The organism is Streptomyces sp. NPDC002643, assembly GCF_053592555.1.
The window spans coordinates 1-57,671 of the sequence record NZ_JBSFVY010000040.1; the positions used below are offsets into that span (position 1 = coordinate 1).

Below are 57,671 nucleotides of genomic sequence, written 5' to 3' on the forward strand. Positions count from 1 at the left end.
ACCGGCACCCGTGCCCTGACCCGGCTGACGCTCGCCGGGCAGGACTTCCTCGACCTCGCCGCGTTCGGCGAGGGCACGGCGAGGGGGTCGCCAGGTCGCCGCGCATACCGCTGCCCCGTTCGTCGGTGGAGGACACGGGCCTGCCGCTGCCGGACCCGCAGCCGGAGGCGGGCGCCGTACCCGACGCACCCCCGGCCCCGACCCCGTACGTCCCCCTTGTCCTGGAGCACCGCGTGCTGAAGGCGTTGCTCGGGGCGTGGGCGTTGGCGGCCTGTTCGCCGGGGGAGGCGCTGGCCGTCGAGGAGCATCTCGGGGTGTGCGGGGCCTGCGCGGACGAGGCCCGGCGGCTGCGCGAGGCCGTGGGCCTGCTGCAGCGACCGGAGAGCCTCGACCTGGCCCCGGCCCTGCGCACCCAGGTGCTGGACGCCTGTCTGGGCCGCCGGCCACCCCGTATCCCGGTACCGCGCTGGGCGGCCCCGTACGACGCGGAGGCCGCCCGGCTGGACGCGTTGCTGCAGGACATCGACCAGGCGGACTGGCACGCCCCGGTGCATCTGCGCTGGTTCGAGGGCGAGGGCCCGGTGAGCCGGCGGACGACCGTGGCCGGGGTCATCGCCCATCTGCTGAGCGTCGACGGGCTGGTCGCGACCGCGCTCGGCCTGGAGGACCCGCTGGACCGACTCGACACACCGGCCCCGGACGCCCGGACACCGGCGGCCCGCACCGAGGCGTACTGGAAGGCGTCCCACTTCCCGCCGACCCGCTCCATCCGCACCCCGTGGCGGGAGCAGAGCCACGACATCGTGCGGACGACGTCGTTCACGAGCGACGCCGAGGCGGTGCACGAGACCGAGCCGGACAAGAGGGACGCGAGGGATGACGGGGAGGAGAGGGCCGAGACGGACGCGCCGGGGCGGGGAGTGTCGGTGTCGTACGGCGGTTTCCAGCTGGCGCTGGAGGACGCGCTGCTCGACCGGGCGTTCGCGTGCTGGATTCACGCCGAGGACATCGCGGAGGCGGTGGACTACCCGTACCAGGCGCCGTCCGGCCGGCATCTGCACGGCATGATCGACCTGGCCGCGCGCATGCTGCCCACGGCACTGGCCGACCGCCGGAGGGCGGGCCTGGCCACACCCCCACCGGGCCGCCATCTGGTCCCGGCCGGCGCCCCCGGCCGCACCCTCCGCCTGGAGATCGAGGGCTCGGGCGGCGGCGAATGGCTCATCGCTCTGGACTCCCCCGCCGCCACGGCCTCCACCGACCACGAGATCGCCCACGTGGCCCTCGACGGAGTCGAGTTCTGCCGCCTGGCCGCGGGCCACGTCCCCCCGGAGGAAGCGGTGGCGGGCCAGCAGGGCGACCGCCAGGCGATCAGGGATGTGCTCTACGCGGCGGCGTCACTGAGCAGGATGTAGGGCGCCTCAAAGCCGCAGCTCAACAAAGGGGCGCGGGGCTGCGACATGTGCGGCTCCGCCGCGTGGGCGCGACCAGCCACAACGACCCCGCACCCGCCAAACGAACAACGCTCCCCTGAGCTATTAGGCGCCCTCACGCAAAAACAACAGTCCGCCGCCCATTCATCAAAATCCTCCGCTCGGCATGCCACTTCACAGCCCGAGCCAACGCCTGACACTCCACATCCCGCCCCACGGCGACAAGCTCCTCCGGCGTCACCCCATGCCCCACCCGCTCGACCTCCTGCTCGATGATCGGCCCTTCATCGAGGTCGGCGGTGACATAGTGCGCGGTCGCGCCGATCAGCTTCACACCCCGCGCATGCGCCTGGTGATACGGCTTCGCGCCCTTGAAGCTCGGCAGGAAGGAGTGATGGATATTGATGATCCGCCCGCTGAGCGCCTTGCAGAGGTCATCGGAGAGCACCTGCATATACCGGGCGAGCACGACAAGCTCGACATTCTCCCCCCGCACCAGCTCCAGCAGCCGCGCCTCCGCGTCCGCCTTCGTGTCCCTCGTCACCGGAATGTGGTGGAACGGAATGTCGTACGAGGCGACGAGCTCGGCGAAGTCGGTGTGGTTGGAGACGACGGCCGCGATCTCGACGGGCAGCGCGCCGATACTGGCCCGGAACAGCAGGTCGTTCAGACAGTGCCCGAACCTGCTGACCATGAGGATGACGCGCATCTTCTCGTCGGCCCGGTTGATCTGCCAGTCCATCTGGAAGGAGTCACCGATCGCCGCGAAGCTGGCCCGCAGCTTCTCGACGCTCACCGGCGCCTGAGCCGAGAAGTGGACGCGCATGAAGAACAGACCCGTGTCGTGGTCGCCGAACTGCTGACTGTCCTCGATGTTGCAGCCGGTCATGAAGAGGTAGCTGGACACGGCGTGCACGATGCCCTGCTTGTCGGGGCAGGCAAGGGTGAGGACGTACTGGTCGGCGGGCGCCTCGGCGCCTCGGGTGGACTGCGCGTTCATGCCGGACAGGGTCCCATACGGCCTACCGAAGCCGACAATCGTCCCGCGGACCGACCGGACCGACCACACCCCTACCCATCGCCCACTTCCCCTTACTCCCTCCACGCGGCCCGCGTCATGATCCCCGCGCTCCCCCTACGCGACCCGCGCTCTCCCTACGCGGCCCGCACTCCCCCTACGCGACCCGCGTCATGATCCGCAGCACCTCCAGGGTGCGCGGCGGCGCGTCCGGGTCGTCGCCGTCGCTCGCCGCCAGGCGGACATGGGCCTCGCGGGACGCACGGACGGCCTCGGGCCAGGCCTCGTGGTTCAGATACGCGGAGACCGGCGCGTCGGGCCCGACCTGGTGCATGATCCGCAGGACGCGCAGCACGGCGGTGTCGACGAGGGCCGCCTCCTGGGCGTCCCGGAAGATCGTGCCGACGTACTTCTCGGCGGACCAGTTGTCCAGCCAGGTGTCCTCGACCAGGCGGTACACGGCGTCGGTGACGTCACCGTATCCGTCGACGCCGGCCAGCCAGACGTCCCGCTGGAACACCGGATCGGAGAGCATGTGCAGCGCGGAGCGCACATTGCTGCGCCAGCGCCACCACGGCATGTCGTTGAGTGGCATGCCGCCCATGGTGGATGAGCGACGCCCACGACGGGAAGGGTTCTCCGGACCTTGGACGGACATCGATTGCGCATTCCTCTCTAAAACCTCTCGAATATACGATCGTAGCCCGCGCTATTCACCTCTTGGCCACCTCACCTTGACCGTCCGTCACGCCACGGTTGGTGATGTGGCGGAATCGTGCGGGGCCATGACCGGCTTCCAGGCACGACGGAACCCCTTTGTCCCAGGCCTCGCCAAGGGCCTGGCCGGCGCGACCACACTGGCGGTGTGTGCGTCGTTCGCCGTCGGGTGCGGGGTCGTCCCTGGTACCACGGGGGGTTCCGGGGGCGGCACCGTCACCGTCATGACCTGGGCGCCGCAGGACACCTCCGCCACCAACAAGCCCGGTATGCCGGCCATGGCCCAGGCGTACGCCCGCTGGGTCAACGCGAACGGCGGCATCAACGGCCACGAGCTGAAGATACTCACCTGCAACGACCACAACGAGACGGTGTCCGCCGCGAAGTGCGCCCGGCGCGCGGAGGACGAGGGCGCCGTCGCGGTCGTCGGCTCCTACAGCCAGCACGGCCGCTCCTATCTCGGCCCGCTGGAATCCGCAGGCATCCCCTACATCGGGGGCTACGGCGTCACCGACGACGAGTTCTCCAGCTCCCTGTCCTACCCGGTCAACGGCGGCCAGGCCGCACTGATGGCGGGCCTCGGCGAACAGCTCGCGAGCACCTGCGGGCCCGTCGCCCTGGTGCGCCCCGACTCCATAGCCGGCGACCAGCTTCCGCTGCTGATGAACTCCGGGCTGAAGACGAAGGGCCATCCCGCCGTCTCCGACCAGCTGGCCGCCGAGGACGCCACCGAGTACGCGCGGCACTCCACCGAGGCCCTGCGGCAGGCGACGTCCGACGCGACGGCGCGGGAGGAGGGATGCGTGGTCCCGGCGCTCGGCGACCGGACCTCCACGTTCATGGACTCCTTCCGGCGTGACCGCGAGGACTACCCGCGGGTGCGCACCGGCACCGTCCTCGGCAGCATCGACCAGTCGATGATCGACTCCACCGGCGGGAAGTCCTCGCCGTACGAGGGGTCGTACGTCACCGGCTGGTACCCGGTGGAGAGCGACAAGCGCTGGGACGAGATGAAAGAAGTGATCAAGGAGCACGCCTTCGGTGACAACCGCATCGACCCGGCGGACCCCGGGGTGCAGACCACCTGGATCGCGTACACCGTGCTGAGGGCCGTCATCGAGGAGATCGGCGACGGGGAGGTGACCTCCCGTACGATCGGCCGCGTCCTCGACAGCGGCTTCAAGGTCGACACCGGTGGCCTCACCCCACCCCTCAGCTGGCGCTTCGAGGACCTGATCGCCGCCGCGAACTTCCCCCGCCTCATCAACCCCGAGGTCACCTTCCAGGTGGTCCGCAAGGGCCAGCTGGTCGCGGCCCGCAAGGGCTTCGTCAACGTCGAACAGACCCTGGTGGACGCGGCCTGATCCCCTGGCGGACGCGGTCGCGGTCGCGGAGCTACAGCTGACCCGCCTGGCGTTCGGTCAGACCGTAGTCGGCGGCTATGGCGTTCCACAGCTCGGCGGCCTTGGTCTTCTGGGTGCTGGCGGTGGCGCTGGCCTTGTTGCCCGCCTGGGTCTGGCCGGTGGTGCGGGCCTGGCCCTTCTTGCAGCCCTTCTTCCCGGCGACCTGGTCGGCCCACGCGGCGTAGTGGTTGTCGGCGGAGGCGGACGCCTTCCACGCCTCGGTGAGCGCGGTGGTCAGGGCGGCGTGGTTCGGCAGCTTGTCCACGGACAGCGTGCCGAGCTTGGTGACCAGGTCGTTGCGCTGCTTGGCCGCGCCGCGCAGATCGGTGGCGGCCTGCCCCAGGTTCTTGCAGGACCGGATGTTCGACACGGCCTTGACCACGGTGTTACGGCTGTTGCCGCTGTCCGCGAGCAGCTTGTCCAGCGCGACGGCCTGCTCCTTCGCCGGGTCCGCCGACGGGGACGCCGACTCCTCGGGCGCGTTCTCGGTCGCCGACACCGGCTTGTTGTCGCTCTGCGAGCCTCCGCTCTCCGACCCCGCGCTGCTCATCAGGGCCCCCGCCCCGATCCCGAGCACGGCGATCCCGACCCCGACGGCCGCGATCAACGGCACCCGGGACCGTGTACGACCGCCGCCCCCGTCACGTCTCGCGGGGCCCCGCCCACCATGCCCGGCATCAACGGGGCCGTGCCCACCGTGACCGTGCCCGTACGCCTGCGGCGGCAGCCCGGCGCCACCGCCGTACGGCTGCTCGTTCTCGATCCGGGGCAACTGCTGGGTGGCCCCGGCGGCCCCCGGCTCACTCCTGAACAGGCTGTCGAAGACATCCCCCTGGGGCCCCTGCGGCTCCGGCGCACCGTACGGCTGGGGCTGGGGCTGCACCGGGGGCGGTGCGGCGGTCACCGGCGGTATGTACTGCGTGGCCTGTGCGTCGGGATGCACGGGCGGCGCCCCGTGCGGGGGGTGCCCGGCGTTCGCGGGGGGCGGCGGCGGCCCGGAACCGCCACCGTCCGGCACCCGCCCGAGAAACGTCGTGGCCTCGGCCGACGGCGTCTCCGGCGGCAGCGCCCCCGGCCCCACCGGCGGCAGATACTGCGTGGCGGCGTCGACCACCGGAGCCTGCCCGGTCACGGGCGGTATGTACTGCGTGGCCGCCTCTGCCACGCCCCCACCCGAAGGCACCGGCGGAATGTACTGAGTGGCCCCCTCATCCATGGCGGCGACGGGCGGCAACGGCGCGCCGGCCGCCGGACCCGAAGCACCGGGACCACCGCCCCCCGCCACCGAAACCTCACCCGCGACCGGCGGCAAGGGCCCCCCGAACCCGCCCCCGCCATACGTCTCAACCCCGTACGAGCCCCCCTGCGCCCCCTCGGGCGGCAACGGCGCACCACCCCCATGAGCACCGACGGCCCCCGCCCCACCCCACTCGGGCACGGCCGGTTGAACGTGCGGGGCGGCGGGCGGCTGGGCATAGGCATCAGCGGTCGGCTGCGCATGCGCATAGGGATCACCCGCCGACTGCCCATGCGCAAAGGGGTCACCTGCCGACTGCCCATGCGTATAGGGATCACCCGCCGACTGCGCGTGCCCATAGGGGTCGGCGCCCGACTGCGTATAAGGATCAACGGCCGGCTGATGATAGGGATCAGCGGCCGACTGCCCCTGACCAGCGCCGGAGGGATGCTGCCCGATCCCGGCAGCGGCATCTGGGCCGCCCCCGCCGGAGGCCCCCTGGCCGGCCCCCCACGGCCGCCCCGCCGGCTGAACCGGCGCGGGAGGCAGATCCCCCGGCATCAGCGGCGCACCCCCATCGGAGGGCAGCACGATGCCTTCGCGCGCGGTCCGCGCCAAGGGCTCCTCGCCCTGTCCACTCTGCGTCACCAGGACTCCTACGAACGGGGGACTTTACGGAATCAACGCCTCACGCTACCGGGTACACACAACCACCCGCCAAGCAGTGCCCATGCCTGGATGGCGACCCGGCGCCCTCATCGGCGGCCCGCGCCCCCGTGCTGGCGGCGCAGCCGCCGCTCAAGGGGCGCGGGGCCGTATCGATATGCGGCTCCGCCGCGCGGGCGCGAGCAACCACAACACACCCGCACACCGCAACAAGCCCCACCCCCACGGCGCACCCCGGACAGGCCCAGCCCGCCCAACGCCCACCTACAACCCAAGCCCCACAGAACCCGGCACCCCAGCGGAGCTACGCCGCCTGCAACTCCATCCGCGCCCCGAACTCCCGAACCACCGCCTCCTCCCTGAACGGCTCCAACCGCTGCTGAAAGTCCTCCAGATACTCGGCCCCCCGGTTCGACCGCAGCGACCCCAGCAACTCCACGGCCTTCAGCCCCGTATGACACGCGGCCTCCACCTCCCGCTGCTGAACCTGCGCGGTGGCGAGCAGCACATAGCCGATGGCCCGGCGCCGAGCCCGCGCGGCGGGATGCTTGACCAACGCCTCCTCGGCCCGCCGCGCCGCGGCCTCCGCCTGCCCCAGATCCCGGTGGCAGTGGGCCAACTCATCGGCGAGATAAGCCTCGTCGAAGTGCTGAATCCACGCCGGATCGTCCCCGGAGGCGGGGTCGGCCGCCTCCAGCGCCGACACAGCCATTCCCGCCGCCGCCTGCGCGGCCCGCGCGTCACCCATCAGCGCATGCCCCCGCGCCTCCGCCGCATGGAACATCGACTCCGCACGCGGTGTCGCCCGCCCCCGCGCCCCCTCCTGCGCCGCGCGCGCCAACTGCGCGATCTCCCGAGGATTCCCGAGCTGCGCGGCGAGATGGCTCATGGACGCGGCGAGGACGTAACCGCCGTACGCGCGATCCCCGGCGGCCTGGGCGAGCCGCAGCGCCTGGATGTAGTACCGCTGGGCCAGGCCGGGTTGCCCGGTGTCCACGGCCATGTACCCGGCGAGTTCGGTGAGTCGGGCGACGGCCGCGAACAACTCCCGCCCCACCGCCTCCCGGTACGAGCCGGCCAGCAGCCCGGAGACGACGCTGTTGAGGTAGTGCACGACGACCGGCCGTACATGCCCGCTGCCGTACTGGTGGTCGAGATCGACCAGCGCCTGGGTCATCGCGCGTACGGCGGCCACGTCCGGCAGTCCGACCCTCGGGCCCGCCGAGCGTGCCACCTGCGAGTCGGGCGCCGAGATCAGCCAGTCACGGCTGGGTTCGACCAGCGCGGACGCGGCGACCGACGACCCGGACAGGAAGTCCCGCCGCCCCACATCGCTGCGCCACAACTCGCAGACCTGCTCGATCGCCCCGAGGACCGTCGGCGAGAACTGCAGTCCGACGCCGGAGGCGAGGTTCTTGCCGTTGGCCATGCCGATCTCGTCGATCGTGACCGTACGGCCCAGCTTGCGGCCGAGGGCCTCGGCGATGATCGCGGGGGCGCGGCCCCTCGGCTGCTGTCCCCGCAGCCAGCGCGCGACGGACGTCTTGTCGTAGCGCAGGTCCAATCCGTGCTCCGCGCCGCACATATTGACCCGACGGGCGAGCCCCGCGTTGGAGCAGCCCGCTTCCTGGATGAGCGCCTGCAGTCGTTCGTTCGGCTGCCTGGCGACGAGCGGCCTTGCGGCCATTGGCGTACCCCCTGTGGCTGTGGTGCCTTGCCCACGCACCGAGTTGACGTGTCTTCAGTGACCGGGTTCCTTCGCACACGCGTACCGAAAGCACGTACTGCTGTATCGAAAAGATCCGGCCTCGAAGATCAATGCCCCGCCGACATACCGAAGATGCGAGACATGCCAGGATTGCCGGGGTAAACACGGATGCTGTACCCCACACGTGGCTACCCGGCTCACTCGGCCGTCCTTCCCGCGCGCCCCCGGGCGTGCACCCGTGCGCCCCGGGCCCGGAAGCGATGCTCTCCCCCGCGCATGTGACTTCCGTAACCCCTGATGACCGCTAGAGTTGTGTTCATCGTGGAAGAGACCATCGCGGGCCCTGAAGCTGCCCAAATCCCGAAGCAGCGTGGTGAATCGCTGCTGGACACCGCCGTTCGATACGCCGAAGAGCGCCACTGGGACGTGTTCCCGGGCACATGGCTGGAAGCCGTCGACGGGGTGCAGCACTGCTCCTGCGGCAATGCCGCGTGTGCCACCCCCGGCGCGCACCCGGCGCGCGAGGACTGGGCGACCCAGGCGACAGGCAGTGCGACCGTCGCACGCCGTCTGTGGTCGAAGCAGCCGACCGCGTCGATTCTTCTGCCGACCGGCCGGACCTTCGACACCATCGATGTCCCCGAGACCGCGGGGTTGTTGGCGCTCGCTCGTATGGAGCGGATGGAGCTGACGCTCGGTCCGGTGACCTGGACGCCGGACCGCCGTATGCACTTCTTCGTGCTGCCGGGCGCCTCGGTCAAGGTCCCTGATCTCGTACGGAAGTTGGGCTGGTCCCCACTCTCCCTCGACCTCAAGGCGCTGGGCGAGGGCGAGTATGTGGCGGCGCCGCCCACTCGGTACGGGTCGCGGGGGGCTGTGCAGTGGGCACGCCGGCCCACGCCGGCGAATCGGTGGCTGCCGGACGCCGAGGAACTCATCTCGCCCCTGGCGTACGCGTGCGGTAGGGATGGGCGCCGGTAACGCTCCGGGTGGGGGTGTTTCGGCCGGTTGCGCGGCTGCGGGTGGGTTGTGGTTGCTCGTGCAGTTCCCCGCGCCCCTAAAAGCAGGGGCTGCGCCCCGCTTTCAATCGGGCCGCAGGCCCATGCTGTCAAGGGGCGCGGGGCAGTGACATATGCGGCTCCGCCGCGTGGGCGCGATCAGCCCCCACCTACCCGCACTCGCCCAACAAACCGCTCCACCCGAGTCATTAGGCGCCCGGCACGCCATTCACCGCGTGAAACCGTCCAAGAACGGCTCTATCGCGGAGCGCCACGCCTCCGGCTGGTCGTAGTGGACGAGGTGGCCGGCGTCGGAGACCTCCGCGTACTGGCCGTGAGGGAGGACGCGGACCATCTCCTGCGACTCGGCCCGGCCCAGTTCGCCGTCGAGGCCGCGGACGACGAGCGCGGGGCACTGGACCTGGGTCAGCTCCTCCCAGTGCGCGTCGTACACCCAGGTCTCGCGGGTCTTCAGCATCAACTCGGGGTCGAAGACGGGCCGCCAGCCGTCGGCGCACTCGTGCATGACCTCGGCGTAGAACTCGCCCCGCGACGGGTTGGGCCGCTCCACCCAAGGGTCGTCCTCGCCGAACCATTTGCGGACGTCGGCGAGGGTGGCGAAGGGCAGCGGCCAGGCCTTGAACCAGGTCTCCCACTCGCGCTGCGAGGCGGCACCCAGCGCGGAGGCCCGCATATCGCAGATGATCAGACCGCGCACCAGATCGGGGCGCTTGGCGGCCAGCTGCCACGCGGTCAGCGCGCCCATGGCATGGCCGATGAGGACGACGGGGGCGAGACCGAGTTGTTCGACGGCGGCCTCGGCGTCCTCCACATAGGCCTCACGGGTGTACGCGGCCTCCTCGGGCTTCTGGCTCTGCCCATGTCCGCGCTGGTCGAGCGCGACGGCGCGATGCCGCTCGGAGAGCCAGCGGGCGGTGGGTGCCCAGTGGGAGGCGCGGCCCATGAGGCCGTGCAGTAACAGCACCCCCGGCCGCCCGGAGCCGTCGTCCCCGATCCGCCCGTCCACCCCGATCCGCCCGGCCGCCCCGATCGACCCGATGTCGCCGGCCTCGCCGGTCTTGGGCGGGTCGCCGAACTCCCAGGCAGCGAGGCTCACACCGCCCGCTCCGGTCACGTCGATGCGCCGCACCATGGACACCCCCCAGGCTCCCGCTCGGACCACCTGCCGCCGCCTCTCGAACGTCTCGCACATCCCGCACGTCCTGTCGTACGTCCTGCACCCGTCGCCCTGAGCCGGCCGGTCCTCGTCGTCCTACCGCTGTCGTACCACTGCCGTGCACTTGCTTCTGCGCTGTCGCCCACCGTGCGCCTCGTCGCGACCGGCGGGCACTGCTGTTACAGCGTGCCTATCGGGTGACACGTTACGTATGCGGGGTGTGCGGCGGTACGGATACCGGCGGTACGGTCGCCGGTCCGTACGGGGAGCACCGCCCCGCAACTGGCTCCGACACCCAGATTATCGAATGCGCATTCGAAGATGCGGTTCTCGGTGACAACACCCCTCGTTCGAGTGACCCCCCTCAAGGATTGCCCGCCATCGCCGGGGGGAGATCTTCAACGGGAGGCGGACCGCTCGGGGAAAACGGTCCGAGGGGGATGACCCTGGGAGCTCGGGGCTCCGGGTCAGCACAGGGGAGGACAGGCCCCGGCGCCGTACGGCGCCGGGGCCCTCCTCATGTCCACGGCACATGCGCATCCGCCCGCCCCTTCCCCTGCCACCACGCGATGCGTCGTCGCGGCCGCCGAGAGCCCTCAGGTCATATGCCTCATGCGCAAGCCTCGCATGCGAACGGCGCGAGCGCTGCGATTCGGAACACTGAATCTTGGACCCGGGGAGAGCGAACGCGACCGCAGCTGTCGCCCGGCGTCGGTCTCAGCGCATGGCACCGGGCGCGTGGCGCTCGGCGCTTGGGTTCAGTGCTTGGTGTTCAGCGTTTGGGTTCAGCGCTTGGCGACGAACACGTGGGAGGCGACGTCCGCGTCCAGCTCCGCCGCCTCGCCGCCGCTGCCCACCAGGACTCCGCCGGCCGCCTCCGTGACGCTCACGACCGAGCCCGGCTGCACTCCGGCCCGGCGGAGCGTGTACATCAGCTGGGCGTCCGTCTGAATGGGCTCGCCGATCCGGCGTACGACGACGGTCTTGCCCTCGTGGCCGGGGTCGAGGTCCGCCAGCGACACCATGCCCTCGTCGAGGAACGGGTCCGCGCCGTCCTTCTCGCCCAGTTCCTCAAGCCCCGGGATCGGGTTGCCGTACGGCGACTCCGTGGGGTGGCGCAGCAGTTCGAGCACGCGGCGCTCCACGGCCTCGCTCATCACATGCTCCCAGCGGCAGGCCTCCGCGTGGACCTGCTCCCACTCCAGACCGATCACGTCGACGAGCAGACACTCGGCGAGGCGGTGCTTGCGCATCACGCGGGTCGCGAGACGGCGGCCCTCCTCGGTGAGTTCCAGATGGCGGTCCGGGGCGACCGACACCAGGCCGTCCCGCTCCATGCGGGCGACCGTCTGGCTCACCGTCGGACCGCTTTGGTCGAGCCGCTCGGCGATACGGGCACGCATGGGGACCACACCTTCCTCTTCCAGTTCGAGGATGGTGCGGAGATACATCTCCGTCGTGTCGATCAGTCCGGACATACGTGCCCCTCGATGAGATTCAGCCGGAGCCTGGCCGTTCGGCCCACCGGCTTGCGCTGGCCCTGGACTCAATTCTTACGCATCCCACTGACAACCGGGTTCTGGCAGCCGATTTCGAAGCCACGTCAGCGCGTACACCACCGTCCGGTGCCACCGCGACCGCTGTACGTGAGCGGTCGCGCGCGGTACGTGGCCACCGACCCGCCCCGGGCGCCGACACGCCACGCGCGCGTCGACACCCCATTGACACCCAACTGGTCCAGACCTCTACCGTGATCCAAAAGGCCGGACCGAACAAAGGGGCACAGCCATGGGTGAGGGCACTGCGGTGGGGCGGCGGTTCTTCGACGCGGCGATCGGTCTGCTGGAGCGCGTACGCGAGGAGGAGGCCGAGGCGGTGCGGGCGGCCGGGGAACTGGTCGCCGACACGGTCGTGGCTGGCGGCCGGCTGTTCGCGTTCGGCGCCGGGCACTCGTCCCTGCCCGCCCAGGACCTCGTCTACCGGGCCGGTGGCCTCGCCCTGATGAATCTGCTCGCCGTACCCGGCGCCGTGGGCGTGGACGTCATGCCCGCGACCCTCGGCTCCGCGCTCGAACGCGTCGACGGCCTCGCCACCGCCGTACTGGACAGCAGCCCCCTGCGCACCGGCGACCTCCTGGTGATCATCTCGCTCTCCGGCCGCAACGCCCTGCCCGTCGAGATGGCCCGACACGCGCGCGTGCTGGGTGTGAAGGTCATCGGCGTCACCTCCGTCGCGTACGCCACCGAGACCACGTCCCGCCATTCCTCCGGCACGTTCCTCAAGGACCACTGCGATCTCGTCCTCGACTCCAAGATCCCGGTCGGCGACGCGGAACTCACCCACGCCGCCGTCCCCGCGCCGTTCGCCCCGGCCTCCACGGTCGTCGCCTCCGCCCTCCTCCAGTCGGTCATGGCCACGGCCGCGGCCACCCTCGCCGACCGCGGCGTCCAGCCCCCGCTGCTGCGCTCCGGCAATGTCGACGGCGGCCTCGACTGGAACGATCAGGTCTTCCGCGAGTACGGCGACCGGATCTTCTATCTGCGCTGAGTTCCGCTGTCTGCCATCTGCCTGCGCTGAGCGCCCGGGGAGAGCTTCGGGGCGGGAGCCCGGCGTGCAACGATTTCGTCCACATCTCGGGAACCAGATGTGGGCTGGGTCACGTTCGAGTTGAATGAAGGCCAGTGAGCAAACCGACGCGCCGTCGCGTACGTGCGGAGGACGCAACGCAGCCTGCAGGGGGTTCAGGTGAGTGCTTCCCGGCGTAGTCGGACCGCCGACGAGCTCGGACCCGACGAGCCCGAGCGACCCGGTCCGACGGACGAGAACAGCAAGAACGGCAAGAACACCGACGACAGCGACAGCAGCGAGGACAGGGAGACCATCGAGGACACCGAGGACACGGCAGAAGACCCGTCCGGGGCCGGCCCCGGCGGTTCCGACCTGCTCGCCGCCCTGCTGGACGGAATGGACGCGGCACTGTGCGCCTTCGACGGCGACGGCGTCGTCACCCACTGGAACCGCGAGGCCGAACGCATCCTGGGCTGGAGTGCCGAGGAAGCGGTCGGACGCCGGGGCTTCGCCGGATGGGCCGTACGGACCGCCGACGCCGAGGAGGTCGAGGGGCGGCTGATGGCCGCCATGCACGCCCCCGGCCGCCAGGTCCACGAGTTCGCGCTGCTCACCAAGGACGGCGGGCGGGTGCTCGTAAGGACCCAGTCCGCCGCCGTACGCGGGCCCGACGGCAAGCCGGCCGGGCTGTACTGCGCGTTCAGCGAGGTCCACGCCCAGATCGACCTGGAGCGTTCCATCGCCCTCAGCGAGGCCCTCTTCGACGACGCGTCGTGGGGAGTCGTCCTCGTGGACGCCGATCTGCGCCCCGCCGTCGTCAACGCGCACGCCGCCCGCTCCCTCGGCATCGGCCGTACGACCGTCCTCGGGCGCCCCCTCGGTGAACTGCTCACCCAGGGCGTCGAGGAAGTGGAGAGCGCCCTCACCCACGTACTCGCCGAGGGAGCCCCGCCCGCGCCCGCCGAGATCTGGGTCGGCGTACGGGGGCCGGACGGGGAGAAGCGGCGCTGCTGGCGCAGTGGCTTCCTGCGCCTCGCCTCTCCCCTCGCCGAGGAACCGGTCCCGCTCGGCGTCGGCTGGCTCTTCCAGGACGTCACCGAGGCCAAGCAGACCGAGCAGGAGGCCGCGCAGCTCCGGTTCCGCGTCAACCAGTTGCACCGGGCGTCGCGGGCCGCCGCCGAGTGCGAGGACCCCGGCGAGGCCGCGACCGTCCACCTCGACTTCGCGCTCGCCGGGTTCGCCGACCACGCCCTGCTCGACCGCGTCTCCGGTGGCGCCCTCGCGGACGGCGAAGGCCCCGCCCGCCTCGTACGCGCCGCCGCCACGCCCTCGGGCGCCCCCGGCCCCAGCCACCTCACCGGCCACGCCGGCCTGCCCGTCCGTTACGGCCAGGGCCACCCGGCGCTGCAGTGCGTGGAGCGGGCGGGTTCGGTACGGGCCAGCGCCGGCGCCGCCGCCCCGGAAGCGGCCCGCGTCTGGGCCACCGAACGGCAATGGCCCCCGGACACCGTCCACGCCCTCTGCGCGGTCCTCCGCAGCCGAGGCCGCACCCTGGGCGTGGTCACCTTCCTCCGAGGCTCCGCCCGCACCCCCTTCGAACGCCCCGACGCGACCTACGCCGAGGACATCGCCATACGCATCGCGACGGCGCTGGACCTGGAGGCGATGGAGAGGAAGCCGTGAGCGCTCCGCTGGAAGCGCGGTGATGGAGCTGCGGGCTGGTGGGGGCCGGGGCCGCCCGCGCGGCGTCGCGCCCACGCGCGGCGGAGCCGCGAGATGTTTCGCTGCCGCGCCCCTTTCGGGGGGCGATTGCGCAGCGGACTTCGCCGAGGCCGCTCAGGGGGCTGGAGCGAGGTCCGGGATCGGCTGAGGTTCGGGACCGGCCGAGGGCTGAGCACCGGAGGGCATGGGGCCGAGCCCCTGAGGCTGAGGAGGGACCGAGTTCCCGAGGCCGAGGGCTGGGGGGCTGGAGCCGAGGGCTGGGGGCTGGGGCGTGCCATCGGGCTCCTGAGGCCGAATTGCCACACCACCGGGCCCCTGGAGCCGGAGCGTGGCACCGAACCCCTGAGGCCGGGCCGGGTCCGGTTCATGGCCCACCGGCTCACCACTCGCGGGTGGCTATCAGTTCCTCCGCGTCCGCGTCGGTGAACCCGTAGGCCTGGGCGACGCGCCAGAAGTCCCCGGCGATCTCCTCCCGCGCGACGGTCTCGATCTCGCTGCCGGCCGCCTCGAACTCCGCCTCCAGCCGGTTGAACTCCTCCGTCGCGGCGTGCGTCAGCGCGTACAGCGACGCCAGGTCCGACGGCCGCTCGGCCTCGATCCGCTCGCACAGCCGCACCAGGACCGCCTTGCCCTTGTCCAGGACGTGATCAGGGAAGTACGCGTCCTCATACAGCTCCCGCAGAAACGCGTGCCCGGCCATCTGCTGATTCGTGATCCCCACAGCGCTCTCCCGTCCCCTCCGACGCAACGACGTGCCGACGTGCCGACGTGCCGACGCACCGATCATGCACCGCACCACTGACAACGCCGGCCCGGCGGGGAACGGGCTCGCGTACCGGAGGCCGGAGGGAGAGGTCACGTACCGGAGAAAGGGCTCGCGCCGCCTGCTCACCCCGGCCGAGAATCCCCGGCATGGCGATCATTCATCACACCACCCTCAAGCCCACCAAGCTCGAACTGCTGGCCTCGTGGCTGCCCACGCGCGCGTGGTACGTCGGCGGGGAGGGGGAGCCGGAGTTGGTCAAGGCGGGCGGTTTTCGGCTCGACGATCCCGAGGGGGAGGTCGGGATCGAGTTCATGGTGGCCGCCGACGGCTCCGGGCCCGAACCCGTCCACTACCTGGTCCCCCTCAGCTACCGCGGGGCTCCCCTCCCCGACGCCGACCACGCCCTGATCGGCACCATGGAACACGGTGTCCTGGGCAAGCGCTGGGCCTACGACGGCTGTCATGACCCGGTGGTCGTCGCGGAGTTGCTCGCCCTGTTCGAGGGCCGCACCCAGGCCCAGGCCCAGAGCCTCACCGACACCCCGGACCACGAGATCACCCACTCGTACGCGGGCTCCGCGCCCCTGCCCTCGACGCCTACGATGACGGGCGCCGAGGACGGCGAGGACGCCACCGACCTGGCCGTCGCTCCGGGCCTCGTCCTCCGCCTCAACCGGGTTCTGCGGCCCGCCCCGAACGGCGCCGCCGACCGCCCGGAGGGTACGACCGGCCATGTCACCGGCCACTGGGACCTGGCCGACGGCAGCCGGGCCCGAGCGGTGTTCGCCGTGTTGCGGGGGTGACGCCAAGGGGGACGACGGCTAGTCCGTGGCGGCGGGTTCCGGCAGGGCGCCGGAACGGGCATCTGGCGCGGCGGTCGGCTGTCGTCGTTCGTGGCGGTTCAGCGCCGCGAGGGTCAGGGTCACGGTGACCGACGCGGCCGCCATCAACGTCATCGCGGCGGCCGGGGAGGTCAGTTGGGCCAGGGTGCCCGCGAGGATCGCGCCGACGCCCTGCATCGCGGCCATACCGGTGGCGTGCAGACCGAGGGCCTGGCCCGCGAGGTCGTCCGGGGTGAGGGACATCAGCCGTTCCTGCAGAACCAGGCTCGCGGCGAAGCCGACCGACGCCACGGTGACCGCCAAGGCCGACAGCGCCACCCCCGGCCGTAGGACGAAGAAGAGGTACGGAACCGCCAGCGACAGCCGCAGCGGGGTCGCGAGCCGGGGGCGCAGCGCCGGCGGCACCAGTCGGCCCACCGCCATGTCGCCCACGAACATGCCCAGCGCACCGCACGCGTACAGCGTGCCCGCGGCTTCGGGCGCGTAGGAGACGTACAGCGAATCGCCGCCGACCACCAGTCCGTTGGGGACCCACAGGCCCAGGTAGGTGAGGCGGCGGGGGCGGGAGGACCACAGGGCGGCGTTGGTGCGCCAGGTCGCCGCGACGGACGGGCGGCCGGAGGAGCGGGGTGGGCGGGCCGTGAGGCCGAGGCGGGTAACGAGGGCGGAGAGCACGTACAGCGCCGCCGCGAGAAGCAGGCACGCAGGTGGGGAGAGGAGTGCCAGCAGGGCGCCGCCGGTCGCGAAACCGGTCACCTGCGTCAGGCCCCAGAGCATGTTGTAGACGGAACGGCCCAGGACGTAGCCGTCCTTGGAGAGGATCTCGTTCAGCAGTCCCCCGCGCACGCCCCCGCCCAGCGACGCGACCAGGCCCTGCAGGAGTACGACGGTGAAGACGCCCCAGACCGGCAGGCCGGGCAGCGCCAGCGCCGCCGTACCGACCGCGAAGGCGAGAGCGAGGCCGGTGAGGGTGGCGCGCGGGGGCAGCCGGTCGGCGCCCGACAGCAGGAACGCGCCCCCGAGCAACTGCGCCAGCTGCGGGCCGAACATGCTCACCGCCGACAGGAACGGGGAGCCGGTGGCCCGGAAGACCAGCGTGCCGAGGGCCAGACCGCCGATCGTCTGGGCCGCGGCGAAGGCACCGAAGGAGAGCAGGAACGGGGTGAACTCCCGGGTGCGGAACAGGGTTCGGTAGCTGCGCATGCGAGGGAGTCTCGGGGCGGGCCGGGGGGCTTGTTCACTGTTTCGCCGACGTGCGAAAGGTCGCGGGCGGGGCCTCAAGAAGGTCGTACGCAGGGGCTTAAGGTCGGGCCCATGGGCTTGTGGCAGATCGGCACCGACACGCTCGCCCGTAGTCGGTTCGTGCTGTCGCCGTTCGCCGAGGCCTTCGCGAGTCTGCGGCTGCTGCACGCCGGGACCGGGGCCCATCCCGGCGAGGACGCCTGGCTGCGCGCCCATCTGCCCGGCTATCGCGCGCACCTCGCGGCCGATCCGGTGGCCGCGCTGATCGTAAGGGCGGCGCTCGGCACCACCTGGATCGCCGACTTCTTCTGCCCCACCTCATGCGTCGGGGAGAGCTTCGAGGAGACCGTGGCCCGAGTGCGGGCGGCCGGCGCCGAGGAGGCGCGCGCCAACCTCCGGGTGTCCCTGAGGGGCCCGCTCCCCACCGCCCTGGACCGCGACGACCTGCCCGAACGGGCGACCGCGCTGCTCACGTACGTCTGGGAGGAGACCGTACGGCCGTACTGGGCGCGTCGGCGGCGTGTGATGGAGGCCGACATGGTCGCGCGGACCGCCCGGGTGAGCCAGGGCGGCTGGGCGGCCGTACTCGACTCCCTACGGCCGGGGACGACCCGATGGCTCGGGGAGAGCCGCATCCAGGTCAGCCACAACGCGTATCCGCCGCGCGAGATCGCCGCCGGGGCCGAACTGCTGTTCATGCCGGTGACACCGAGGACCGGGTGGGTGTCGTGGGAGGGACGGGAACGGTACGCCGTCGTCTACCCGTGCCTCGGAGTGCTCGCCGAGGACCACGACCGCCGCCCCGCCCCGGCCGGCCTCGGCGCGCTCCTGGGGACTTCACGGGCCGCGTTGCTGACGCTGCTCGGGACTCCCATGAGCACGACACAGCTGGTCGCCGTGACCGGGCAGGCGCTCGGCTCGGTGGGCCGGCATCTGCGGGTGCTGCGGGACGCGGGGCTGGTGGAGCGGCGGCGGGCCGGGCGGTCTGTGCTGTACGTGCGGACGGCGGCCGGGGAGGTGCTGCTGGAGGCGTCGGGGGGCATCGGAGGGAGGGGGACGGGCAGGGACGGTGAGCCGGAGCCAGGGCCGACGGCCCAGCGGCCGTGAAGGTGCCGACGGCTGGACCTCGGCTGAAGGTCGGCCGGCCGTCGGCTAGACGCCGCCCTCGATGAGGGTCCAGCCCGAGGAGATGTCCGCGACGGAACCGACGTTGGAGTACTTGCCGTTGATGAGGGTGGAGGTCCAGGCCGTGCCGTCGTTCTTGTAGAAGAAGACGGTGTCGGAGGTACGGCCCTCCTTGTCCCAGAGGCCCGACGTACCGATCTGGCGGAATCCGCCGACCGAGCCGTTGGTGGCCTTGGCCGCCCGGGCCAGCAGGCCGGAACCGGTGTTCTGCAGGGCCAGGACGGAATCCTCGGTCGCGGTCAGCCTGCCCAGCGTGGGTCCGCCGTCCTTGGAGTCCCGGTGCGTGTAGCGGCCGTCCTGCAACGTGCCGTAGCCCAGATCGTTCCCGGCGGTGAAGGCGGCCGTGTCGCAGGAGGCGGCGATGCTGCGCCAGCCCTCGTTGAAGTTGTCGTACGACTGGCCTTGGTCGTAGTCGCCGTTGGTCAGGGTTCCGGTGACGGCGTCGCCCGTACGGGAGTTGTAGAACAGCACCGTGTCACCGGCCGCCTCGACATGGGTCCAGCCCGTCGAGAAGTCGTCGAAGCTCTCCACCTGCTCGTACCGCCCCGACTCGAAGGTCCCGACCTCGCCCTCGCCGGTGTTCGCGTTGTACAACACGAGCGAGTCGCGGCTCGCCGCGCCGTGCGTGTACCCGGTCGGAAGATCGAAGACGGCCTCCTGCTGCCACTCCCCCGCCGAGAGGGTCCCGCTGACCGCCTCCCCGGTACCCCGCTTGTAGAACAGCATCGAGTCGCTCGGCGACGTCTCCTCGCAGTACGGCGAGGCCGCGCCGGCGACCCCACCGGGACCGACCACGCATACGCCGACGACGGCAGCGGCAAGTGCTCCGACCAGGGATTTCCTCATGGCTCTCCCCTTCATTCCTCGCGCTTGGACCGTCCCCCAACCACGCTCGGCGACCTTCTTCATCGTGCGCCGCGAGGGTGGGTGACGCATCTCAGCAAACCTCTCAGCAAACCTCTCGGAAAATCGCTTGAGTGCTCCGGGATCGCTTCTTAGGGTGTGCGGTACACGAGAAGGGAGGTGGTTCGGCAGATGTATGACAACCGGACGCGTGAGGTGGCTGCGGGCTAGCGGCTCGTCACCACACTCTGTGCGGTGCCGGACCAGCGCGTGAGATGAACGCGCAGCCGGCCCAATCTCAAGCAGTCACCCGACCCGCAGGCTCGCCGGTACGTCCGGCCGGCTCCTCGTCGTAGAGACGGGGGACCCGAGCCTGCGGGTCGTCTGCGTTTCGCTTACGGCCAGCGGCTTGCGGCGCGCGGCCAGCGGCTTGCGGCTTGCGGCTAGTGGCTTGCGGCTTGCGGCTAGTGGCTTGCGGCTAGTGGGCGATGTCCTCGTAGCCCTCGATGTCCCTGGGGTCTCGGGGGCCGGGGCCCACGTAGCGGGCCGAGGGGCGGACCAGGCGGCCTGTGCGTTTTTGTTCGAGGATGTGGGCGGACCAGCCGGCCGTGCGGGCACAGGAGAACATCGACGTGAACATATGGGCCGGGACCTCGGCGAAGTCCAGGACGATCGCGGCCCAGAACTCGACGTTCGTGGCGAGGACGCGGTCGGGGCGGCGCGCGTGGAGTTCGGCCAGGGCCGCCTTTTCCAGGGCCTCGGCCACCTCGAAGCGGGGGGCGCCCAGGTCGCGGGCGGTGCGGCGGAGGACTCGGGCGCGGGGGTCCTCGGCGCGGTAGACGCGGTGGCCGAAGCCCATCAGGCGTTCGCCCTTGTCGAGGGCCTGCTTGACGTAGGCGTCGGCGTCGCCCGTGCGTTCGATCTCCTCGATCATGCCGAGGACTCGGGAAGGGGCGCCGCCGTGGAGGGGGCCCGACATGGCCCCCACGGCGCCCGACAACGCTGCTGCGACATCCGCGCCCGTGGAAGCGATCACGCGCGCCGTGAAGGTGGACGCGTTCATGCCGTGTTCCGCGGCGCTCGTCCAGTACGCGTCGACCGCCGCCACATGCTTGGGGTCCGGTTCGCCGCGCCAGCGGATCATGAAGCGTTCGACGACCGACTGCGCCTTGTCGATCTCGCGCTGCGGAACCATGGGCAGGCCCTGGCCACGGGCCGACTGGGCGACGTAGGAGAGGGCCATGACGGCGGCGCGGGCCAGGTCCTCGCGGGCCTGTTCCTCGTCGATGTCCAGGAGGGGCTTCAGACCCCAGACGGGGGCCAGCATGGCGAGGGCCGACTGGACGTCCACGCGGATGTCACCGGAGTGGACCGGGATCGGGAACGGCTCGGCGGGCGGCAGTCCGGGGCGGAACGCGCCGTCGACGAGCAGGCCCCAGACATTGCCGAAGGAGACATGGCCGACCAGATCCTCGATGTCGACGCCCCGGTACCGCAGGGCGCCGCCCTCCTTGTCCGGTTCGGCGATCTCCGTTTCGAACGCGACGACTCCTTCGAGTCCGGGTACGAAGTCGGACATCAGGCGGCTCCTCATGGTCTCTTCGACTGTTCCAGCACCATACGCCTGAGTGCCACGTTTGGGGAGAGTCTGCGGCACTCAGTGCCATCAAGCATCTTCAGTCGTCCGACGGACAAGTGCCGTCGCCTTTCGACGGGCGAGAGCCATCCCCCTTCCGATGGGACGCTCATACGGCAAGATGACCATGTGAACGATCACGATCCTGCTCTCATGCGCAAGCAGTACCGGGCCGAGGGGCTCGACGAGAGTGAGCTGGCCGATGGGCCGATGCGACAGTTCGAGCGGTGGTTCCGGCAGGCCGCGCAGGACGGCGCGGTGTTCGAGCCGAACGCCATGGTCGTGTCGACCGCCGACGCCGAGGGCCGCCCCAGCTCCCGTACGGTCCTGATGAAGGCGTACGACGACCAGGGCTTCGTCTTCTACACGAACTACGACTCCCGCAAGGCCCGCGATCTCGCCGAGAACCCGTATGTCTCGCTGCTCTTCCCCTGGCATCCGATCGCCCGGCAGGTGATCGTCACCGGTACGGCCCGGCGGACCGGGCGGGATGAGACGGCCGCCTACTTCCGTACGCGTCCGCACGGCTCGCAGTTGGGCGCCTGGGCCAGCGCGCAGTCCTCGATCATCGACTCCCGGGCCGAACTGGACGCCGCGTACGAGGAGTTGGTCACCCGCTATCCGGAGGGCGAGCAGGTGCCGGTGCCACCGAACTGGGGTGGCTTCCGGGTGGCGCCGCAGAGCGTGGAGTTCTGGCAGGGGCGGTGGAATCGGCTGCACGACCGGTTGCGGTACGTGGCCGAGGCGGACGGGTCGTGGCGGGTGGAGCGGCTCAGTCCGTAACGGCTCAGTCCGTAACCGCTCAGTCCGTAACCGCTCAGTCCGTAGCAGGCGGGCCGAGTACGTCGTCCAGGAGGGACGCCCACTGGGCCACCACCCTGTCGCGGCGGGTCCTGTCGTCGGTGAGGAGGTTGGCGAGGCCCAGCCCACGGGCCATGTCGAGCAGGCCCTGGACGGTTTCGCGGACGCCGGGGCGGGACTCGTCGGCGCCGAGGAGATCCACGGCTATGCGGTGCGTCTCACGGCCCACGTGGGCCTCCAGCTCGGTGACCCGGGGGCGGAGCTGGTCCTCGTTGGAAGCGGCGACCCAGAGGTGGAGTGCGGCGCGGAAGAGGGGGCCGGTGTAGAGGTCGACGAGGGCGGCGACCACGGCCCGGCGGTCGATGCCGGCCTCGGGATTGCCGGTGGAGGCGCCTTGGGGGGCGCTTACGGGGGTGCCTTCGGGCGCGCTTTCGGAGAAGAGGGCGCGTAGGGCCGTCGAGCGCTCCTCGGCAACGTACTCGACCGCCGCCGTGAACAAGTCCTCGCGCGTACGGAAGTGATGCTGGGCCGCGCCCCGGGAGACGCCCGCGCGTTCGGCGACGACCGACACCGTGGAACCGGCCCAGCCGTGCTCGGCGAGACAGGCCACGGCGGCCTCCAGCAGCCGCCGCCGGGTGGCCCGGCTGCGGTCCTGCTTCGGACCGGCCGTGACCGTGGCGGCCGTGACCGTGGCGGTCGTGTTCGGAGCAGTCGTGTTCGGGGCGGTCGTATGCGTACCGGCCCTGCTCACAACACCCATCCCGGTTCCCGTCTTTCGAGGAAGGCCGTCATGCCCTCGCGGGCGTCGGCGGAGGCGAACAGCCGGGACGAGAGGCGGGTCAGTTCGCCCGCGTCCAGGTCGAAGTCCTCCAGCACCTTAGCCGTGAGCAGGCGTTTCGTCTCCGCCAGGGCCCTCGGGGAGGCTCTCCGCAGTCCGTCGAGGATGGGTTCGAGTACGGCGTCGACGTCCTCGCCGGTCGCGGTCAGCAGACCGATACGGGCGGCCTCGGCGGGGCCGAAGCGTTCGCCGGTGAGGTAGTGGCGGGCGAGCGCGCGGGGGTCGGTACGGGGGCGGAGGGTGAGGGTGATGACGGCGGGGGCCACGCCGATGCGGACCTCGGTGAAGGCGAATGTGGCCTCGGGTCCGGCGGTGGTGATGTCGCAGGCCCCGAGCAGCCCGATGCCGCCCGCGCGGACATGGCCGGTGACCCGGGCGACCACCGGTTTGGGCAGTTCGAGGATCTGCCGGAACAGCTTCACCAGAGCGTCGGGGGCGGGCGGGTCCCGCAGGTCCGCGCCCGCGCAGAACGTGGTGCCGGTGTGGGTGAGGACGACGGCCCGTACGTCGTCGTCCTTGCCGCAGGCGGTGAGGGCCGTGGAGAGTTCGTCGACCAGTGCGGCCGAGAGGGCGTTGCGGTGGGCCGGGGAGTCGAGGGTGAGGGTGGTGATGCCTCGGTGGTGGGCGGTACGGATGAGGGGCGGCACGCAGGCTCCCTGGGGTGACTTCGGCTGGGGGTCAGTACGACTTCGGCAGGCCCAGGGTCTGGTGGGAGACGTAGTTGAGGATCATCTCGCGGCTCACCGGGGCGATACGGGACACGCGGGCGGCCGTCACGAGGGAGGCCAGGCCGAATTCGCTGGTGAGGCCGTTGCCGCCGAGGGTGTGGACCGCCTGGTCGACCGCCTTGACACACGCCTCCCCCGCCGCGTACTTCGCCATGTTCGCCGCCTCGCCCGCCGCCGCGTCGTCCCCCGAGTCGTACAGATACGCCGCCTTCTGCATCATCAGACGGGCCAGTTCGAGTTCGATGTGCGACTGGGCGAGGGGGTGGGCGATCGCCTGGTGGGCGCCTATGGGCCGCTTCCATACGGTGCGCTCGCGGGCGTATGTGATCGCTTGTGCGAGGGCGTAGCGGGCCATGCCGATGGCGAAGGCGGCCGTCATGATGCGTTCGGGGTTGAGACCGGCGAAGAGCTGCAGCAGGCCGGCGTTCTCGTCGCCGACCAACGCGTCGGCGGGGAGCCGGATGTCGTCGAAGGTCAGCTCGAACTGCTTCTCCGACGCCTGGAGTTCCATCTCGATCCGGCGGTACTCGAAGCCGGGGGTGTCCCTCGGGACGATGAACAGGCAGGGCTTCAACGTCCCGGTGCCGGCGTCCTCCGTACGGCCGACCATGAGGGTGGCGTCCGCCTTGTCCACGCCGGAGATGAAGACTTTGCGGCCGGTCAGCAGCCAGTCGCCCGCCTCGTCCCTGCGAGCCGTCGTCGTGATGCGATGGCTGTTGGAACCGGCGTCCGGTTCCGTGATGCCGAAGGCCATCGTCTTCGTGCCGTTCGCCAGGGCGGGGAGCCAGGTCCGCTGCTGGGCCTCGGTGCCGAAGCGGGCGATCACCGTGCCGCAGATGGCGGGTGATACGACCACCATAAGGAGCGGGCAGCCCGCGGCACCCAACTCCTCCAGCACGATGGAGAGTTCGGAGATCCCGGCGCCTCCGCCGCCGTGTGCCTCCGGCAGGTTGACGCCCAGGTAGCCGAGCTCGGCCGCCTCTGCCCAGAGGGCTTCCGGGTTGAAGTTGCGGCCGTGGCGTTTGCCGAGGGCGGCGACGGCGGCTCGTAGGGATTTGTGGTCTTCGGATTCGATCACTGGGGACATCGAGGGTTCCTCATGGGGAGGGTGGAACAGTTCGTTGGAGGGTGCGGGTGTGTGGGGGCTGATCGCGCAGTTCCCCGCGCCCCTTAAAAGCGCTCGTCCTCGACTACGGCCAGAAGGGCGCCCAGCTCCACCTGCTGCCCAACCACCACGTTCAGGCTGGTCAGAGTGCCTGCGGTCGGAGCTGTGATGCTGTGTTCCATCTTCATCGCCTCCAGCCAGAGGAGGGGTTGGCCGGCCTGTACTTCCGTACCTTCCTTGAGGCCCTCCACCACTCGTACAACTGTTCCCGGCATGGGGGCCAGGAGAGAGCCGGCGGCGTGGGGCGCGGTCGGGTCCGGGAAGCGGGGTAGGGCCGTCAGTTTGACGGCGTTCACGTAGCGGCCGGTGCCGTATCTCGTCACCTCGAACTTCCTTCGTACGCCCTCCACTTCCAGAACGACCCTGTTGGCGTCCGCGTGGATGACGGTCATCCCGTCCACCGCCAGTCCCGTCCTCGTGTGGTGGTACGTGACCTCGTGTACCTCTCCCGCCAGGGCGTAGCGGCGGCTCTGGGGCTGGGAGGGGACGTTGCGGTAGCCGGCGAAGCGGGGGGAGGCGGTGGCTCGGGCGTCGGCGAGGGCGGCGGCCACGCAGGTCAGGGGGTCGGGGGGCGCCGTGGTCAGTTCGTGGAGGTGGTGGTCGTAGAAGGCCGTGGTCATGCGGGCCTTGGTGAACTCCTCGTGGCGCAGGGAGTTGATGAGGAGGGCGCGGTTGGTCGTCGGGCCGTGGAGTGTCGTGCGGTCGAGGGCTCCGGCCAGGCGGCGGATGGCCTCCGACCTGGTGGGGGCGTGGGCGATGAGTTTGGCGAGCATCGCGTCGTAGTGGACGCCGATCTCGTCGCCCGCCTCGTAACCGGTGTCCAGGCGGACGGTGTCCGGGACGGTCAAGCGGTGGAGGGTGCCCGTCTGGGGGGTCCAGTCGGTGGCGGGGTCCTCGGCGTAGAGGCGGGCCTCGACGGCGTGGCCACGCGCGCGTGGGGGCTCGGGGGCGAGGGCGGCGCCCTCCGCGACGCGGAGCTGCTCGGCCACCAGGTCCACGCCGAACACCGCCTCCGTGACCGGGTGTTCGACCTGGAGGCGGGTGTTCATCTCCAGGAAGTGGGCCCGGCCGTCGGCCACCAGGAACTCGACCGTGCCCGCGCCCACGTAGGAGACGGCTCGCGCGGCGCGTACGGCGAGGTCCTTCAGCTCCTCGACGAGTGATGCGGGCAGGCCGGGGGCCGGGGCCTCCTCGATGACCTTCTGGTGGCGGCGTTGGAGGGAGCAGTCGCGGGTGCCCAGGGGCCAGATGGTGCCGTGGGTGTCGGCGAGGATCTGGACCTCGATGTGGCGGCCGTTCTCCACGTACGGCTCGATGAACACCTCACCGTCGCCGAAGGCGCTGGTCGCCTCGGCTCGGGCGGCCTCCAGGGCGGCGGGCAGCTCCGCCAGGCGGCGTACCACGCGCATGCCCCGGCCTCCGCCGCCCGCCGCCGCCTTGACGAGGACCGGGAGGTCGGAGGCGGTGATCCCGGAGGCCTCGGTGGCCCCGGAGGCCTCGGTGGCCCCGGTGAGGGAGGCGAGGCCCAGCAACCGCTTCGCGCGCGTCTTGGACGCCATCGCCTCGATCGCCTCCGGGGGCGGGCCGATCCAGGTGAGGCCGGCGTCCAGGACGGCGCGTGCGAAGTGGGCGTTCTCGGAGAGGAAGCCGTAGCCGGGGTGGACGGCGTCGGCGCCGGCGGCGAGGGCGGCCTTCACGATGAGGTCGCCTCGGAGGTAGGTGTCGGCGGGGGCCGCGCCCGGCAGTCGTACCGCTGTGTCGGCCACGCGCGCGTGGAGGGCGTTTTCGTCCGGGTCGGAGTGCACGGCGACCGTTTGGATTCCCAACTCACGGCAGGTGCGGAAGATCCGGCAGGCGATCTCGCCTCGGTTGGCCACGAGGAGGGTCGCGATCATGGGGTCGGCCGCGGGTTCGGTCACGGGGTCAGCCGTGGGTTCGGTCATGGGGTCGGTCATGGATGGGGGTCCCTCACATCCGGAAGACGCCGAAGCCGCCGTGGGCGCCTTCGAACGGGGCCGTGTGGATGGCCGACAGGCACAGGCCGAGGACGGTGCGGGTGTCGCGCGGGTCGATGACGCCGTCGTCGTACAGGCGTCCGGACAGGAACATGGGCAGCGACTCGGACTCGATCTGCTGCTCGACCATGGCGCGCAGGGCGGCGTCGGCGTCCTCGTCGTACGGCCGTCCCTTCGCCATCGCGGATTGGCGGGCGACGATGGAGAGGACGCCGGCCAGTTGCTGGGGGCCCATGACGGCGGACTTGGCGCTGGGCCAGGCGAAGAGGAAGCGGGGGTCGTAGGCGCGGCCGCACATGCCGTAGTGGCCGGCGCCGTACGAGGCGCCCATGAGGACGGAGAGGTGCGGTACGCGGCTGTTGGCGACCGTGTTGATCATCATCGCGCCGTGCTTGATGATGCCGCCCTGCTCGTACTCCCTTCCGACCATGTAACCGGTGGTGTTGTGCAGGAAGAGGAGGGGGATGTCGCGCTGGTTGGCGAGTTGGATGAACTGGGCGGCCTTCTGTGACTCCTCGCTGAACAGGACGCCCTGGGCGTTGGCGAGGATGCCGATCGGGTAGCCGTGGAGGGTGGCCCAGCCGGTGGTGAGGCTGGTGCCGTAGAGGGGCTTGAACTCGTCGTAGTCGGAGGCGTCGACGATACGGGCGATGACCTCGCGGGGGTCGAAGGGCACCTTCAAGTCGCCGGGGACGATGCCGAGGAGTTCTTCCGGGTCGTATGTCGGGGGCTCGGCGGGGGCCGGGTCGGCGTATGCCTTGCGATGGTTGAGGCGGGCCACGACTCGGCGGGCCTGACGGATTGCGTCCCGCTCGTCGACGGCGAAGTGATCGGCGAGACCCGACACGCGCGCGTGCATGTCGGCGCCGCCCAGTGACTCGTCGTCGCTCTCCTCGCCGGTGGCCATCTTCACGAGCGGCGGACCGCCGAGGAACACCTTCGCCCGCTCCTTGACCATGATCACGTGGTCGGACATGCCCGGGATGTACGCGCCGCCGGCCGTGGAGTTGCCGAAGACGACGGCGACCGTGGGGATTCCGGCGGCGGAGAGACGGGTCAGATCGCGGAAGATCGCGCCGCCGGGGATGAAGATCTCCTTCTGGGAGGGGAGATCCGCGCCGCCGGACTCCACGAGGCTGATGAGCGGCAGGCGGTTGGCGAGGGCGATGTCATTGGCGCGGAGTGCCTTCTTCAGGCTCCAGGGGTTGCTGGCACCACCGCGTACGGTCGGGTCGTTGGCGGTGATCACGCATTCGACGCCCTCGACCACTCCGATACCGGTGACGAGCGACGCGCCCACCGCGTAGTCGCTGCCCCAGGCCGCCAGCGGGGACAACTCCAGGAAGGGCGCGTCGGGGTCGAGGAGGATTTCGATACGTTCACGGGCCAGGAGTTTGCCGCGTCTCCGGTGCCGCTCGATGTACTTCTCGCCGCCGCCGGCGAGGGCTTTCGCATACTCGGCGTCGAGAGCGGCGAGTTTCGCGAGCATCGACTCGCGGTTCGCCTTGTGGTCGGGGGCGCCCGCGTCCAGGGCTGAGCTGAGGACCGTCACAGGAGGATCTCCGGTATGTCCAGGTGGCGGGAGCGGAGCCATTCGCCGAGGGCCTTGGCCTGGGGGTCGAAACGGTGCTGGGCGGCTACGCCTTCGCCGAGAATGCCTCTGACTGTGAAATTGAGGGCGCGGAGGTTGGGGAGGGTGTGGCGGGTGACTGACGGGGGGCGGATTTCAGATGACGGAGGACGGATTTCAGGTGACGGATGACAATCGTCAGATGACGGATGACAGTCATCAGATGACGGGTGACGGTTGACAGATGACAGATGACGACTTTCAGGTATCAGATTCTGAAATTTGTCAGTTGTCAGCTCATGCGCCAACCACCGCCACGCCTCCTCCGACCGCACCCATACCCCCACGTTCGCGTCACCCCCCTTGTCCCCGCTGCGTGCACCGGCGACGAGGCCGAGCGGTGCGCGGCGGGTCGGCAGCCCGGGTGGCAGTGGCTCGGGGAGGGCTGGTTCGGGTACGGCGGGGTCGAGGACGAGGGTATCGGGGGCCGGGGGTACGGGGACGCGGCGGCCGTCGTGGAGGACCGCCATGTGATCCACGGTGTTCTGGGGGACGTACTCGGCCTCGAAGACCCCGTACGGTGTGCCCTTGCCCGGTGGTGAGAGGACGTGGAAGCCGGGGTAGCCGGCGAGGGCGAGTTCCACGGCGGCTCCGCTCAGGGCGCGGCCGACGGTGTGTTCGTCGGGGTCGCGTACGACGAGGTGGAGGAGGGCGCTCGCGGTCTCCTCGGTGGGGGCGTCGGGGTGGTCGGTGCGGGCGAGGTCCCAACGCACCTCGGCGGGCGTCGACTTGGCCAGCGCCTCCGCCATCTGCTGCCGTACGAGCGCGGCCTTGGCCTCGATGTCCAGGCCGGTGAGGACGAAGACGACCTCGCCCCGGAACCCGCCGAAGCGGTTGACGCCGACCTTGAGGGTGGGGGGCGGGGCCTCGCCGCGTACGCCGGTGATCCGTACGCGGTCGGGGCCGTCCTGGGTCAGGCTGATCGTGTCGAGGCGGGCGGTGACGTCGGGGCCCGCGTATCGGGCGCCGGCGGTCTCGTAGAGGAGTTGGGCGGTGACGGTGCCGATGTCGACGAGGCCACCGGTGCCGGGGTGTTTGGTGATGACGCAGCTGCCGTCCTCGTGGAGTTCGGCGAGGGGGAAGCCGGGGTGGAGGAGTGCCTTCGGGTCGTGGTCGGTGAAGAAGGCGTAGTTGCCGCCGGTGGCCTGGGTGCCGCATTCCAGTACGTGGCCCGCGACGACCGCGCCCGCGAGGCGGTCGTGGTCGGACGGGTCCCAGCCGAAGTGGGCGGCGGCGGGTCCCGTGACGAGGGCAGCGTCCGTCACCCGGCCGGTGACGACGATGTCGGCGCCCTCGCGCAGGCAGGTCGTGATGCCGAAGCCGCCGAGGTAGGCGTGGGCGGCGAGGCTGCCGGGGTGCCGGGCGGTGAGGTCGTCGCCCTCTACGTGGGCGACGCGGACGGGGATGCCGAGCCGGTTCGCCAACTGCCGTACGGTGTCGGCGAGTCCGGCCGGGTTGAGGCCTCCGGCGTTGGTGACGATGCGGACGCCTCGGTCGTGGGCGATGCCGAGGCAGTCCTCCAGCTGCCGCAGGAACGTGCGGGCGTAACCGGCGTCGGGGTTCTTCAGGCGGTCGCGGCCGAGGATGAGCATGGTCAGCTCGGCCAGGTAGTCGCCGGTGAGGACGTCGAGGTCGCCGCCGGTGAGCATCTCGCGCAGGGCGTCGAAGCGGTCGCCGTAGAAGCCGGAGGCGTTGCCTATGCGGAGGGGTGGGATCAGCGGTGTCATGTGGACTCCCCGCCGGGGGCGCGGCCGCCCTGGCCGAGGGCTCGGCCTTCGCCGGGGGCGCGGCCCTTGCCCGGCGGGCCGGCGAAGGCCTGGGCGATGTCCAGCCATTGGGCGGCGTTCTCGCCTTCGGTGTGCAGGGTGAGGTCGGTGCGGTGAGCGCGTTGGGTGACCAGGAGGCAGAAGTCGAGGGCGGGGCCGGTGACGCGGTCGTCGGCGGCCTCGGGGCCGTAGGTCCACACCTCGCCCGAGGGGGCGGTCAGTTCGACCCGGAATTCCTCGAACGGTGCCTGGATGCCGTGCACTCCGTAGGCGAAGTCGCGGGTGCGGATGCCCAGGCGGGCGATGTGGCGGAGCCGGTCGGTGGGGGTGCGGGTCACGCCGAGGGCGTCGGCGATGTCCTGGCCGTGGGCCCAGGTCTCCATCAGCCGGGCGGTCGCCATCGAGGCGGTGGACATGGGCGGCCCGAACCAGGCGAACCGTGCGCCGTCGGGGGCCGCCCGCAGGGCCTCCTCCAGGGCGGCGCGCCCGGCCCGCCAGTCCGCGAGCAGTTGGGCGGGCGGGGCAACGGCGCCCTCCTCGGCGCCGTTGTCCACGAAGTCGCCCGGCTGGAGCAGGGCGTTCTCGACCTCCTTGGCGAAGGCCGACGGGTCGGTCACGGCGAGCAGGGACGCGCGGTCGGTCCAGGCGAGATGTGCGATCTGGTGGGCGATCGTCCAGCGGGGCGCGGGTGTCGCCAGCGTCCAGCGGTCCTCGGGCAACTCGGCGATCAGTGCGTCGAGTTCAGCGCCCTCGGTGCGCAGGTCGTCGATGACGGGCTTGGGGTCGGCCATGGCAGCGAGCATGACAGGCCGACCTGGAAACAATCAAGCGTGCTTGCATTTAAATCGCAGGGAGGCTGGGGGCGGGTTCGGTCTGTGGGTGGCGTGTGCGCGTCTGGTGCCTGTGGTGCGTCTGCGTGCGGTCGCGCCTGGGCGGGTGGGTGCGTGGGTGGGTCGGGGCCGGGCCGGTGTGTCAGTCCGTCGCAGGCGGGCGTACTGCTCGGGGGTGGAGAGGCATGAACTTTGCTGAGCCGGCTGTACGCGACGGACATAGGACACACCGGCCCGGCCCCTTCCGTCCGTACGCGGCTTCCCCGCCGTCATGCGACTGACCTGCCGTCATGCGACTGACCCGCCGTCATGCGACTGATCCGCCGTCGTACGTGTATACGGGGTCGTAGGCGTATACGGGGTCGTACGGGTACCGGGGGGCGTGGGTGTACGCGTCGTGCTCGGGGGCGGGTGTCTCCTGGGGGTAGCCGGTGGTGTCGTAGTCGCTGTCGTCCTGTACGGCCGTGGCGTGTTTTCGGGAGTTGTGGAGGTGGGCGTAGGTGCCGCCCAGGGTGAGGAGTTCGTGGTGGCGGCCGGACTCGACTATGCGGCCCTGGTCGAGGACGAGGATGCGGTCGGCGTCGGGGGCCAGGTCCAGGTCGTGGGTGATCATGATCGTGGTGCGGCCGGTCATGAGGCGGCGCAGGGGGTCGACGATGCGGCGGGCGGCGAGGGCGTCGAGGCCGGTGGTGGGTTCGTCGAGGACCAGGACGGGGGCGTCTCGGAGGACGGCTCGGGCGATGGCCAGACGTTGGAGCTGACCGCCGGACAGGCGGGCGGAGTTGGGGTCGACCTGGGTGTCGTAACCGTCGGGCAGGGCGGTGATGAAGTCGTGTGCGTCGGCGGTGCGGGCGGCCTCCTCGATGGCCTGGTCGCTGGCGCCGGGGCGACCGCAGGCGATGTTGGCGCGGACCGTGTCGTGCAGGACGAGGGTCTGTTGCGGGAGGAGGGCGACGTACTCGCGGAGTCGGTCCAGGGGGAAGTCGTGGAGGGGGGTGCCGTCCAGGAGGACCGTGCCCGCGTCGGGGTCGTAGAAGCGGAGGAGGAGTTTGGAGAGGGTGGATTTGCCGGCGCCGCTCGGGCCCGTGATGATCACCAGCTCGCCGGGGGCGACGGTGAAGGAGAGTCCGTCCAGGGCCGGGGAGGGGGATGAGGGGGCGGGCGTCTCCGGGTGGTCGGTGGTCGTGCTCGGGTAGTGGAAGGTGACGTTTCGGACCTCGATCGTGCCGTCGGGACGGCCGTTGTCTCGGGCTTCGGCGATGGAGGGGGCCGGGTCGGTGACGGAGGGGCGGGCGTCCAGGATCTCGGTCAGGCGTTCCGCGCCCGCGGTGGCGGCGGTGACAAGGAGGCCGAGTTGGGCGAGGCTGCGGATGGGCGGATAGAGGTAGCTGAGGAGGGCGGCGAAGGCGAGGAGCTGGCCGAGGGTCATCTGGCCCGCCGAGATCTCCCAGACGCCGATGCCGATCACCGCGAGGACGCAGACCGTCTCTATGACCTGGACGAGTTGGCCGTACGCCTGGTTGAGGCGGGCCGAGCGGACGGCCGCCTTGAACCAGGCCGTCGCCTCCTGTCGCAGCCGTCGCCGCTCGGCGTCCTGACGGCCGTATGCCTGGGTGAGGACGAGGTTGCCGAGGGATTCCTCGACCACGGAGGTGACCGCGCCGTCAGCGACCCGGCCCTCGCGCGCGACCGACTTGACGCCGGCCGAGAAGCGTCGTGCGGCCAGCCAGAACAGTGGGGCGAGGACGAAGGTGGCGGTGGCCAGGTCCCAGCGCAGCCAGAACGCGGCGGCCGCGTAGAAGACGGCGCTGAACAGGGCGGACGCCGTGCCGAGGAGGCCGGAGACGGCCATCTGTTCGATCGACTCCACGTCGCCCGTGAGGCGGGAGAGCAGGTCGCCCTGGCGGTGGCGTTGGAAGAAGTGCGGGGGGAGTTTCTGGACGTGGTCGAAGACGTGTTCGCGTAGGCGCATCACGAAGCGTTCGGAGACCCAGACGGAGAGGGAGCCGCCGGCGTAGCCGATGGCGGCGCCGACGATCGCGATGCCGAGCCACTGGGCGGCCGGGGCCCAGAACGCGTCCAGTGAGCCCCTTTGCAGGGCGTTGTCCGTGAGGTCGCTGAACAGCAGGATCGCGGAGGTCTCGGCGAGCGCGCCCAGCACCGTGCACACCCAGATCGCCACCAGCCAGCGCCGCAGCCCCTTGGTCATGGGCCAGAAACGGCGGAAGGCCGCGCGGGGGGTGAGGGTGGGGGTGGGGGTGGGAGTGGGAGTGAGGGTGGAGATGGGGGTGGGGGGCTGGGTTTGGGGGTGCTCGGGTGGGGCTTCGTAGGGTTCGAATGGTTCGTATGGTTCGTATGCGGTGGGGTTCGGTTCCTCGGTCGTCAGGGCCTCGGGTGGGGTTTCGGGAATTTGCTCGGGCCTGGCCTCCGGAGGGTCTTCATCTTTTCCTCGGGTGACCGGTAGGCCATAGGGAGATAATTCCAAACCCGGTGGAACACTCCTGGGGAAATCGACCGACGGACGACGGTTTTTCAGTCGGCCCTTGGGCGCACGCATATTTCTCCCATCGAGCAAGAACAATTTATTGGTGAGCGGGCGCCGGGCTCCGGGACTTTGCCGGATTGCCAGCCGATTACGGGGGAACCCACAGCCCGCGCACAACACCGGGGAGGGGAGCGAAAACGCCGGGAGGGCCGACGGGGAACCGACGACCCTCCCTTGCGACCAGGGCGTTTACCAGGGGCTCCGATCAGAAGCCGGGCTGCTGGGGAGCGGGCTCACCCGGGCGCGGACGGCGTCGGCGCTGCTGCTGGGCCGGCGGCGGGGGGACCTGGTTCGGATTGGCGGCGGGGTCCCCGTTCGGGTCGAATGCGTTTGCGTTCCGCCGGGGGACGAGACCTGAAACAACCCTGAAGCTCATGATGACTCCTTCTGAGTTTCGAGCAACTGCCGCTGTTCTCTGGCATCGCTGCCTGTCTGGTACCGGGCGATCCCTCCGCCCGATGAAAAACTTAACACGGCCCCGCGAGAAAAAAACAGAAAACTCAGAATCCGATCGGCGAATAAAGGCTGTGAAAACCTTGGGAATTCCTGGGTTTTGTTTGTCAGGCGGGGGAGGGGAGGGGGGGATGCGCAGGTGGGGGTGGGCGCGAGCCTCACAGGGTGGGTCAGGTTCGAATGAGGTTTACAGCCCTGACAGGGTCCATTACCGTGAACTGCGCAGCCCACTACACTGAACTACGCTCCCCCGCTCGTGGTTCTCCGCTCATCCTGGACGGCCCCCGTGACACTCCCCAGCGCTGACCACACCGCGCCCTCGGCGACGGCCTCCTCCTCCGCACCCTCCGCACCCTCCTCGCCTTCCACGCCTTCCACGCCTTCCTCGCTCTCCGCCTCGTCGCGCCGAGGTGCCCTCGGGCCCGTGGGGCTGGTGCTCGCCGGAGGGATATCGGTGCAGTTCGGCGGGGCGTTGTCGGTGACGCTGATGCCTCGCGCCGGGGCGCTCGGGGTGGTGACCCTGCGGCTGCTGGTGGCCGCACTGATCCTGCTGCTCATCTGCCGCCCCCGGCTGCGCGGGCACTCGCGCGCCGACTGGGGCACGGTCGTCGTCTTCGCCGTGACCATGGCCGCGATGAACGGCCTCTTCTACCAGTCCGTGGCGCGCATCCCCCTCGGCCCGGCCGTCACGCTGGAGGTGCTCGGCCCGCTGGCCCTGTCCGTCCTCACCTCCCGCCGCGCGGTGAACCTGGTCTGGGCCGGGCTGGCCCTGTGCGGGGTCTTCCTGCTCGGCGGTGGCGGCGGCTTCGGGGATCTCGACCCGGTCGGCATGGCCTTCGCGCTCTCGGCGGGGGCGATGTGGGCCGCGTACATCGTCTTCAGCGCGCGTACGGGGCGGCGGTTTCCGCAGGCCGACGGGTTGGCGCTGGCCATGGGGGTGGCGGCGGTGCTGTTCCTGCCGCTCGGGGTGTTCGAGTCCGGGACGCGGCTGCTCGACCCGACGACGATCGCGCTGGGCGCCGCCGTCGCCGTACTCTCCTCCGTCCTGCCCTACACCCTCGAACTCCTCGCCCTGCGCCGCCTGCCCGCCGCCACCTTCGCCGTCCTCATGAGCCTGGAACCGGCCATCGCCGCCACGGCCGGTTTCCTCATCCTGGGCCAGACCCTGTCCCTGACGGATTCCCTGGCGATCGCGCTGGTCATCGGGGCGAGCATGGGGGCGGTACGGACCCAGGTGGGGCGGGGGAAGGCGGACGTTTCGGGGTAGGGGCAGCAGCATGGGAGCGAGGTGGTTCGTGTGCGGGCCGGGAACGTGGCCGGGGCGTGGGTGTCCGCTTCGGTGCCCCACACCCCGGCCGTCCGGCGCCTGACCACCCGGGTCTCCGGGTCTCCATGCCTCCGGGCTCCGACTTCACGACCGCCCGGCCGTACGACCGCCCGGCCACCCGGCCACCCGGCCTCCCGGCCGCGCCTAGCGCTTCGCGGTCTCCGGTGCGAAGTGCACCGGGATGTACTGGTCGTAGAGCCGGCTGCTGGTGGCGGTGAAGTCGGCTCGGGTGACGATCGCGCAGCGGACTGTCCGGTCGCAGATCTGGCCGTCGGCGATCTCGGGGCGGATGTTCAGCGTGGTCTTGAACCGGCCGCCCTTCTCGTACGGGAGGGTGATGCCCGGCGTCCCGGTGCCCGTGTCGGTGATCCGGCGGGACGAGCCGTCCTGGGCCTCGCGGCCGCCGAGGCAGGGGCTGGGCAGGGTCGTGTACGTCGAGGGGTCGCCGACCTTGACGCCGTCCGGGATGACGCAGAAGGCCAGGAAGATGCCCTGGGCGCGGTTGTAACCGGCGCCCTTGACCTCGACGGTGCCGCCGGCGGCGGGCAGGACGACGGGGGTGGCCTTCAGCCGCAGCCGGAAGGTGTCGCCGTCGGCGGTGGTCACGGTCCGCTGGGCCTTGCCGGACAACGGCACGGCGGCAGCCGCCGTACCCGCCAGCGGCAGCACGGCGGCGAGCCCGGCCGCGGTCACGGCGAGGGCGCCGCGCAGCAACGCCTTGCTCTTCACGGCGGGGTTGTGGGTGGGTGCGGGGGTGGGGGGTGTCATGGGGCGGAGGCCATCCCTTCGCTCATGCGTTTTATGTCGCTTGTGGACTCCTTGATCACCATGCCTAGAACACGACCGATCAATAGGCAACGCCCGGCAAAGTCCTTCACATTTCAAGCACTGGACTGTCACAAGGTTCGGCGAGCGGGGTCTCGTGTCAGTCAGCTCCGTCGGCGATCGAGGTCTCGTCTCAGTCGGTCCCGTCCACGAGCGGGATCTCGTAGCGGAGGCGCTGGCGTCGGGCCGGCATCACCATGCGGTCGACCTGGATGGGGCAGTCGTGGCGGTCCAGGGTGAGCCTGGTCAGACGGAGGACGGGCTCGTCCGGCGCGGTGCGCAAGGTCTGGCGTTCCTCGTCGTCGGGTACGTCGGCCGTGATGTCCTCCCGGACGAGGGCGCCGACATGTCCCAGCTCGGCGAGCAGCGTGATGGCTCCGCCTCGGATTCTGGCACTGCCGGCCAGGGCTGTGCCCCGTGCGATGTCCACCGGGTAGTAGGTGTCGGTGAGTTCGCTCGGCTCGTCGTCGAGGAGGATCAGACGGCGGCGTACGACCACCGGCTCCCCCTCCGCCAGCCCGAACAGCCCCGCCACCTCGGCGTCCGCCGGCACCTCACCGGCGGACAGAATCCGTTGGGTGCCCCGTCGCCCCTGGGCGGCCGCGTCGGCGGCCCACGCGTCGCCGCCCTGTTCCTGCCCCTGCCCCTGCCTTCGCGGCGTCAGGTACGGCATCGAGGTGCTGGTCCATCTGTTCGCGCTCATGATGTCCTCTCCGTGTGGTGGCCCGTGCCCGCGCCCGCTCCCGCGTCCGCGCGGAGTCGGTCGCGGAGGCGACGGGCGATCTGGCCCATGAGGGCGTCGGCGGCGGGCTGGATGGCCGCAGCCACCCGGGATTCGGTGAGCACGGCCACCGCGTACGTGGGCCCGTCGGCGTGTTCGACCACGCCGATCTCGTGGCGGAGGTTGAGGAGTTGGCCCGTCTTCGAAAACCACTTGGACACGTCGGAGGCGAAGTCGGGGAAGAGGCGGTGGCGCATGAGGTTGTTGGCCATCAGTTCGCGGACTCGGGCGGCGACTTCGGGCGGGATTGCCGTGGGTGGGGTCGTGGTGCGGGGTGCGGGTGGGGTTGTGGGCCGGGGGGCGGGTGGGGCCGCGGTCCCGGTTGTGGGTGGGACCGCGCGGCGGGTTTCGGGTGCGGTGGGCGGCCGGTTCGGGGCCTGTGCGTCCGGGCGTGACCGCCAGATCGCCTGGAGGAGGTCCACGAACGCCCGGGCCGTGCCCGTGTTGGCGCGCGAGTTGTCGAGCTGCGGCACCCGGTGGCCACGGCCCGGCGTCCCGGCGTCGATCGCGAGCGCGTGCGCGAGATGCACCTCGGCCGCGTCGAAACGCTCCACCGGGGTGTCGACCAGCTCATGCATCGTGTGCCGTACGGCCAGGCCCCGCACCCCGAACTCCTCCATGATCGCGCCGACTTGGGCGGGCGGCGTCAGGGAGAAGAGGGTGTCGGCGGCGATGTTGTCGCTGATGCAGGTGCTGAGGTAGAGCAGATCGTCCACGGCGACCCGGGCGGGGTGGCGGAAGCGGCTGATGCCGGTCGGCCCCGGTGTGGTGATCCGGCCGGGGGCCACCTCGATCGGGGTAGCGCCGTCGAGTTCGCCCCTGCGGACACGTTCCAGCGTGGCCAGGGCCAGCGGGACCTTCACCAGCGAGGCACAGGGGAACTCCATGTCGGGGTCGATGCCGAGTTCCTCCCCCGTGGCCAGATCGCGGACCAGGAACGAGCCTTCGAGCCCGCCGTCCCGCAGCGCCTGCCGCAGCTCACCGAGCAGTCGACCAGTACGAGTCGTAGGGGTCGTAGGGGTCGTGCGGGTGGTACCAGCGCTGTGGGTACTACGGGTAGTACGGGGGTTCAAGGGGCGACCTCCGGTCGGTCGTACGGCTGGGGTCGGACGCCCAGGCAGTGGGCGAGGGCGGGGGCGCAGGCCTCGTGGATGCGGGTGGCGGTGGCGTCGGGGGTCGTCTCGTCGGCGACCGCGAGTGTGTAGCCGCGGGCGAGGGCGGGGCCGAGTTCGCCGACGGGGCGCCAGTGCAGGGAGAGGGTCCGGGCCTGGGCAGGGGAGCAGAGCAGGGCGTCGCCGCCGCTGAGGACGTCCGCCACGGCGGCGGGCACCGAGGGGGCGACGGCCAGTTGTACGGGGCGCAGTCCGACGGCGTCGCGGACCCGGGCCAGCCGGTCGCGGACATGCGGTACGTCGTCCTCCGGCTGGAGCCAGACGCGCCGGGGGCGTGGGTGGCGGTCGGCCCGGCCGGGGCGGAGGGTGTCCAGGTGGATCAGTTCGCCGTCGGGTTCGTCCACGACGGCGAGGCCGAGCGGTACGGTCCAGGTCGCCTCGGTGAGCGGCACCGCCAGGAGCGCCGCGTGCACCTGCCGGTTCGTCAGGAGGTCGGCCCGTTCCGCCGCCAGGGCCGGGCGCGGATCGAGGCTGAGGTCATGGGCGCGGGCCTCGGCGATGAGACGGGCGAGGGCGCCGGTGGGGCAGTCGGGGGGTACGGCGAGCCGTAGGGGGCGGTGCCGTGCGGCCTCCGCCTCGTGTTCGAGCCGGGCGGCGGCCTGGGTGACATGCCGGGCCAGGGGCAGCATGTCCCGCCCGAACGGCGTCAGGGTCACCGTACGGGACGACCGCTCCAGCAGACGCCCACCGAGGCGCTGCTCCAGCGCGGCGATACGGCGGCTCACCACCGGCTGAGCCATACCGGCCGCCGCCGCGCCCACCGTGAAACTGCCGTGCTCGCTCACATGAACGAACGCCCGGCATGCCCCCACAAGATCCACGGAGCCACTATGCCAAAACGGCTTCGCCGGACGGCCCTGCCGGACAGCCCCGCGCAACGGCCCGGCCCAACAGCCCCGTCGAACAGCCCCGTCGAACAGCCCCGCCCAACGCCCCCGTCGAACAGCCATCCCCACCAGCCATGCCGAAACGGCATGGATGCGTGCGTTCGCGTCTTGGACGGATGTGGCGGGTGCGGCGGAGGGTGGTTCCGGCGCGGCGGAGCACCGGCGCGCTCGCCGGGTGCCGCCGTGCCCACGACCTGGAGGTCCGACCCATGACGTACACGCATCGCATACGCCGGGGTGCCGCCTGCGCGACCGTCTTACTCGCGCTCGCCGCCCTCCCCGCGTGCGGCCAGGAGAAGGGGACGAACGCCGTGAACACCACCGAGGTCGCGAGCGGTTCCGAGGCCGCGAAGGGGGCCCGCTCCACCAACGGCTCCGCCACCGGCCCCACCGCCGGCTCCGCCAAGTCCACCGCCGCCGGATTCGGGGCGCTGGAGCGCGAGTTCGACGCCCGGCTCGGGGTGTACGCCCTCGACACCGGCACCGGACGCACCGTCTCCTACCGCGCGGACGACCGGTTCGCGTACGCCTCCACGTTCAAGGCGCTGGCGGCGGGTGCCATCCTCCGCAAGTACGGGACGGACGGCATCGACAAGGTGGTCACGGGCTCCCGCGACGACGTGGTCGCGGACTCCCCCGTGTCCGAGAACTTCGTCGAGAAAGGCATGAGCCTGCGAGGGCTGTGCGCCGCGACCCTCTGGTACAGCGACAACACGGCGGTCAATCTGCTCCTCGACGAACTCGGCGGACCCGACGGTCTGGAGAAGGTGCTGGAGGACCTCGGCGACGACGTCACCGAGATGGACCGGTACGAGCCCGACATGAGCGAGGGCAGACCGGGCGACATCCGTGACACCAGCACCCCGCGCGCGATGGCGGGGAGCCTGCGGGCCTTCCTGCTCGGGGACGCCCTGAAGCGGGACGAACGCGAGCTGCTCCGGACCTGGATGACGACGAACATGACCGGTGGAACGCTCATCAGGGCGGGCGTCCCCGACGGCTGGGAGGTCGCCGACAAGAGCGGCACCGCCGGATACGGGGGACGCAACAACATCGCCGTGCTGTGGCCGGACGACGGCGGCAACCCGATCGTCATGGCGGTCATGTCCACGCGGGGCAAGGAGGGCGCCACCCGCGACGACGCCCTCATCGCCAGGGCGGCCACCGCGGCCGTCGAGGCGCTCGGCCGCTGAGCCCCGCCCACGCGTCCGTGCGAGCCGCACCCACGCGTCCGTACAAACCCCAACCCACGCCTCCGTACAAGCCGCACGCTCACCCGTGCGTGAGCCGCACCCTCACCTCCCCAGGTGCGGCGGGCGTTGTATAACCGGGCAATGATCCACCACGTCGTGTCACCCGATGCCTGGAACGCCCGCCCCGACGAGCCGTACGCCCCGGCCTCCCTCCCGGAGGACGGCTTCGTGCACTGCTCACCCGACGAGGCGACCACCCTCGCCGTGATCAACGCCTTCTACGGGGACGCCCCGAAGCCGCTGCACGTCCTGCTCATCGACGAGCAACGGCTCGACGCCCGCGTGGAGTTCGAGGCGGCGGACCCCGCCCCGCCGCCCGGCGTCGGCGACGACGTCCTGTTCCCGCATGTCTACGGGCCGATCAACCGGGACGCCGTCGTACGCGTCCAGGGGGTCGAGTGGAACGGCGAGGGACGTGCCACACGGCTGACCGAACCGGCCTGACGTGACCTGACCGGAGGACCGGCCTCACTCTCCGCGGAGAGACCGTTCCTCACATGACCAGGAACGCGAAGAGCCAGTACGTCGCGGTGATGGCGATGCCCAGGCGTATCCGGCGGCGTCTGGGCCAGCCCTGGACCAAGGGGCTCTTGTTCCACCAGTAGACACCGGCACCCCAGATCACGGTCATCACGAACCCCACCGGGGTCTGGGTCCAGAACCAGGCCATGACGCCGATGATCGCGCCGCCGATGACATGCCCGATCACATGCTCGGCGATCCGGTCCTTCTGGTACTGCCGCGGCCCCGACCCACCCGACGCCGCCACCCCCGACGCCGCCGCCGTCGCCCCCGCTTCCGGTGCCGCCCCCGTTCCCTCCTCCCTCGGCCCCTCCTCGCGCCCCTTCTCCATCTCCCCGCCGTGCTGGTCCATGCGCCTCCGTCCCGCCGAGAGCTGGGGATGAAACCACCCCGATGCTCCCCGTGCCCGCACCGACACGAACGGTCACCGGGGCGGCGCGCGGGAGCGCACGCCCGGAGCCCTGGGCGCTCACGCGCGGCCCCGATCCCCCCCTCCGACCAGGCGGAGGCCCGGTCCCGCGACCTCACGGCGCTCAACCGACGACGGCAGACGACGGCAGACGGCCGCCGTAACACCCGTACGCCCCTCAAGTGCACCCTTAGAGCACTTTTCAGCCGTTTCTCGGCTCCTCCGGAACGGCCCCCTCCGGAGCGGCCCGAGCAGCCTGCTCCCCTCCCTCCGCCAACCCCTCCGCCAGCACCTCCGCCAGATGCCGGCCCCTTCTCCCCGCGAGCTGCTCCAGCTGGGTCCGGCACGAGAAGCCGTCGGCCAGTACCACCGCGCCGGCGTCGGCTTCCCGTAGCGCCGGGAGGAGTTGGTCCTCCGCGCAGGCCACGGAGACGTCGTAGTGGCCCTTCTCGAAACCGAAGTTGCCCGCGAGGCCGCAACAGCCGCCGCTGAGGTCACCGGTGAGACCGGCGGCGGCCCGGACACGGCGGTCGGGGGCGTCGCCGAGGACCGCGTGCTGATGGCAGTGGGTCTGGCCGACGACCGGGCGGTCGAGAGCGGGGGGTGTCCAGTGCGGCGCGTACCGTTCGAGCGCTTCGGCGAACGTGACGACCGAGTCGGCGAGTCGACGTGCTCGGGGGTCGTCGGGGAGCAGTTCGGGGAGGTCCGTGCGGAGGGTCGCCGCGCAGCTCGGTTCGAGGACGACGATCGGGATGGGGGACGCGGCCAGGTCCGGGTCCTCGTCCAGCAGGCGCTGCGGAAGGGGGTTCAGGAACAGGCCCAGCAGGTCGAGCGTACGGCGCAGCACCGCTCGGGCCCGGTCCAGCTGGCCCGTCGAGATATACGTCAGCCCGCAGCAGACCCGGCCCTGGCGCAGCGTGAACAGGCTCCGGGTGAGCTGCCATTGGGTCAGTTCGACCTCCTCGCCCGCCTCCATCCGCTTCAGCCAGCGGGGTTTCCTCCGCATCCGCAGGGTGGGCGGCACGATCACCTGCAACCCGGCGGCCTCCAGCACGCGCACGGCCGCCTGTCCCACGGACGGCGAGAGGTACTCCGTGAAGGTGTCCGTCCACAGCACGACCAGCTCCGGGGACTCGTACCCCTCGCCCTCCGAGCCGCCATCACCGCCATCACCGTCCTCGTCGGGCTCGTCGGGCTCGTCGGGCTCCTCCAAGAGGCCCGAGGCGGCCAGGGCGTCAGCGAATTCCTCCGGGCCCAGCGGCACTTCGGCGGGCAACCCCTCCACCCCGCTCGACTCCTCCCGCTCGGCCATCTCCTCCCTGGCCTGCTGCCACATCCGCCGCCGGTACCACCGGGTGAACGGCACCCTCGCCAGGCGGGGCAGCTCCCGCTCGGGCGCGATCCCGCCCAGCCGCTTCGCCAGGGCCGCAGGCGGCCGCACCCCGGCAAGGAAGTTGACGATGCCTGCCGTGCGCGTACGGGCGACGAGGCGGAGCCACACCGGCAGCCACCCCATCGCGTAGTGGGCGGCGGGGCGGCGGCGCCCGGCGTAGTGGTGGTGGAGGAACTCCGCCTTGTACGTGGCCATGTCGACGCCGACGGGGCAGTCGGAGCGGCAGCCCTTGCAGGACAGACAGAGGTCGAGGGCGTCCCGTACCTCGGGCGAGCGCCAGCCGTCGGTGATCACCTCGCCGGCCAGCATCTCGTGCAGCAGCCGGGCCCGGCCCCGGGTGGAGTGCTCCTCCTCGCCCGTCGCCCGGAACGAGGGGCACATGACGGCTCCCGATCCCGGACTCACCTCGGTCGTACGGCACTTGGCGACGCCGACGCACCGCCGTACGGCCGCCGTGAAGTCGCCGCCGTCCTCCGGGTATCCGAACGCCACCGGTACCGGGGGCTCGCCTCGGGGTGCCCGGGGCAGGACCGCGAAGCGGAGGTCGGCGTCGAGGGGGGCCGGGCGGACGAGCATGCCGGGGTTGAGGAGGTCGTCGGGGTCCCAGATCCGCTTCACCTGCTCGAAGAGTCCGACCATCTCCGGGCCGTACATCCTCGGCAGCAGTTCCGCCCGCGCCTGCCCGTCGCCGTGTTCGCCGGAGAGGGAACCGCCGTGGGCGACCACCAGGTCGGCCAGCTCCTCCGAGAAGCGGCGGAAGCGGGCGATGCCGGGGGCGGTCATCAGGTCGAAGTCGATCCGGACGTGGATACAGCCGTCGCCGAAGTGGCCGTAGGGCGTGCCGCGCAGGTCGTGTGCGCTCAGGAGGCCGCGGAAGTCGCGTAGGTAGGCGCCCAGTCGGGCGGGCGGCACGGCGCAGTCCTCCCAGCCGGGCCAGGCCTCGCTGCCGTCCGGCATCCGGGTGGCCGTACCGCTCGCGTCCTCGCGAATCCGCCAGAGCGCGCGCTGGGCGGCGGCGTCGGTCACCACCACCGAGTCCACCGGTGAGCCCCCGGAGGCGGCCGCCCACACGATGGCCTCGGCGTTCGCCCGCGCCTCCCCCGCCGACTCCCCACCGGTCTCGACGAACAGCCAGGCCCCACCGGCGGGCAGCCCGGGCCCTCCGGCCGCGCTCGCCCTCCCGGCCGAAGCCCCAGGTGAGTCGCCCGCCCCGGCCGGACCGGCCGACGTCCCGAACCGCCCGGCCGACTTGCCCGCCCCGGCCATCCCGATCACCCCCGGCGGTACGAGGTCCGCCGCCATCCCCTCCACCGTCAGGGGCCCGTACGGCAGCAGTTCGGGCGCGGCTTCGGCCGCCGCGCTCTCGTCGGCGTACGCCAGTACGGCCAGCGCACGCGCGCGGGGTGCCTCGACCAGTCGTACGACCGCCTCCGTGAGCACCCCGAGCGTGCCCTCCGAGCCGCAGAAGGCGCGGGCCACGTCGGCGCCCTTCTCGGGGAGCAGCGCGTCGAGGGCGTACCCGGAGATACGGCGGGGCAGCTCGGGGAAGCCGGTGCGCAGTCGGGCCAACTCCCGCTCGACCAGGGGCCGGAGGCCGTCCGGAGCCCCGGCCCACCCCTTCCCGAGTCTCCGCGTGTCCCCACTCCCTCCGATCACGGACAGCTCGCGCACGCTGTCGGCCGTGGTGCCCCAGGCGACCGAGTGGGAGCCGCAGGAGTTGTTGCCGATCATGCCGCCGAGGGTGCAGCGGCTGTGGGTGGAGGGGTCGGGGCCGAAGCGCAGGCCGTGCGGGGCGGCGGCCTCCTGGAGGCGGTCCAGGACGAGACCGGGCTGCACGACCGCCGTACGGGCCTCGGGGTCGAGGGAGAGCAGCCGGTTCATATGGCGGGTGAAGTCCAGCACCACGCCCGTGCCTGTGGCCTGCCCGGCGATCGACGTACCGCCGCCGCGCGCCACGACCGGCACTCCGTGCTCGCGGCACACGGACAGGACGGCCGTCACGTCGTCCGCGTCCCTGGGCGCGACCACGCCCAGCGGGACCCTCCGGTAGTTGGACGCGTCCATCGTCATCAGTGCCCGCGCGGTCGCGTCGAAGGAGACCTCGCCGCGCACGGCCGCCGCCAGCGCGCCCCGCAGGGCACGCGTGTCCACATCCCCGGCGCCGGTGCCCCCGGCGCGCACCGTGCCGTCCCCGAAACCGCCCCCGAATTCCGTCATGCTCCCAGGATGCCCCCGACCACTGACAGTGACCATCCGGTGACGCGCCGACGGAGGGCCGGCGGAGTTCGTGGCGGCCGTCGGAACGTTGGCCGGATTCCGGGGAGCTACCGGGAAACCAGCCAACCCCCGTCAGGAACTCCCATATAGTGACGGCCAATTGAGCACCAGACGCTGCTTCCCGTTCAGTAACTGACAGTGGCGTCGACCTCAGGTGGCGAGCGAGCCGCCGAACACCGAGAACAGAGAGCAGGGTTCGGACAAACACCGGAGACAAGAACACCAAGTCCGGACAAGAATCGCAGAACAGAGCACGGAGTTCGGACAAGTACGAGTACGGAGCACGGAGTTCGGAACCGACCGAGGACAGCAGCCCATGACCGCGCCCAGCCCCCCGCACTCACCCGGCGAACGCCCCGCTCTGCGCTCCCTCCTGCCCGCGCCCCTGCTCACCGCCCTACTCGGCGCGGGCGCGGTCGGCGGTGCGGTGGCCCTGGCACCGGAAGCCGTACGGCCGCCCCTGGCGGGCGGCGCGGGAGCGGCCGTGCTGTTACTCACGGTAATAGTCGGGGTCGCCGTCCATGCCCGGTTATCGGCGGCACTCTTGCGCCAACGACTTGACGCCATGTCGCGGGACGCGGGGCTGCTGCTCCAGGAACGCGCCCGGATGGCCGAGGAGTTCGGGCAGGAGCGGGGGCGGCTGACCGAGGAGTTCGTCCAGGAACGGGCGCGGATCGCGGCGGAGTTCGGACGGGAACGGGTCCGGATGACCGCCGAGTTCGAACGCGAGCGCGAGCGGCTGGCCGAGGAGCGGACCGAGGCCGCCGAGGAACGGGCGCGGGCGGCGGAGGAGACCGAGCGGGAGAAGGCCCGGCTCCTCGAACGCGCCCGCCGGGCCGAGGCCGACCGCACCGCCGCGCTCGCCGTCACCGCCAATGTGGCGGGCCGGATGCAGGCCCTCGCCACCGGCACCCTCGCCGACCTCCGCGCCATGGAGGAACGTCACGCCGACGAGGACGTCCTCGCCGACCTCCTCCATCTCGACCACCGCACCGCCCAGGCGGGCCGCCTCGCCGACTCCGTCGCGGTCCTCGCGGGCGCCCGCTCCGGCCGCCGCTGGGCCCGCCCCATCCCCATGGAATCGATCCTGCGCGGCGCCATGGGCCGCATCGGCGCCTATCGCCGTATCCGGCTGCACTCCTCCAGCGGGTCCGCCGTCGCCGGCCACGCCGCCGAGGGCGTCATGCACGCCCTCGCCGAACTCCTCGACAACGCCGCGAACTTCAGCCCGCCGACCGCCGAAGTGCATGTGTACGTGGAGGAGGTCCCGGCCGGCGTCATCGTCTCCGTCGAGGACGCCGGACTGGTCATGAGCGACGTCCAGCTCCGCCGCGCCGAACGCGCCGTCTCCGGCGAGGCCGCCGCCGGCATCACCGGCCTCACCGGCACCCGCCTCGGCCTCGCCGTCGTGGGCCGCCTCGCCCACAAACACGGCCTCAAGATCTCCTTCCGCCCGTCGGCGCGCGGGGGAACGGGCGTGCTGATGCTCATCCCCCAGGACGTACTGGGCAGCACGGCCGCCCCGCAGTCGGCTCCGGGTACTACGGGTATGGCGGCTGCCGGGGGTGCGCCGAATGCCGGGAGCACTACGGGTACTACGGGTACTACGGGCGCTCCAGGTACCACGGGCGCCGCAGGTACTACGGGTATGACGGTGGGGGCGGGCTCGGGGATCGGTGGGGCCGCCGACACGACCGGGGCCTACTCCGTCGACGAGTTGTACGGCCCCCCGCGTACCACTCAGGACGGCGGCACGGGATCGTCGTACGCCAACTCCCTTCCCCCTTACGACCTGACCGCCGAACCGACCCCCACCCATGAGTCGCCGGCCCCCGACGCGCTTCCCCGGCGCCGCCGTGGCCAGTCCCTCGCCGATGCCGGGGGCCGCGGCCGCGCCGACAGCTCCGAGTTCCGGATTCCCACCCTCCGCTCCGGCGACGACGCCAGCAGCGGCGCGGTCCGCTTCAGCAGCTTCCGCCGCGCGGTACGCGGTACCAGCGGCCACGACCAGGCGTACCTCCAGGGGACGGCCGCCGGGGAGGACCAGGGGGCCACCGCGGCGGAGGGGGCGACCGGGGCGACGGCCGGTACGGCATCGGGCGGCGAACTCGCGAAGTGGGAGGCCGAGCCCGTACGGGGTCAGGAGTGGGAGGCCGAGCCCGCGTCCACCGGGGAGACCGAGTGGGAGCCCGGCCCCGTACAGCGGACGACCTGGGACCCCGAGCCGGTACGGGGAGCCGAGTGGGAACTGGACCCCGTACGGGACCTGACCTGGGAACCCGCGAGGGAGCCGGCAGGGACGGAGCCGGCGGAGGGCACGGCCTCCGGGGCGACGCCGGCTTCGGCTTCGGTGTCGGGTCCGACCGCGAGTCCGGCTTCGGCCTCGGACGAGTCCGGGTCGTACCCGTCCTACCCCCCGTACTCCTCCTATGCGTCGCCCTCGTCGTACCCCTCGTCTTCGTCGTACTCCTCGTACGCGGCCTACGCCTCGTACGGGGGTGCGTCCGCCGATGGCTTCGGTGGCTCCCCGGAGGGCGGGGCGGCCTCCGGGGCCGGTGAGGACGTGGGGACGCACACGAGGCCGGGGCTGGATCTGCCCTCGAACGCGGACCTGGGGCTGCCCCCGACCACGGACCTGGCCCCGTACGCACCCTCGACCCCGGTCCCGGTCCCGGAGTCGAACCCGTACCTGGACCCCGAGACGGCCCCGTACGACCCCGACTCGAACCCGGAGCCGGACCTTGACCGACAGAACCGTACCCACCCCCACCTGGAAGGCGGCCCCACCCCATGACCGGCACCGGCACCCATGCCGACGACAGGCTCACCTGGCTCATGGAGGGCTTACTGGAGCGCACCCCGGGTGCCCGGCACGCGCTCGTGCTCTCCCGGGACGGTCTGAGACTGTGCGGTACGCCCGACTTGTCCGTGGACCGGGCCGATCAGCTCGCGGCGATCGCGGCCGGAATCCAGTCGCTGTCGCACGGGGCGTCGGTGGAGTTCGGGGACGGAAGCGGGGGTGTGCGGTCGGCGATGGCCGAGTTCTACGGTGGTGTGCTGTTCATCGTGGAGGCGGGCCAGGGGGCGCATCTGGCCGTGGTCACGGATGAGGAGGCGGACCCCGGGCTCGTCGGGCACAACATGAGTGAACTGGTGGAGCAGTTGGGCGAGCATCTGAGTGCGCGGCCGCGCAGGGAGCCGAGTACGGCCATGGGGTCCCGTACGCCATGAGCCGGCCCGGCAGGGACGATCTGCCCGACCGGCTGTACACCATCACGGGGGGACGGAGCCGTTCCACGCCGGGGACGCCGTTCGATCTGATGACCCTGGTCGTCGCCGAGGGGGACCCGGTGGCGGGGATGCAGTCGGAGCATATGGCGATCCTGCGGCTCGCCGAGCGGCCGAGGGCGGTGGTGGAGATCGCCGCCGAACTGCGGTTGCCGGTGAGCATCACGAAAGTGCTGCTGTCGGACCTTCTCGCGGCGGGCCGGGTGAGCGCCCGCCATCCGAGCCAGTCCCCGCCGATCGACCTCGACCTTCTTGAGCAGGTGCTAGTTGGACTTCGAAACCTCTGACGAACGGCCTCGCCGTCCGGGCGAGCCGACGGGACCGGGCGGGCCGGGTGAAGCCATGGGGCCGGGCGAGCCGGGTGAGGCCGAGGACAACTTCGGGTCGGATTGGCGTAGTTGGCTGAACAGTATGAGCAGCATGAGTGGCATGAGCGGTATGAGCCGTATGAGTGGCATGGGTGAGGACGGTGACAGCGGCAGCGGTGAGGCCGTTCCGCCGGATGGCCCCGGTGAGGTCGGCGAGTCCCACGAGTCCCACGAGTCCCGTGAGTCCCACGAGTCCCTCGCCGAGAGCCGGAGTGGTCAGGGCGGTGCGGATGGCGACGGTGGTGGGTCTCGGTGGGTGAGTTGGGCCGGTGAGAGCGATGAGGGGGACGACGGCGGATGGCCCAGCTGGCCCAAGTGGTCGAGTGTGGCCCGTTCCGTGGCCGCGGACGACGAGACGGAGGCCGTGAACGAGGCCGACGGGGCTGACGCGAGCGACGGGGGCGACGGGGGCGACGAGAGCCACGAGGCCCACGTGCCGGGCCACACACCGGGCCGCCTTCCGGGCCCCATCCCCGCCGCCCTCCCCGGCCCCATGCCCGCCGCCTCCCCGGAGCCCGAGCCCGCACCCGAGCCCACGCCCACACCTGACCCCGTACCCGCCCCCGCTCCACTGTCCTCCCCACCCGCCCCCACCACCTCCACCCCCCTCCCGGCGCCGCTCCCCGAGCTGGCCCCGGCCGCCTTCACCCCCGTACCGACGCAGACCCCCGACCCTGCCCCGGAACGAACACCCGGCCCCTCCCCCTCCCCGGCGTCCCCTCCCACCCGCACCCACGCCCACACCCCGGCCCCCATCCCCCTCGCCGATCTCCTCTCCTACGGCGAACCCTCCGACCTCTACCGGCAGTTGCGGCGTGAGTACGGTGATGTCGTGCCGGTGGTGCTGGACGGCGGGATACCGGCCTGGCTCGTGCTCGGTTATCGGGAGTTGCATCAAGTCACCAGCGATCCGGTGCTGTTCAGCAGGGACCCGGAGCTGTGGAGTCAGTGGCCGAACATCCCGGACGACTGGCCTCTGCTGCCGGTCATCAGCCGACGGCAGCCCTCGATCCTCGCCACCGTCGGCGAACGCCACCGCTCCCGCGCCACGATGATCGGGGAGGCACTGGAGGCCGTTGACCCGTTCGAACTCCGCGGTCATGTGGAGCGTTTCGCGGACGAGTTGATCGACGTGGTGTGCGGGACGGGTCAGGCGGATCTCATCGGTCAGTACGCGGCGCTGCTGCCCGTCCGGGTGCTGGCCATGCTGCTCGGTTTCCCCGAGGAACACGGCCCCGGCATCGTCACCACCCTCAACGACATCCTCGACGGCGGCGACCGCGCACGACCGGCCGAGGCGTTCCTCACGACGTCGATGACACGGCTGGTCGGCGAGCGCCGGGAGCGGCCGTACGACGACGTCGTCTCCCGGCTGCTCTCCAACACCGCCGGGTTCACGGTCGAGGAGGTCACCCACGATCTGATGGTGATCCTCGCCGCCGGACACCAGCCGACCACCGACTGGATCGGCAACTCCCTGCGCCTGATGCTGACGGACGACCGGTTCGCGGCCTCCCTCTTCGGCGGTCGCAGCAGCGTCGCCGAGGCCATGAACGAGGTCCTCTGGGAGGACGCGCCGATCCAGAACGCCGCCGGGCGCTGGACCACCCGGGACACCCGTCTCGGCGGCCGGGCCCTGCGCGCCGGCGATCTCGTCCTCCTCGGTCTCCAGGGCGCCAACTCCGACCCCCGCGTCCGTACCGACCGCACCGCCCTCACCGGCGGCAACAACGCCCACTTCTCCTTCGGCCACGGCGAACACCGCTGCCCCTTCCCCGCCCAGGAGATCGCCGAGGTCATCGCCCGGACCGGCATCGAGGTCGTACTGGACCGGCTCCCGGACCTCGACCTCGCCGTACCGCCGGACACGCTCGCGCGACGGTCGTCCCCCTGGCTGCGCGGCCTGGTACGGCTACCGGTCCGCTTCTCCCCGACGCCCCCGCTCGGCCGCCGCTGACCACCACCGGCCCGCACCCGGCCCCACCCCGGCCGCCGCGGGCAGCCCGTTCGCGTCAAGTGGCGTGCGCGGGCCCCGGCTGCTGAACTGGGAAGGCGCGCAACACCGCCCGGCGAAGCCGACGGATGGTGGTTCATGGGATACGCACTCCACCCGCGCAAGGTCAGGATCGTCACCGGCCCACCCGAGGCGGGCCCCCTCCGGGAACTGTGGACACACTGCCGTCGCCCCTTCGCCGCCGCCTTCTGGCACCTCCGTTGCCGCTGGCTGCTGCACCGGGGCGTCACCCACGCCCGACGGTGGTGGAACCCTCCGTGGACGACCGCGTTGGTCGGGCTCGTCGTCCTCATGACCCTGGCCCTCCTCGCCTGGGCGTTCGTGGCGGTGCTGGACCTCATGGGAAAGACGTGGGTGGTGAACGGATTCGGCCCCCACGACCTGTGCCAGGAGAGCGGGGGAAACGACAACGAGGGCAACAACGCCTCCGCCTGCGACGCCGTCTCAGGTATCGCGATGCCCACCCTGCTCCTGGCCGCCTCCACGGTGCTGTTCCTGTCCTGGCGGCTCTGGCAGGTCCGCCGCTTCTGCACCCGGCAGGCCCGGCACGACCCCGCCCGGCTGGTGCAGACGGCCGGGAGCCTGATGGACGAGGTGGTCGGACGGGACCAGCTCTGCGACGCCATCATGAAGAACCTCGGCGACAAGAAGGTCCGGCGGCCCCATGTCGTCGTGGGCGGGGTCGGGGTCGGCAAGACGGCGCTGCTGGTCCGGCTGGCCCAGAGACTCGCGGCGGTCGGCGCCGTACCCGTCCCCGTACGGCTGCGGGACGCGCAGGGCGAGGACCGGCTGGACTTCGACGAGCTGGCGCTGGCCCGTTTCCGGGAGATCGTACGGTCGAAGGTGCGCTCCGACGGCGAGGTGGACCGGATCTGGCGGTGGCTGCGGCAGCGGGCCGACCGGATCGTCGTCCTCGCGGACGGGCTGGAGGAGGCGTTCAGCTCGGACGAGGTGAGCGGTCGCCGCGACAATCTGATCCGGGACGCGATCCGCAGGGCCGGCGAGGAGGGGCTGCCGCTGGTCATCGCCTCACGACCACACGAACCGCTGCGCGCGATGCAGGCGGCGGTCTCGGAGCTGGAACCGCTGAGCAACGAGGCGGCGTTGCGGTACATCGCCGGCAGCGGCAGCTGGCGTTCCGATCCGGCCCTGCTCGACCGGATCGTGGAGGCCACCGACATGGTGGAGTCCCCCATCTACCTCAAGATCGCCAAGGATCTGCACGCCAAGGACCTGCTGGAACCTCTGTGGACCGGTGGCGGTGACCCGGACCTCCGGCTCCACGACAGCTGGCGGCTGCGGGCGGCGCTCATGGAACGCTGGGTCCGCGCGCTGGTCGAGGGCGATGTCCACCCCGAGCTGCCCATCGACCACGACACGAGGCTGGCGGTGGTCGAGTACCTCTCGGCGCTGGCCTGCGTCGGACTGGCCTCGGACAGCGCCGACGTAAGGCTCGGCGACCTCTCCCGGTACGCCGACGGCCGGGGCGCGGGGCCCGGGGGCCTCGGCTACGGGGTGCGGTCGGGCGGACTCCAGGAGTGGAACACCCGAGTCGCCGCGAAACTGGACCGGCGGATCGCCGCCCTGCGCTGGCAACCGGCGAGTCCCGACGCCGGTGCCACTGCCACTGCCGACGCCGGTGCCACCGCCGACACCGCTGCCGACCAGAACGACACCACCCCCTCGACTGCCGCCCAGAAGGACCCCTCCGCGACGCACGACGACGCCTCCTCGGCGGAACGGCACCACACCTGCCTGCGGCCGCAGGGCGACACCGACTGGTGGCTGGGCCCCCGGGTCGACATCCGGATCGCCGCGACCTGGGGCACCCGGATGGGCCTGGTGCACGAGAACGGCGACCAGGTCCGCTTCCAGCACAGCATCGTGCAGGCGTACCTCGGCTCGCGCTTCCTCGACGTGATGTTCGACCTGCCCGAGCCGAAGGAAGAAAAGGAGCAGGACGAGCAGGAGGCGCAGGACGAGCAGGAGCCCCCCTCGCCGGCCGACGGCGAGCGATCCGACGAGCACATCACCGGCGCCCTGCGACGCGGCGGGCGCGAACTGCTGATCGCGCTGACGTTGTACTCCCGTACCCGTAAGGGGCGGTGCGTCTGCGACGGCGCCGAGGTCGACGATCCGCGCTGCCCCGTCAACAGGATGCGCGCGCTGCTGACGAAGCAGGCCGGGAAGCTGCTCGACGACGCGCAGCGGTCATGGAGCGTGGCCGAGCAGTCGCCGGCCACCGCCGACGGCGGCTTCGACGACCGGGGCAGCCCACGGCTGAGGGCGCTGGAGCTGTACGGCGCGGCGGTGGAGATCGACAGCGTGGGGGCCGCGCCGCGCCAGCGGGAGCTGATCTCGACGATCCAGAGGCACTGGATGCGGCTCGGCCAGGACGAGGACCCGGCACGGCTCCGCGAGGCGAAACTCACCCTGGTCAGGCAGTGCGGCACAGCCGTACGCCGGGTCACCACGGACCTGAACGGCAGCGCCGGGCAGGAGCCTGCCGCGCACCAGCCGTACGGCCTGCTGTTCCGGATCGGCCGCGAGGAGACGGACCGGCGGGTGCGCGAGGCGCTGATCAAGGAGGTGGGGTCGGGGGGCGAACCGGCGTACCAGGAGTTGTGCGACAAGCTGGAGGCGCCCTGCGCGACGGTCGCGACCCGACGCGAGTGCGGCGGGCGGAACGAACCCCACCCGGCCGAGGGCTCGAAACAGTGCGCGGAACGCAGGCTGGCCGAGGAGGAGGCCTTGGCGGAGAAGGGGAAGTGGGCGTGCGACACCATGCGTGCCTGGCTGCTCCCGCTGCTCGTCGACTCGTCCATGATGTCCCGTCATCTGGCCAGCCCCCGCGACGACCTGGACAACTGGGTCCGTACAGCCACCCGCGCCGGGCCCCGGGCCGCGCCCCACACCGGACTCCACGACAACGTTGACGGCCCGCACCTCGACCCCGACGGCACCCACCCCCACGGAACGCACACCGGAACACACGCCGGAACGCCCCCCGACGGCATCCACGCCGACGGCCCGGGCGCCGCCGTGGGCCTCGGCGTGGCGCTGGCCCAGGGCTTCAAGTACGCGGCCAACCGGCGCCCCGGGCCGTCGTCCAACCCGAGGGCCCGTGAGTTCCTGGTGAAGCACGCCCAGGAACTGCTGAAGGAGAGCAGTTTCTGGTACACGCGGCTGACGCTGCTGCACGCGCTGACCCTGTGGAGCCTGCCCGACGACGTCAACGCCGACCAGCCGATGCGCGGCCATGGCTCGGACCCCAAGGGCCAGGTCAGGGAGTGGCTGGCGCAGGGCGACGGCAGCCGCGAGGAACACCCCTTGGTGGCGGGCGCCGCGAAGCTGGCGGTACGGGCGCTGCAGACCCGGCGGCCCGAGCGGTTCCTGTGGATCGACGAGGCGACCGTGGTCTCCTGCATCGGCACCGAGGTCGGACTGCCCGGGGAGCCACGCGCCCACAACCTGTGGATACCGTCGTCGACGGGGTGGAGCACGCTGGACCCGAGAGCGCAGCAGTTGCTGGCCGACGTACTGCTGCTGCTCGTGCTCGGGGAACGGGCGCACCGGCCGAAGGACGCGTTCCGCATCCTGGAGCGGCGTGCGAAGGAGCCGACGCACATGCCGTCGTGCGTCCGCAGGGACCGCACCCGGCTGAGCCCCGTCCGGGGCGCGGAACGCGCGGCCCAGCCCGGCTCGCACTGCACCGACGACTGCCGGATGAAGATGTGCCCCTACCCCGCCAAGGTGGAGAACCTGCGCGCGGAGTTCAGCGAGGTCTTCTGCCTCCAGCAACGCGACCTGCTCAAGAAGTGGCAACCCTGGTCCTGGGCCGCCTTCCGCTTCCGCCGAGAGGCCCCCTGGCAACGCGACGTCCCGATAGCAGGCATGCGCCGCTTCTGGGACCAGATGAGCGACAGAGCGAGAGACGCCGAACCGCGCCCCTTAAAAGCACGGGGCGCAGCCCCAAGCTTTTAGGGGCGCGGGGCTGTGACATGTGCGGCTCCGCCGCGTGGGCGCGAGCAACCACACACAACCCGCAGCCGCCCGTGCGCCGAACCCCCGAGCTATTAGGCACCCGGCGAAGCGGCGCAGCCCCATCTCACCCGACGGACGACGTTTCGCCGACGTTTCCCCGAGCCGCTAGGCTCGCCACCGTGGCTGATATCCAGATCCCCGCTGACATCAAGCCCGCCGACGGACGTTTCGGCGCGGGCCCCTCCAAGGTGCGGACGGAGGCGCTGGACGCCCTGGCCGCGACCGGCACCTCCCTGCTCGGCACCTCCCACCGCCAGGCCCCGGTGAAGAACCTGGTCGGCCAGGTCCGCGAGGGCATCAGCAACCTCTTCTCCCTCCCCGAGGGCTACGAGGTCATCCTCGGCAACGGCGGCTCGACGGCGTTCTGGGACATCGCGACCCACGGACTGATCGAGAACAAGAGCCAGCACCTGACCTTCGGCGAGTTCAGCTCGAAGTTCGCGAAGGCGTCCAAGCTCGCCCCCTGGCTGGCCGAGCCCACGGTGATCTCCTCCGACCCCGGCACCCACCCGGACGCGGTCGCGGAGGAGGGCGTGGACGTCTACGCCTTCACGCACAACGAGACGTCCACCGGTGTCGCCGCCCCGCTGAAGCGCGTCGAGGGCGCCGACGAGGGCGCCCTGGTCCTGGTCGACGCCACCTCCGGCGCCGGCGGCCTGCCCGTCGACATCACGGAGACGGACGTCTACTACTTCGCCCCGCAGAAGTCCTTCGCCTCCGACGGTGGCCTCTGGATCGGCGTCTTCTCCCCGGCCGCGATCGAGCGGGCGGAGCGCGTCCACGCCTCCGGCCGCCACATCCCGGAGTTCTTCTCACTCCCCACGGCGATCGACAACTCCCGCAAGAACCAGACGTACAACACCCCGGCCCTCGCGACCCTCTTCCTGCTGAACCAGCAGCTGGAGTGGATCAACGGCCAGGGCGGTCTCGCCTGGTCCACGGCCCGCACGAAGGACTCCTCGACCCGCCTCTACACCTGGGCGGACGAGTCCAAGTACGCGACCCCGTTCGTCACCGACCCGGCCAAGCGCTCGCAGGTCATCGGCACGATCGACTTCGCCGACGAGATCGACGCGGCCGCCGTCGCCAAGACCCTCCGCGCCAACGGCATCGTCGACACCGAGCCCTACCGCAAGCTCGGCCGCAACCAGCTCCGCGTCGCCATGTTCCCGGCGATCGCCCCGGACGACGTCGAGGCCCTCACGAAGTGCGTCGACTACGTGATCGAAAAGCTCTGACCAGCCTCGTACTGGACTGAAGCCGTACGCGGCCGCAGTGATACGCGACTGATGGGCGCCCGGCGAACGTCGGGCGCCCATCGTCATGTCGTACGTGTCATGTCGTACGTGTCATGTCGTACGTGTCATGTCGTACGGGAGGTGAAGTCCTCCCCGGCGAGGAGCAGTTCGGGACCGGTGTGGTACCGGACCTGATCCGGAAGATCGCCCCGCCACGACGACTGCCCCCCGCCATCCCCACTCCCCTGGACGACGGCGATCGGAAGCATCACCAGCGCGGTGGTGCCCTCGGGCTCGGAGGTGCCGCGCAGTTGGACGCGGATGCCATGGCGCAGGGAGAGCCGGCCGACCACGTACAACCCCATGCGCTGTGAGACGCCCGCGTCCACGGTGGGCGGGTCGGCGAGCTTGTCGTTGAGGTCCTGGAGGTCCTCGGCGGTGAGGCCGATGCCCTGGTCGTGGATCTCGATCAGCACATGGCCGTCGGGGAGACGGGTGGCGGCGACGCGGACCCTGGTCCGGGGGCTGGAAAACGTCGTGGCGTTCTCCAGCAACTCGGCGGCCAGCCGGACGAGGTCGGTCACGGCCCGGCCGTGGATGTCGCACTCGGGGACGCCGGAGAACTCGACGCGTTCGTACTGCTCGACCTCGGAGGAGGCGGCGCGGAGCACGTCGATGAGCGGGACGGGCTCGTCCCAGCGGCGGCCGGGGCCGGGTTCCTCGCCGGCGAGGACGAGGAGGTTCTCGCTGTTGCGGCGCATACGGGTCGCGAGGTGGTCCAGCCGGAAGAGGATCTCCAGCTGGTCGGGGTCGGCCTCGTTGTTCTCCAGGTCGCTGATCAGGGTCAGCTGGCCCTCGATCAGGGCCTGGTTGCGGCGGGAGAGGTTGGTGAAGATCGCGTTGATGTTGCCCCGCAGCAGGGCCTGTTCGGCGGCGAGCCGGACGGCCTCGCGGTGGACCTGGTCGAACGCGCGGGCGACCTCGCCGATCTCGTCCGTGGAGGCGATCGGGATCGGCACGACCCGGGCGTCCACACGGCCGGGATCGGTACGGGACAGCTGGTCGACGAGCATCGGCAGCCGCTGCTCGGCGATGCCCAGGGCGGCGTTGCGCAGCCGGCGCATCGAGCGGCTCATCCGGCGGGCCATGATCCCGGTGAAGAGGAACGCGGCGAGGACGGCGACGGTGGTGACCGCGCCGGTGACGAGGGCGTCGCGCCGGGCCTCGACGGCCACGGCTTCGGCCTCGTCCAGCGCCTGCGCGATCAGCTCGCCCTCGACCTGGCTGTAGCCCTGGAACTTCAGGGTGGCGGCGGTCATCCAACTGGACGGCGTGATCCCCTGCCGCTCCAGATCGGCGGAGTCCCGACCGGCGGCGATCTCCTCCGCCATCCGTTCCAGGGAGGGCGCCCCGCCCTCGCTCCCCCCGACCCGACCCGCCAACCGCAGCTCGGCCTCCCCCGCCTTCTCCCTCAGCACGGCGGCGAGCCGGACGCCCTCCTCCTCGGTGGCGCTCCGGGCGAACTCCCGCTGGGCGACGCCCTCGGCGGCGAGATAAGTCCGAAAGGCGGCGGCCACGGCGGACGACGAACCGCTAGCACCCCCCGATAACCCCGATAAGTTCAGCTCGCCACCTTCATCACCTTCATCGCCGCCCGGTTCACTCAACAGATACGTACCGAGCGCCCGTTGGGTGGAGTGTGTGGCCTTGACCAGCGAGAGCGAGTACACCATGCGCCCGTAGGACGATCTGCTCCCGGTCCCGAACCCCAGCTCATTGGCGAACCCGGCGAGATTGCGGGCGAGGCCGAGGGAACTCTGCCCGGCGTCCCCCGTGTTCACCACCATCGCGAACGACTGCGCGCGAGCGGCCGTCAGTTGCGGCTCGGCGGCACGGACCTCCGCAAGCCTCCGCTCCAGCCCCAGCCCGCCCGGCAGGCCC

Annotated in this window: 41 protein-coding genes and 1 pseudogene (1 of these 42 running past the window's edge); 17 read left to right on the forward strand and 25 right to left on the reverse strand. The window is 71.4% G+C overall.

Going from position 1 to position 57,671, the window contains the following annotated elements; genetic code table 11:
* Positions 1-104: 104 nt before the first annotated feature.
* Positions 105-1,415 (forward strand): zf-HC2 domain-containing protein, encoded by a 1,311-nt coding sequence (locus tag ACWD4G_RS38915; RefSeq protein WP_451302330.1) that lies wholly within the window; start codon positions 105-107, stop codon positions 1,413-1,415.
* 133 nt (positions 1,416-1,548) lie between these two features.
* Here the strand turns inward: ACWD4G_RS38915 and purU are convergent, their stop codons facing one another.
* Together purU and ACWD4G_RS38925 are read right to left on the reverse strand one after the other, a co-directional pair.
* On the reverse strand, positions 1,549-2,433 hold the full coding sequence (gene purU, locus ACWD4G_RS38920; RefSeq protein WP_451302225.1) for a formyltetrahydrofolate deformylase: 885 nt from the start codon (positions 2,431-2,433) through the stop codon (positions 1,549-1,551).
* 175 nt (positions 2,434-2,608) lie between these two features.
* A complete protein-coding gene (locus ACWD4G_RS38925; RefSeq protein WP_451302227.1) occupies positions 2,609-3,109 on the reverse strand; it encodes an SCO4402 family protein in 501 nt (166 codons plus the stop codon).
* Between the two features lie 127 nt (positions 3,110-3,236).
* Here ACWD4G_RS38925 and ACWD4G_RS38930 point away from each other — a divergent pair, with 127 nt between their 5' ends.
* Entirely contained in the window at positions 3,237-4,532 is a 1,296-nt protein-coding gene (locus ACWD4G_RS38930; protein WP_451302229.1) for an ABC transporter substrate-binding protein, read from the forward strand.
* Positions 4,533-4,563: 31 nt separating this feature from the next.
* On the opposite strand, the gene ACWD4G_RS38935 is transcribed toward ACWD4G_RS38930, so the two are convergent.
* Together ACWD4G_RS38935 and ACWD4G_RS38940 are read right to left on the reverse strand one after the other, a co-directional pair.
* On the reverse strand, positions 4,564-6,456 hold the full coding sequence (locus ACWD4G_RS38935) for a hypothetical protein (protein ID WP_451302231.1): 1,893 nt from the start codon (positions 6,454-6,456) through the stop codon (positions 4,564-4,566).
* Between the two features lie 322 nt (positions 6,457-6,778).
* On the reverse strand, positions 6,779-8,161 hold the full coding sequence (locus tag ACWD4G_RS38940; RefSeq protein WP_451302233.1) for a transcriptional regulator: 1,383 nt from the start codon (positions 8,159-8,161) through the stop codon (positions 6,779-6,781).
* Positions 8,162-8,479: 318 nt separating this feature from the next.
* Between ACWD4G_RS38940 and ACWD4G_RS38945 the strand changes: the two genes are divergently transcribed.
* Positions 8,480-9,163 carry a bifunctional DNA primase/polymerase gene (locus tag ACWD4G_RS38945; RefSeq protein WP_451302235.1) on the forward strand — a complete coding sequence of 228 codons (684 nt, stop codon included), beginning with the start codon at positions 8,480-8,482 and terminating at the stop codon, positions 9,161-9,163.
* A 246-nt stretch (positions 9,164-9,409) separates the two neighbouring features.
* Here ACWD4G_RS38945 and ACWD4G_RS38950 read toward each other — a convergent pair whose 3' ends face one another.
* Positions 9,410-10,333 carry an alpha/beta fold hydrolase gene (locus tag ACWD4G_RS38950; RefSeq protein WP_451302237.1) on the reverse strand — a complete coding sequence of 308 codons (924 nt, stop codon included), beginning with the start codon at positions 10,331-10,333 and terminating at the stop codon, positions 9,410-9,412.
* Between the two features lie 809 nt (positions 10,334-11,142).
* Complete coding sequence (locus ACWD4G_RS38955; RefSeq protein WP_451302238.1) at positions 11,143-11,835, reverse strand: metal-dependent transcriptional regulator; 693 nt, start codon at positions 11,833-11,835, stop codon at positions 11,143-11,145.
* A 310-nt stretch (positions 11,836-12,145) separates the two neighbouring features.
* Here ACWD4G_RS38955 and ACWD4G_RS38960 point away from each other — a divergent pair, with 310 nt between their 5' ends.
* Both ACWD4G_RS38960 and ACWD4G_RS38965 read left to right on the forward strand, forming a co-directional pair.
* The gene (locus tag ACWD4G_RS38960) at positions 12,146-12,904 is read left to right on the forward strand and encodes an SIS domain-containing protein (RefSeq protein WP_451302240.1); all 759 of its coding nucleotides are present in this window, start codon (positions 12,146-12,148) and stop codon (positions 12,902-12,904) included.
* A 198-nt stretch (positions 12,905-13,102) separates the two neighbouring features.
* Entirely contained in the window at positions 13,103-14,608 is a 1,506-nt protein-coding gene (locus tag ACWD4G_RS38965; protein ID WP_451302242.1) for a PAS domain-containing protein, read from the forward strand.
* Between the two features lie 418 nt (positions 14,609-15,026).
* Here ACWD4G_RS38965 and ACWD4G_RS38970 read toward each other — a convergent pair whose 3' ends face one another.
* Positions 15,027-15,368 carry a DUF5713 family protein gene (locus ACWD4G_RS38970; protein WP_451302244.1) on the reverse strand — a complete coding sequence of 114 codons (342 nt, stop codon included), beginning with the start codon at positions 15,366-15,368 and terminating at the stop codon, positions 15,027-15,029.
* Positions 15,369-15,559: 191 nt separating this feature from the next.
* On the opposite strand from ACWD4G_RS38970, the gene ACWD4G_RS38975 reads away from it, so the two are divergent.
* The gene (locus ACWD4G_RS38975) at positions 15,560-16,216 is read left to right on the forward strand and encodes a maltokinase N-terminal cap-like domain-containing protein (protein WP_451302246.1); all 657 of its coding nucleotides are present in this window, start codon (positions 15,560-15,562) and stop codon (positions 16,214-16,216) included.
* An 18-nt stretch (positions 16,217-16,234) separates the two neighbouring features.
* On the opposite strand, the gene ACWD4G_RS38980 is transcribed toward ACWD4G_RS38975, so the two are convergent.
* Positions 16,235-17,458 (reverse strand): MFS transporter, encoded by a 1,224-nt coding sequence (locus ACWD4G_RS38980; RefSeq protein ID WP_451302248.1) that lies wholly within the window; start codon positions 17,456-17,458, stop codon positions 16,235-16,237.
* A gap of 111 nt (positions 17,459-17,569) precedes the next feature.
* Here ACWD4G_RS38980 and ACWD4G_RS38985 point away from each other — a divergent pair, with 111 nt between their 5' ends.
* Positions 17,570-18,604 (forward strand): ArsR/SmtB family transcription factor, encoded by a 1,035-nt coding sequence (locus tag ACWD4G_RS38985; RefSeq protein ID WP_451302250.1) that lies wholly within the window; start codon positions 17,570-17,572, stop codon positions 18,602-18,604.
* Between the two features lie 45 nt (positions 18,605-18,649).
* Here ACWD4G_RS38985 and ACWD4G_RS38990 read toward each other — a convergent pair whose 3' ends face one another.
* Both ACWD4G_RS38990 and ACWD4G_RS38995 read right to left on the reverse strand, forming a co-directional pair.
* A complete protein-coding gene (locus ACWD4G_RS38990) occupies positions 18,650-19,528 on the reverse strand; it encodes a hypothetical protein (RefSeq protein WP_451302252.1) in 879 nt (292 codons plus the stop codon).
* 475 nt (positions 19,529-20,003) lie between these two features.
* Complete coding sequence (locus ACWD4G_RS38995; protein ID WP_451302254.1) at positions 20,004-21,104, reverse strand: citrate synthase 2; 1,101 nt, start codon at positions 21,102-21,104, stop codon at positions 20,004-20,006.
* Between the two features lie 210 nt (positions 21,105-21,314).
* Here ACWD4G_RS38995 and pdxH point away from each other — a divergent pair, with 210 nt between their 5' ends.
* Positions 21,315-21,944 (forward strand): pyridoxamine 5'-phosphate oxidase, encoded by a 630-nt coding sequence (gene pdxH / locus ACWD4G_RS39000; protein ID WP_451302256.1) that lies wholly within the window; start codon positions 21,315-21,317, stop codon positions 21,942-21,944.
* A gap of 34 nt (positions 21,945-21,978) precedes the next feature.
* Here the strand turns inward: pdxH and ACWD4G_RS39005 are convergent, their stop codons facing one another.
* From ACWD4G_RS39005 to ACWD4G_RS39040, 8 genes are all read right to left on the reverse strand, one after another.
* Positions 21,979-22,722, reverse strand: a complete 744-nt coding sequence (locus tag ACWD4G_RS39005) for a TetR/AcrR family transcriptional regulator (RefSeq protein WP_451302258.1) — start codon at positions 22,720-22,722, stop codon at positions 21,979-21,981.
* Positions 22,710-23,447 carry an enoyl-CoA hydratase family protein gene (locus tag ACWD4G_RS39010; RefSeq protein WP_451302260.1) on the reverse strand — a complete coding sequence of 246 codons (738 nt, stop codon included), beginning with the start codon at positions 23,445-23,447 and terminating at the stop codon, positions 22,710-22,712. Before ACWD4G_RS39010 ends, ACWD4G_RS39005 begins: the two co-directional genes overlap by 13 nt.
* Positions 23,448-23,478: 31 nt before the next feature.
* Positions 23,479-24,615: an acyl-CoA dehydrogenase family protein gene (locus ACWD4G_RS39015; RefSeq protein ID WP_451302262.1), complete on the reverse strand. Its 1,137-nt coding sequence runs from the start codon at positions 24,613-24,615 to the stop codon at positions 23,479-23,481.
* An 83-nt stretch (positions 24,616-24,698) separates the two neighbouring features.
* A complete protein-coding gene (locus ACWD4G_RS39020; RefSeq protein ID WP_451302332.1) occupies positions 24,699-26,588 on the reverse strand; it encodes an acetyl/propionyl/methylcrotonyl-CoA carboxylase subunit alpha in 1,890 nt (629 codons plus the stop codon).
* A 73-nt stretch (positions 26,589-26,661) separates the two neighbouring features.
* On the reverse strand, positions 26,662-28,260 hold the full coding sequence (locus ACWD4G_RS39025; RefSeq protein ID WP_451302264.1) for an acyl-CoA carboxylase subunit beta: 1,599 nt from the start codon (positions 28,258-28,260) through the stop codon (positions 26,662-26,664).
* Complete coding sequence (locus ACWD4G_RS39030) at positions 28,257-30,065, reverse strand: acyclic terpene utilization AtuA family protein (RefSeq protein ID WP_451302266.1); 1,809 nt, start codon at positions 30,063-30,065, stop codon at positions 28,257-28,259. Before ACWD4G_RS39030 ends, ACWD4G_RS39025 begins: the two co-directional genes overlap by 4 nt.
* Positions 30,062-30,895 (reverse strand): TIGR03084 family metal-binding protein, encoded by an 834-nt coding sequence (locus ACWD4G_RS39035; RefSeq protein ID WP_451302268.1) that lies wholly within the window; start codon positions 30,893-30,895, stop codon positions 30,062-30,064. Before ACWD4G_RS39035 ends, ACWD4G_RS39030 begins: the two co-directional genes overlap by 4 nt.
* Before the next feature lie 346 nt (positions 30,896-31,241).
* Positions 31,242-33,143, reverse strand: coding sequence for an ABC transporter ATP-binding protein (locus tag ACWD4G_RS39040; protein WP_451302270.1), 1,902 nt, complete (start codon positions 33,141-33,143; stop codon positions 31,242-31,244).
* A gap of 1,075 nt (positions 33,144-34,218) precedes the next feature.
* On the opposite strand from ACWD4G_RS39040, the gene ACWD4G_RS39045 reads away from it, so the two are divergent.
* Positions 34,219-35,199: an EamA family transporter gene (locus tag ACWD4G_RS39045; protein WP_451302272.1), complete on the forward strand. Its 981-nt coding sequence runs from the start codon at positions 34,219-34,221 to the stop codon at positions 35,197-35,199.
* A 204-nt stretch (positions 35,200-35,403) separates the two neighbouring features.
* On the opposite strand, the gene ACWD4G_RS39050 is transcribed toward ACWD4G_RS39045, so the two are convergent.
* The 4 genes from ACWD4G_RS39050 to ACWD4G_RS39065 form a co-directional block, all read right to left on the reverse strand.
* Positions 35,404-36,027 carry a hypothetical protein gene (locus ACWD4G_RS39050; protein WP_451302274.1) on the reverse strand — a complete coding sequence of 208 codons (624 nt, stop codon included), beginning with the start codon at positions 36,025-36,027 and terminating at the stop codon, positions 35,404-35,406.
* A gap of 190 nt (positions 36,028-36,217) precedes the next feature.
* Positions 36,218-36,787 carry a GntR family transcriptional regulator gene (locus ACWD4G_RS39055; RefSeq protein WP_451302276.1) on the reverse strand — a complete coding sequence of 190 codons (570 nt, stop codon included), beginning with the start codon at positions 36,785-36,787 and terminating at the stop codon, positions 36,218-36,220.
* A complete protein-coding gene (locus ACWD4G_RS39060) occupies positions 36,784-37,854 on the reverse strand; it encodes a serine hydrolase (RefSeq protein ID WP_451302334.1) in 1,071 nt (356 codons plus the stop codon). Before ACWD4G_RS39060 ends, ACWD4G_RS39055 begins: the two co-directional genes overlap by 4 nt.
* 80 nt (positions 37,855-37,934) lie before the next feature.
* The gene (locus ACWD4G_RS39065; protein WP_451302278.1) at positions 37,935-38,858 is read right to left on the reverse strand and encodes a LysR family transcriptional regulator; all 924 of its coding nucleotides are present in this window, start codon (positions 38,856-38,858) and stop codon (positions 37,935-37,937) included.
* A 260-nt stretch (positions 38,859-39,118) separates the two neighbouring features.
* On the opposite strand from ACWD4G_RS39065, the gene bla reads away from it, so the two are divergent.
* On the forward strand, positions 39,119-40,117 hold the full coding sequence (gene bla, locus ACWD4G_RS39070) for a class A beta-lactamase (protein WP_451302336.1): 999 nt from the start codon (positions 39,119-39,121) through the stop codon (positions 40,115-40,117).
* Positions 40,118-40,258: 141 nt separating this feature from the next.
* Positions 40,259-40,621 (forward strand): DUF952 domain-containing protein, encoded by a 363-nt coding sequence (locus ACWD4G_RS39075; RefSeq protein ID WP_451302280.1) that lies wholly within the window; start codon positions 40,259-40,261, stop codon positions 40,619-40,621.
* 49 nt (positions 40,622-40,670) lie between these two features.
* On the opposite strand, the gene ACWD4G_RS39080 is transcribed toward ACWD4G_RS39075, so the two are convergent.
* On the reverse strand, positions 40,671-41,051 hold the full coding sequence (locus tag ACWD4G_RS39080; RefSeq protein WP_451302282.1) for a hypothetical protein: 381 nt from the start codon (positions 41,049-41,051) through the stop codon (positions 40,671-40,673).
* Between the two features lie 259 nt (positions 41,052-41,310).
* A complete protein-coding gene (locus ACWD4G_RS39085; RefSeq protein WP_451302284.1) occupies positions 41,311-44,718 on the reverse strand; it encodes an FAD-binding and (Fe-S)-binding domain-containing protein in 3,408 nt (1,135 codons plus the stop codon).
* Positions 44,719-45,094: 376 nt separating this feature from the next.
* Here ACWD4G_RS39085 and ACWD4G_RS39090 point away from each other — a divergent pair, with 376 nt between their 5' ends.
* From ACWD4G_RS39090 to serC, 6 genes are all read left to right on the forward strand, one after another.
* Positions 45,095-47,572 (forward strand): ATP-binding protein, encoded by a 2,478-nt coding sequence (locus tag ACWD4G_RS39090; RefSeq protein WP_451302286.1) that lies wholly within the window; start codon positions 45,095-45,097, stop codon positions 47,570-47,572.
* Entirely contained in the window at positions 47,569-48,009 is a 441-nt protein-coding gene (locus ACWD4G_RS39095) for a roadblock/LC7 domain-containing protein (protein ID WP_451302288.1), read from the forward strand. The genes ACWD4G_RS39090 and ACWD4G_RS39095 overlap by 4 nt, the downstream gene beginning before the upstream one ends.
* A complete protein-coding gene (locus ACWD4G_RS39100) occupies positions 48,006-48,353 on the forward strand; it encodes a DUF742 domain-containing protein (RefSeq protein WP_451302290.1) in 348 nt (115 codons plus the stop codon). The genes ACWD4G_RS39095 and ACWD4G_RS39100 overlap by 4 nt, the downstream gene beginning before the upstream one ends.
* Before the next feature lie 574 nt (positions 48,354-48,927).
* On the forward strand, positions 48,928-50,391 hold the full coding sequence (locus ACWD4G_RS39105; RefSeq protein ID WP_451302338.1) for a cytochrome P450: 1,464 nt from the start codon (positions 48,928-48,930) through the stop codon (positions 50,389-50,391).
* A 135-nt stretch (positions 50,392-50,526) separates the two neighbouring features.
* Positions 50,527-54,432 (forward strand): NACHT domain-containing protein, encoded by a 3,906-nt coding sequence (locus ACWD4G_RS39110; RefSeq protein WP_451302292.1) that lies wholly within the window; start codon positions 50,527-50,529, stop codon positions 54,430-54,432.
* 179 nt (positions 54,433-54,611) lie between these two features.
* The gene (gene serC, locus ACWD4G_RS39115) at positions 54,612-55,730 is read left to right on the forward strand and encodes a phosphoserine transaminase (protein WP_451302294.1); all 1,119 of its coding nucleotides are present in this window, start codon (positions 54,612-54,614) and stop codon (positions 55,728-55,730) included.
* A gap of 176 nt (positions 55,731-55,906) precedes the next feature.
* On the opposite strand, the pseudogene ACWD4G_RS39120 reads toward serC, so the two are convergent.
* Positions 55,907-57,671 (reverse strand): annotated as a pseudogene (locus ACWD4G_RS39120) (sensor histidine kinase) (its annotated part continues 326 nt past the right edge of the window); the annotation flags it as partial.

Excerpts from the sequence above, each read along its gene's own strand:
- purU (WP_451302225.1), bottom strand. The coding sequence starts at position 2,433 with ATGAACGCGCAGTCCACCCGAGGCGCCGAGGCGCCCGCCGACCAGTAC.
- ACWD4G_RS38925 (WP_451302227.1), bottom strand. The coding sequence starts at position 3,109 with ATGTCCGTCCAAGGTCCGGAGAACCCTTCCCGTCGTGGGCGTCGCTCA.
- ACWD4G_RS38930 (WP_451302229.1), top strand. The coding sequence starts at position 3,237 with ATGACCGGCTTCCAGGCACGACGGAACCCCTTTGTCCCAGGCCTCGCC.
- ACWD4G_RS38940 (WP_451302233.1), bottom strand. The coding sequence starts at position 8,161 with ATGGCCGCAAGGCCGCTCGTCGCCAGGCAGCCGAACGAACGACTGCAG.
- ACWD4G_RS38945 (WP_451302235.1), top strand. The coding sequence starts at position 8,480 with ATGACCGCTAGAGTTGTGTTCATCGTGGAAGAGACCATCGCGGGCCCT.
- ACWD4G_RS38950 (WP_451302237.1), bottom strand. The coding sequence starts at position 10,333 with ATGGTGCGGCGCATCGACGTGACCGGAGCGGGCGGTGTGAGCCTCGCT.
- ACWD4G_RS38955 (WP_451302238.1), bottom strand. The coding sequence starts at position 11,835 with ATGTCCGGACTGATCGACACGACGGAGATGTATCTCCGCACCATCCTC.
- ACWD4G_RS38960 (WP_451302240.1), top strand. The coding sequence starts at position 12,146 with ATGGGTGAGGGCACTGCGGTGGGGCGGCGGTTCTTCGACGCGGCGATC.
- ACWD4G_RS38975 (WP_451302246.1), top strand. The coding sequence starts at position 15,560 with ATGGCGATCATTCATCACACCACCCTCAAGCCCACCAAGCTCGAACTG.
- ACWD4G_RS38980 (WP_451302248.1), bottom strand. The coding sequence starts at position 17,458 with ATGCGCAGCTACCGAACCCTGTTCCGCACCCGGGAGTTCACCCCGTTC.
- ACWD4G_RS38985 (WP_451302250.1), top strand. The coding sequence starts at position 17,570 with ATGGGCTTGTGGCAGATCGGCACCGACACGCTCGCCCGTAGTCGGTTC.
- ACWD4G_RS38990 (WP_451302252.1), bottom strand. The coding sequence starts at position 19,528 with ATGAGGAAATCCCTGGTCGGAGCACTTGCCGCTGCCGTCGTCGGCGTA.
- ACWD4G_RS38995 (WP_451302254.1), bottom strand. The coding sequence starts at position 21,104 with ATGTCCGACTTCGTACCCGGACTCGAAGGAGTCGTCGCGTTCGAAACG.
- pdxH (WP_451302256.1), top strand. The coding sequence starts at position 21,315 with ATGCGCAAGCAGTACCGGGCCGAGGGGCTCGACGAGAGTGAGCTGGCC.
- ACWD4G_RS39005 (WP_451302258.1), bottom strand. The coding sequence starts at position 22,722 with ATGGGTGTTGTGAGCAGGGCCGGTACGCATACGACCGCCCCGAACACG.
- ACWD4G_RS39015 (WP_451302262.1), bottom strand. The coding sequence starts at position 24,615 with ATGTCCCCAGTGATCGAATCCGAAGACCACAAATCCCTACGAGCCGCC.
- ACWD4G_RS39020 (WP_451302332.1), bottom strand. The coding sequence starts at position 26,588 with ATGATCGCGACCCTCCTCGTGGCCAACCGAGGCGAGATCGCCTGCCGG.
- ACWD4G_RS39030 (WP_451302266.1), bottom strand. The coding sequence starts at position 30,065 with ATGACACCGCTGATCCCACCCCTCCGCATAGGCAACGCCTCCGGCTTC.
- ACWD4G_RS39035 (WP_451302268.1), bottom strand. The coding sequence starts at position 30,895 with ATGGCCGACCCCAAGCCCGTCATCGACGACCTGCGCACCGAGGGCGCT.
- ACWD4G_RS39040 (WP_451302270.1), bottom strand. The coding sequence starts at position 33,143 with ATGACCAAGGGGCTGCGGCGCTGGCTGGTGGCGATCTGGGTGTGCACG.
- ACWD4G_RS39050 (WP_451302274.1), bottom strand. The coding sequence starts at position 36,027 with ATGACACCCCCCACCCCCGCACCCACCCACAACCCCGCCGTGAAGAGC.
- ACWD4G_RS39055 (WP_451302276.1), bottom strand. The coding sequence starts at position 36,787 with ATGAGCGCGAACAGATGGACCAGCACCTCGATGCCGTACCTGACGCCG.
- ACWD4G_RS39075 (WP_451302280.1), top strand. The coding sequence starts at position 40,259 with ATGATCCACCACGTCGTGTCACCCGATGCCTGGAACGCCCGCCCCGAC.
- ACWD4G_RS39080 (WP_451302282.1), bottom strand. The coding sequence starts at position 41,051 with ATGGACCAGCACGGCGGGGAGATGGAGAAGGGGCGCGAGGAGGGGCCG.
- ACWD4G_RS39085 (WP_451302284.1), bottom strand. The coding sequence starts at position 44,718 with ATGACGGAATTCGGGGGCGGTTTCGGGGACGGCACGGTGCGCGCCGGG.
- ACWD4G_RS39090 (WP_451302286.1), top strand. The coding sequence starts at position 45,095 with ATGACCGCGCCCAGCCCCCCGCACTCACCCGGCGAACGCCCCGCTCTG.
- ACWD4G_RS39095 (WP_451302288.1), top strand. The coding sequence starts at position 47,569 with ATGACCGGCACCGGCACCCATGCCGACGACAGGCTCACCTGGCTCATG.
- ACWD4G_RS39100 (WP_451302290.1), top strand. The coding sequence starts at position 48,006 with ATGAGCCGGCCCGGCAGGGACGATCTGCCCGACCGGCTGTACACCATC.
- ACWD4G_RS39105 (WP_451302338.1), top strand. The coding sequence starts at position 48,928 with ATGCCCGCCGCCTCCCCGGAGCCCGAGCCCGCACCCGAGCCCACGCCC.
- ACWD4G_RS39110 (WP_451302292.1), top strand. The coding sequence starts at position 50,527 with ATGGGATACGCACTCCACCCGCGCAAGGTCAGGATCGTCACCGGCCCA.